The organism is Desulfoluna sp. (genome assembly GCF_030145185.1).
GTDB lineage: Bacteria > Desulfobacterota > Desulfobacteria > Desulfobacterales > Desulfolunaceae > Desulfoluna.
On sequence record NZ_JAQYWB010000013.1, the window covers coordinates 1 to 57,671 of the forward strand.

General features: G+C 54.7%; 37 protein-coding genes and 3 tRNA genes (1 of these 40 running past the window's edge). 24 read left to right on the forward strand and 16 right to left on the reverse strand.

The genetic code is table 11. From position 1 onward, the window contains the following. The 8 genes from Q1Q75_RS05735 to Q1Q75_RS05770 all read left to right on the forward strand — a co-directional run. The coding region (locus Q1Q75_RS05735; protein ID WP_300668231.1) for a hypothetical protein at positions 1-261 on the forward strand (261 nt) is incomplete at its 5' end. Between the two features lie 2 nt (positions 262-263). Next, positions 264-1,229 carry a glycosyltransferase family 2 protein gene (locus Q1Q75_RS05740; protein WP_300668232.1) on the forward strand — a complete coding sequence of 322 codons (966 nt, stop codon included), beginning with the start codon at positions 264-266 and terminating at the stop codon, positions 1,227-1,229. Positions 1,230-1,339: 110 nt separating this feature from the next. Next, a complete protein-coding gene (locus tag Q1Q75_RS05745) occupies positions 1,340-3,151 on the forward strand; it encodes a diguanylate cyclase (protein WP_300668234.1) in 1,812 nt (603 codons plus the stop codon). A 51-nt stretch (positions 3,152-3,202) separates the two neighbouring features. Beyond that, entirely contained in the window at positions 3,203-3,796 is a 594-nt protein-coding gene (locus Q1Q75_RS05750; RefSeq protein ID WP_300668236.1) for an acyltransferase, read from the forward strand. A gap of 1 nt (position 3,797) precedes the next feature. Beyond that, a complete protein-coding gene (locus Q1Q75_RS05755; RefSeq protein WP_300668237.1) occupies positions 3,798-4,322 on the forward strand; it encodes a hypothetical protein in 525 nt (174 codons plus the stop codon). 24 nt (positions 4,323-4,346) lie between these two features. Continuing rightward, positions 4,347-6,950: a WecB/TagA/CpsF family glycosyltransferase gene (locus Q1Q75_RS05760; protein WP_300668238.1), complete on the forward strand. Its 2,604-nt coding sequence runs from the start codon at positions 4,347-4,349 to the stop codon at positions 6,948-6,950. Between the two features lie 49 nt (positions 6,951-6,999). Then, entirely contained in the window at positions 7,000-7,821 is an 822-nt protein-coding gene (locus tag Q1Q75_RS05765) for an AAA family ATPase (protein WP_300668240.1), read from the forward strand. Between the two features lie 97 nt (positions 7,822-7,918). Then, a complete protein-coding gene (locus Q1Q75_RS05770; protein WP_300668242.1) occupies positions 7,919-8,740 on the forward strand; it encodes an AAA family ATPase in 822 nt (273 codons plus the stop codon). Positions 8,741-8,773: 33 nt separating this feature from the next. Here Q1Q75_RS05770 and Q1Q75_RS05775 read toward each other — a convergent pair whose 3' ends face one another. The 4 genes from Q1Q75_RS05775 to Q1Q75_RS05790 form a co-directional block, all read right to left on the reverse strand. Further along, the gene (locus tag Q1Q75_RS05775; RefSeq protein WP_300668244.1) at positions 8,774-10,837 is read right to left on the reverse strand and encodes an alpha-amylase family glycosyl hydrolase; all 2,064 of its coding nucleotides are present in this window, start codon (positions 10,835-10,837) and stop codon (positions 8,774-8,776) included. Positions 10,838-10,841: 4 nt separating this feature from the next. Continuing rightward, positions 10,842-12,356 carry a glycogen synthase gene (locus tag Q1Q75_RS05780; RefSeq protein ID WP_300668246.1) on the reverse strand — a complete coding sequence of 505 codons (1,515 nt, stop codon included), beginning with the start codon at positions 12,354-12,356 and terminating at the stop codon, positions 10,842-10,844. Positions 12,357-12,410: 54 nt separating this feature from the next. Beyond that, positions 12,411-16,688, reverse strand: coding sequence for an amylo-alpha-1,6-glucosidase (locus Q1Q75_RS05785; RefSeq protein ID WP_300668247.1), 4,278 nt, complete (start codon positions 16,686-16,688; stop codon positions 12,411-12,413). A gap of 120 nt (positions 16,689-16,808) precedes the next feature. Continuing rightward, positions 16,809-19,307, reverse strand: coding sequence for a glycogen/starch/alpha-glucan phosphorylase (locus Q1Q75_RS05790; RefSeq protein WP_300668248.1), 2,499 nt, complete (start codon positions 19,305-19,307; stop codon positions 16,809-16,811). Between the two features lie 799 nt (positions 19,308-20,106). On the opposite strand from Q1Q75_RS05790, the gene Q1Q75_RS05795 reads away from it, so the two are divergent. The 8 genes from Q1Q75_RS05795 to Q1Q75_RS05830 all read left to right on the forward strand — a co-directional run bounded on the left by Q1Q75_RS05795 (position 20,107) and on the right by Q1Q75_RS05830 (position 28,359). Continuing rightward, the gene (locus Q1Q75_RS05795; protein WP_300668250.1) at positions 20,107-21,597 is read left to right on the forward strand and encodes an anthranilate synthase component I family protein; all 1,491 of its coding nucleotides are present in this window, start codon (positions 20,107-20,109) and stop codon (positions 21,595-21,597) included. Continuing rightward, complete coding sequence (locus Q1Q75_RS05800; RefSeq protein WP_300668252.1) at positions 21,594-22,163, forward strand: aminodeoxychorismate/anthranilate synthase component II; 570 nt, start codon at positions 21,594-21,596, stop codon at positions 22,161-22,163. Before Q1Q75_RS05795 ends, Q1Q75_RS05800 begins: the two co-directional genes overlap by 4 nt. Before the next feature lie 147 nt (positions 22,164-22,310). Continuing rightward, positions 22,311-23,327 (forward strand): anthranilate phosphoribosyltransferase, encoded by a 1,017-nt coding sequence (gene trpD / locus Q1Q75_RS05805; protein ID WP_300668254.1) that lies wholly within the window; start codon positions 22,311-22,313, stop codon positions 23,325-23,327. 31 nt (positions 23,328-23,358) lie between these two features. After that, a complete protein-coding gene (gene trpC, locus Q1Q75_RS05810; protein WP_300668256.1) occupies positions 23,359-24,141 on the forward strand; it encodes an indole-3-glycerol phosphate synthase TrpC in 783 nt (260 codons plus the stop codon). A 337-nt stretch (positions 24,142-24,478) separates the two neighbouring features. Further along, positions 24,479-25,153 carry a phosphoribosylanthranilate isomerase gene (locus Q1Q75_RS05815; protein WP_300668258.1) on the forward strand — a complete coding sequence of 225 codons (675 nt, stop codon included), beginning with the start codon at positions 24,479-24,481 and terminating at the stop codon, positions 25,151-25,153. Further along, positions 25,134-26,342 carry a tryptophan synthase subunit beta gene (gene trpB, locus Q1Q75_RS05820; RefSeq protein ID WP_300668260.1) on the forward strand — a complete coding sequence of 403 codons (1,209 nt, stop codon included), beginning with the start codon at positions 25,134-25,136 and terminating at the stop codon, positions 26,340-26,342. Before Q1Q75_RS05815 ends, trpB begins: the two co-directional genes overlap by 20 nt. Further along, the gene (gene trpA, locus Q1Q75_RS05825; RefSeq protein WP_300668262.1) at positions 26,342-27,157 is read left to right on the forward strand and encodes a tryptophan synthase subunit alpha; all 816 of its coding nucleotides are present in this window, start codon (positions 26,342-26,344) and stop codon (positions 27,155-27,157) included. Before trpB ends, trpA begins: the two co-directional genes overlap by 1 nt. A 134-nt stretch (positions 27,158-27,291) precedes the next feature. After that, a complete protein-coding gene (locus Q1Q75_RS05830) occupies positions 27,292-28,359 on the forward strand; it encodes a mechanosensitive ion channel domain-containing protein (protein ID WP_300668264.1) in 1,068 nt (355 codons plus the stop codon). A gap of 22 nt (positions 28,360-28,381) precedes the next feature. Here Q1Q75_RS05830 and Q1Q75_RS05835 read toward each other — a convergent pair whose 3' ends face one another. Next, on the reverse strand, positions 28,382-29,038 hold the full coding sequence (locus Q1Q75_RS05835) for an NAD(P)H-binding protein (protein WP_300668266.1): 657 nt from the start codon (positions 29,036-29,038) through the stop codon (positions 28,382-28,384). Positions 29,039-30,606: 1,568 nt separating this feature from the next. Between Q1Q75_RS05835 and Q1Q75_RS05840 the strand changes: the two genes are divergently transcribed. From Q1Q75_RS05840 to Q1Q75_RS05860, 5 genes are all read left to right on the forward strand, one after another. Then, on the forward strand, positions 30,607-33,633 hold the full coding sequence (locus Q1Q75_RS05840; RefSeq protein WP_300668267.1) for a ligand-binding sensor domain-containing diguanylate cyclase: 3,027 nt from the start codon (positions 30,607-30,609) through the stop codon (positions 33,631-33,633). A 302-nt stretch (positions 33,634-33,935) separates the two neighbouring features. Then, positions 33,936-35,663, forward strand: a complete 1,728-nt coding sequence (locus tag Q1Q75_RS05845) for a hypothetical protein (protein ID WP_300668268.1) — start codon at positions 33,936-33,938, stop codon at positions 35,661-35,663. Between the two features lie 311 nt (positions 35,664-35,974). Beyond that, a complete protein-coding gene (locus tag Q1Q75_RS05850) occupies positions 35,975-38,122 on the forward strand; it encodes an HRDC domain-containing protein (RefSeq protein WP_300668270.1) in 2,148 nt (715 codons plus the stop codon). 424 nt (positions 38,123-38,546) lie between these two features. Beyond that, positions 38,547-39,542 (forward strand): HDOD domain-containing protein, encoded by a 996-nt coding sequence (locus tag Q1Q75_RS05855; RefSeq protein WP_300668273.1) that lies wholly within the window; start codon positions 38,547-38,549, stop codon positions 39,540-39,542. Positions 39,543-40,367: 825 nt separating this feature from the next. Beyond that, positions 40,368-41,357, forward strand: coding sequence for an HDOD domain-containing protein (locus Q1Q75_RS05860; RefSeq protein WP_300668274.1), 990 nt, complete (start codon positions 40,368-40,370; stop codon positions 41,355-41,357). A gap of 105 nt (positions 41,358-41,462) precedes the next feature. On the opposite strand, the gene Q1Q75_RS05865 is transcribed toward Q1Q75_RS05860, so the two are convergent. The 5 genes from Q1Q75_RS05865 to Q1Q75_RS05885 form a co-directional block, all read right to left on the reverse strand. Continuing rightward, positions 41,463-42,191 carry an NYN domain-containing protein gene (locus Q1Q75_RS05865; RefSeq protein ID WP_300668276.1) on the reverse strand — a complete coding sequence of 243 codons (729 nt, stop codon included), beginning with the start codon at positions 42,189-42,191 and terminating at the stop codon, positions 41,463-41,465. Between the two features lie 71 nt (positions 42,192-42,262). After that, positions 42,263-42,838 (reverse strand): 1-acyl-sn-glycerol-3-phosphate acyltransferase, encoded by a 576-nt coding sequence (locus Q1Q75_RS05870; protein ID WP_300668277.1) that lies wholly within the window; start codon positions 42,836-42,838, stop codon positions 42,263-42,265. A gap of 526 nt (positions 42,839-43,364) precedes the next feature. Continuing rightward, a tRNA-Glu gene (locus Q1Q75_RS05875) sits at positions 43,365-43,442 on the reverse strand. 24 nt (positions 43,443-43,466) lie between these two features. Beyond that, a tRNA-Asp gene (locus Q1Q75_RS05880) sits at positions 43,467-43,543 on the reverse strand. Between the two features lie 22 nt (positions 43,544-43,565). Next, positions 43,566-43,641: transfer RNA gene (locus tag Q1Q75_RS05885), tRNA-Phe, on the reverse strand. A 980-nt stretch (positions 43,642-44,621) separates the two neighbouring features. On the opposite strand from Q1Q75_RS05885, the gene Q1Q75_RS05890 reads away from it, so the two are divergent. Further along, entirely contained in the window at positions 44,622-46,343 is a 1,722-nt protein-coding gene (locus Q1Q75_RS05890; RefSeq protein WP_300668278.1) for a methyl-accepting chemotaxis protein, read from the forward strand. A gap of 160 nt (positions 46,344-46,503) precedes the next feature. Here Q1Q75_RS05890 and Q1Q75_RS05895 read toward each other — a convergent pair whose 3' ends face one another. Together Q1Q75_RS05895 and Q1Q75_RS05900 are read right to left on the reverse strand one after the other, a co-directional pair. Next, positions 46,504-47,292: a CoA-transferase subunit beta gene (locus Q1Q75_RS05895; protein WP_300668280.1), complete on the reverse strand. Its 789-nt coding sequence runs from the start codon at positions 47,290-47,292 to the stop codon at positions 46,504-46,506. 9 nt (positions 47,293-47,301) lie between these two features. Continuing rightward, the gene (locus Q1Q75_RS05900) at positions 47,302-48,432 is read right to left on the reverse strand and encodes a CoA transferase subunit A (protein ID WP_300668282.1); all 1,131 of its coding nucleotides are present in this window, start codon (positions 48,430-48,432) and stop codon (positions 47,302-47,304) included. A 596-nt stretch (positions 48,433-49,028) separates the two neighbouring features. Between Q1Q75_RS05900 and Q1Q75_RS05905 the strand changes: the two genes are divergently transcribed. Both Q1Q75_RS05905 and Q1Q75_RS05910 read left to right on the forward strand, forming a co-directional pair. Continuing rightward, positions 49,029-50,069 (forward strand): NADP-dependent oxidoreductase, encoded by a 1,041-nt coding sequence (locus Q1Q75_RS05905; RefSeq protein WP_300668284.1) that lies wholly within the window; start codon positions 49,029-49,031, stop codon positions 50,067-50,069. A gap of 25 nt (positions 50,070-50,094) precedes the next feature. Then, positions 50,095-50,778 (forward strand): type 1 glutamine amidotransferase domain-containing protein, encoded by a 684-nt coding sequence (locus Q1Q75_RS05910; protein ID WP_300668286.1) that lies wholly within the window; start codon positions 50,095-50,097, stop codon positions 50,776-50,778. A 499-nt stretch (positions 50,779-51,277) separates the two neighbouring features. Here the strand turns inward: Q1Q75_RS05910 and Q1Q75_RS05915 are convergent, their stop codons facing one another. The 4 genes from Q1Q75_RS05915 to Q1Q75_RS05930 all read right to left on the reverse strand — a co-directional run. Next, the gene (locus Q1Q75_RS05915) at positions 51,278-52,456 is read right to left on the reverse strand and encodes an MFS transporter (protein WP_300668288.1); all 1,179 of its coding nucleotides are present in this window, start codon (positions 52,454-52,456) and stop codon (positions 51,278-51,280) included. A gap of 48 nt (positions 52,457-52,504) precedes the next feature. Then, positions 52,505-53,158, reverse strand: coding sequence for a FadR/GntR family transcriptional regulator (locus tag Q1Q75_RS05920; protein ID WP_300668290.1), 654 nt, complete (start codon positions 53,156-53,158; stop codon positions 52,505-52,507). A gap of 1,065 nt (positions 53,159-54,223) precedes the next feature. Further along, positions 54,224-55,945: a DEAD/DEAH box helicase gene (locus Q1Q75_RS05925; protein ID WP_300668291.1), complete on the reverse strand. Its 1,722-nt coding sequence runs from the start codon at positions 55,943-55,945 to the stop codon at positions 54,224-54,226. A gap of 526 nt (positions 55,946-56,471) precedes the next feature. Continuing rightward, a protein-coding gene (locus tag Q1Q75_RS05930) for a (Fe-S)-binding protein (RefSeq protein ID WP_300668293.1) crosses the window boundary here: on the reverse strand, positions 56,472-57,671 show its 3' portion. 123 nt of this gene lie beyond the right edge of the window; only the last 1,200 of its 1,323 coding nucleotides appear in the window; its start codon lies off the right edge, out of view; its stop codon occupies positions 56,472-56,474.

Below are 57,671 nucleotides of genomic sequence, written 5' to 3' on the forward strand. Positions count from 1 at the left end.
CCCTTAAAAACGGAACTGATGATGCGGCTTATCCTCCCGTTCCGATTTTTTGGCCGCGGCTATTTTATCGGCGTCCTCATGGGTCGAGACAGGACAGATCCCCCTCCCCACGGTATCCACAGCATGGGAGGCCGCATCGCCACCATGGCCATCCTGGCCCTGCTCCTTTTCATCGTGATCTCCGGGATTTTCTTTATCCTTTACCTCATCAAAAGCCTGATAGGCATCGATCTCTTCTCCAATGCCCATCTCATGGAGTGACCATGGCCCGGCCACAGGAAACCGACCTCTCCATCGTCATCGTCTCCTTCAACACCCTGAAGCTTACCCGCCAATGCCTGACCTGTATCCAGGCCCATAGCGGCGGGATCCGATACGAAGTGATCGTGGTGGACAACGCCTCAGCAGATGGCTCCGCCGAGATGATCGAAGCAGAGTTCCCGGAGGTTGCCTTAATCCGACAAACCATCAACAAAGGCTTTTCCGGAGGAAACATCCCTGGGATGACGCAGGCGAAAGGCCGATATATTCTGCTGCTCAACTCCGATGCCTTCATCACGGCCGGCGCGCTCTCAAAGGCCCTGGCCTACATGGACGCCCACCGGCGGGTGGGGATCCTTGGATGCCGTCTCACCAACCCGGACGGCTCCCTTCAACCCTCAGCCCGAAGCCTGCCCGGCCCCATCAACAAATTTTTACACATCTCCGGCCTCGCCGCCCGGTTCCCCACCTCACGCCTCTTCGGCAAGGTGGACTACACCTGGTGGGATCATGGTACCCCCCGAAAGGTGGGCTGGGTGGTGGGCGCTTTCTTCCTGATCCGGCGCCGTACCATGGAAGAGATCGGCCTCCTTGATGACGGCTACTTTCTCTATTTCGAAGAGATCGACTATTGCCTGGCAGCCCAACGGGCATACTGGGACGTGGTCTTCTACCCGGAGGCCACCGTGGTCCACTTAGGCGGCCAAAGCACCCTCAAAACCCCGGGGCACATCTCCACATCCGGCAGACAAAGCCTTGGCATCCGCATCGCCAGCGAATGCCGTTATTACAAAAAATGTTACGGCCCCCTTCGCCTGCTGGCCGCCATGGGGGTGGAGGTGCTCTGGAATGGATTCATCCGCCTGAAACACACCCTTGCCCCCCGCCCAGAGTCCCCCCGAAAAAAAGCAGATGCTTCGATGATCATGACGCTCATCACAAAAGAGATCGGCACCAGGCTCCGGTGACAAAACAGCCATCAAGAGATGCCGATACGGCCATATAGGTTCTCTCAATATTCTCGTCGGCCCAAGGCTTACCATGGTCTCTAACCATCCCCTTTTTACCAAGGCACCCCATGCAGATACGACCCTTCAACGATTGGCAAATTCTAAGCAAAATCATGACCATCTCCATCATCAGCGTCACCCTGATCACCATGGTCATCCTGGGCTATTTCATGTCTTTAGTGGAGCAGGAGATGATCCACGGGAAAAAAATAGGGCTGAAAAACGTTGTCGATACCGCTTACGGCTTATTTCACGAGAATACCGCCCGCATTCAGACGGGTGAAATCAGCCTGGAGGAAGCAAAAAAGCAAATCATTCTTCGCATGAAACCGATGCGATACAGTGATAACAACTATTTCTGGATCAATGATCTCGACCTCAAGATGGTCATGCACCCGATCCAACCGGAGCTTGAGGGCAGGGACCAGTCCGACAGCAAAACACCCGACGGCATCTACCTGTTCCGCGAATTCTTACATGTCAGCCAGGCCAATGGTTCCGGGTTTGTCGATTACATGTGGCCAAAACCCGGTGAAAAAAAGTCGGCCCCCAAGACCTCGTATATCCGACTCTACGAACCTTGGGGATGGATCATTGGCAGTGGCATGTACCTTGATGATGTCCACACAGAGCTCAACCGCCTGCGCGTTTATGTGCTAAGCGGTGTCGCCGTGTTTGCCCTGTTGACCATCTCCCTTGCCGTGTTCATCGGTACCGGCATCACCCGCCCCTTGAAAAAAGTCATCGAGGGCCTTCAGGATATCGCTACGGGGAAGGGACGGGCCGCCCTGACCAAACGGATCGCCATCACCTCCCTTGACGAAATCGGCCTGCTCTCCACGGAGTTTAACCGCCTGATGGAATCCATTAACGGCCTGACGGTCTTCAAAAATGTGATTGAAGAAGATGGGACACTCGATGAAGTGTACCAGAGACTTGGCGATCTGTTCACACAGCAAATCCATATCCCCCGCTGCTTTATCTTCCAGGTCATCAGTTCAAAAGACAAACTGGAATTAAGCTACCCGAGCCGTTTTGATCAGGAAGAGATGATGTGCAATCCGTTCATCCTTGATGACAACACCCTCTGCAAGGCAAAGCGAACCGGCCACGTGATTACGTCTGCCCATTTCCCTGCGATCTGCAGGCAATTTTTACCTCAAGCAGAAGAACTTCACCACTGCGTGCCCGTAGTTGTGGGGGGCACCCCCGTTGCAGTCGTTCAATTCATCTTCCAAAAACTGGAAGATCCGGATGAGATAAAAGCAATGGAAACGAAGATCTTTAAAGCTGAGCAGTATCTCAACGAATCCCTTGCCGTCATCGAGACCAAACGGCTGATGAGTTCACTGAAGGATGCCGCGCTGATCGACCCGCTGACCGGCTTATACAACCGGCGCTACCTTCAGGAGTATACGGAAAAAATGGTGGCCGGCGTCCTGAGACGGGGAAAGGCGATCGGGCTGATCATGTGCGATCTTGATTACTTCAAGCAGGTCAATGACACCCATGGACACAATGTCGGAGATCTCGTTTTGAAAGAGACCGCCAGAATCATTGTTAAAAATCTGCGTGACGCGGATATCGTGATCCGTTTTGGAGGAGAGGAGTTTCTGGTGGTCCTCCTGGATATCAATGAAGGGGAGAGCCTCGAAATCGCTGAAAAAATCCGGCTAAGTATCCAGCAGACCAAATTCAAAATATCCGATGGCGTCATTCAAAAAACCATCAGCGCAGGGGCCAGTGAATTTCCTCAAGACACCGACACCCTGTGGAGCTGCATCAAATTTGCCGATGTGGCCCTCTATCGCGCAAAAGAGGAGGGACGCAACCGATGCATCCGGTTTACCAAAGACATGTGGACGGAAGATCAAGTCTGAAAACCCCCTGCCCGGCCCCAGGGCAGCGTGGGGCAAAAGAAAAGGTTCATCATGCCCATGAAACCCCTGCAGAAACTCACACACATGGCACGCCGGCTGAGGCTTTTGGCAGACAAAGGGTATTACCCCCACTACCTGAGGCACCAGGGCGTGCGCATCGGAAAAGGGGCGGTGGTTCTCTACCCCTCTTACATCGACGGGCGCATGCCCTACCTCGTAGAGATCGGAGACCACGCGGTGATCAGCCTGTATGTCACCATCCTCACCCATGACGCCACCAGCGCCTGGGCCGGAGACCTCATTAAGGTGGGGCGGGTCACCATCAAGGATCACAGCTTCATCGGAGCGGGAAGCACCCTGCTCTGCGGCACCACCATCGGCCCCAACGCCATCGTGGGGGCAGGATCTGTGGTGAGTCGCGACATTCCGCCAAACACGGTCTACGCTGGAAACCCGGCCCGGTTTGTCTGCACCCTGGAGGCATTCGTCGAAAAAAACCAAAAAGCAGCCAGGGGCCGCCCCCTTCTGGAGGGCCGCCATTTTCAGCACCCCTACATCCCCCGGGAGCGCAGAGAGGCCCTGAAAGTAAACCTCTCCGACGGATTCGGGTACTTCTGCGCCCACCTGCCGGACGAAAAAGGCTGACATGTTTAAAAACATCCGGGCGGATCTGGCTGCCCACCAGGGAGACTGGGGAGCCCAGGGGTTCTGGGCCATGGTCATTTACCGGTTCGGGCGATGGCGGTACACCCTCGCCAATCGCTGGCTGCGGATGCCCTTCTCCCTTCTTTACAAGATCGCGTTCAAGGGAGTGCAGGTGGTGGCAGGCATTGAGCTGCCCTGTGAAGTGGAGGTGGGTCAAGGCTTTCGCATCGACCACTTCGGTGGGGTGGTGGTCAGCGGATTTGCCTCCTTCGGAGACCACTGCGTCATCCGAAACGGGGTCACCGTGGGCCTGCGCCGCACCGACGAACCCACGGCCCCGAAAATAGGCCATCACGTGGACATCGGCGCCGGTGCCAAGGTCCTGGGGCCCATCACCATCGGCGATTATGTGGTCATCGGGGCCAACGCCGTGGTCATCACCGATGTCCCGGATAACGCCATCGCCGTAGGGATTCCCGCCCGCATTATTCTGCGGCGTCAACGAAGCACCTCAAAAGCTGATTGACACACACACAATAAGGAAATAACGATGACCCAGCCCCTTCCCAAAATCGGCGTGGTGATTATCGGAATCAACGTGGCCCGATACATCGAGATGTGTCTCCACTCGGTGCTGCACGGCGACTACCCCCGGGACCGCCTGGAGATCGTCTATGTGGACGGCGGGTCCAATGACGGCAGTATAGAGCTGGCAGACGCCTTCGAGGACGTTCACGTCATTCGTCTCGATCACCCCCACCCCACCCCAGGCCGGGGTCGCAACGCAGGCTGGCGTTATTTATCCACCCCTTTGATTCAATTCATGGATGCGGACACCACGATAGAACCGGGATGGTTTCAGGCCGCCCTTCCCCACTTGAACGACAACACCCCCGCCATCTGTGGGTTCAGACGGGAACGCTACCCGACCCGGAATCGATATCACCTTCTCACGGAGATGGAGTGGCGCTACGAAGAGGGACCCTGCCGATATTTTGGCGGCGAAGTGCTCCTTTATCGCTATGTCCTGGAGGAGACCGGCGGATTTGACGCCGAGCTGGTGGCCGGAGAAGACCCCGAGCTGAGCCGGAGTATCCGCCGTAAAGGGTGGGAAATCCGACGCATCGCCGCCCCCATGAGCACCCACGACATCCACATGACCACCTTCCGGCAATACCTCAAGCGGGCCTATCGAAGCGGCCACGCCTACGCTGAGATCGGCCTGCGGTTTGCGTCAAGCCCGGACCCTCTCTGGCTGCGCGAGCTGATTCGGGTCACGGTCCGAGGCAGCCTGCCTCCGTTTCTCATGGTATTGGGATTGATCACGGGTCACCCCATGGCCGGCCTCCTCATCGCTCTGCTCATTGCGGCCCGCCCCTTCTACACTCTGAAACTCACCATTCAGCGCTTTGGCTGCCCCCGCCGCCAGGCCCTTCTCTATGCAGCTCACTCGGCCTTTGTGGTCTTTCCCCAGCTGGCAGGGGTCCTGCGCTACCTGACGGGCCGATTATGCAACCGCCCGTTACACAACAAAGCCCCCCGTTCACCTCAGGCCATGATGAAACCAACCGACACCGTCCTCGTTTTAGGCATCCCCTTAGACAACCTCACCCTGGAAGAAACCATTGAGCGCATCCACACCATGGTCGCCGCATTCCGAAGAGACGGCATCCCCAGACTCGTGGCCACGGTCAATGTAGATTTTCTCGTCAACACCCTCAGTTGGTTCTCACGAGCCCCCCGGCACCCGGAGCTCCTCTCCATCCTCCAGCACGCCGACCTCGTCACCGCCGACGGAATGCCCCTGGTCTGGACCAGCCGTCTTCTCGGAAATCCTTTAAAAGAACGGGTCACCGGAGCCGATCTTGTGCCGGCGCTGGCGGCCTCCGCCACCGTAAAAAAAGAATCCCTCTATTTTCTGGGAGGCCGGGGGGAAGTGGGCCGGCAAGCCGCCGACACCCTGAAGAAGCGAAACCCGGAAATGATCATTGCCGGAGTGGATGCCCCCTTTGTCCATATTGACGGAGATGCATTAACCCACGCAGCAGAAGACGACAAAGAAATGATTGACCGCATCAACACGGCCCGTCCCGACATTTTGCTCGTGGCCTTTGGAAACCCCAAACAGGAGACCTGGTTTCATCGCAACCGATACCGCCTTAAGGCCGGGGTCACCCTCGGCATCGGCGGCACCTTTGAATTCATCACGGGCTCTGTGGCCCGGGCTCCCCTGTGGATGCAAAAATCGGGGCTGGAATGGATATATCGCCTCACCCAGGATCCCAGGCGGCTGTGGAAACGTTACGGGATTGGCTTTTTCAAGTTCACGGTCATGATTTTTCCCATCATCCTCCACACCCGCTGGCACCGATTGCGCAGGGTGAGACAACGCCAGAAAGCCGGCCCTGCCCCACCGAATCATGCCGCCTACACACACCTAAATGAAATCAGTGTGATCCCCCTGCCTGCGGAACTTGACGCATCGGTTGTGGGTGATCTGAAAGAAAAAGAGAGGGAATGGCTGGCCCATGAAAACGGCCTGGCCCTTGATTTCAGCCATGTCCGTTTTATGGATTCTTCGGGGCTGGGATTTCTCCTGGGACTCTGGAAAAAAAGCATCACACGCCATGCCGGTTTTTATATAATAGGGTTGCAACCGCCAGTGATGAAAATTCTCAAACTCAACCGTGTGGATGCACTGCTCACGGACCACATCATCGAAGACGTGGAGGAGATCCTGGAGGCTCAAGAATCCCCCACGATCCATCGCCCTTTTTTCCACTCGCTGAAATCCATGATAACGACACGGGAACTCCAGCTTTGCGGAAGTCTGGACGCAGCTCAGATGCAGACCCTCGACCTCCCCGATCTTCTCGGCACCATTGCCGGCAAACACCTCATCCTGGACCTGACCCACCTTGATTTCGTGGACAGCACGGGCTTGATACTCCTTCTCAAGCTGAAAAAAACCGTGGTGTCATCCGGCCACACCTGTCTCCTCTGCGGTGTCCAGACAAACATCACGCAAATGCTTCATGTCACCCGGCTGGAGCATTTTTTCCCCTCTGCACCGGACATCCTTACGGCACGGATAAAGTTAAAAGAGGCCCCAGACGTCCCCCGAACCACAGACCCTGTATGTCCTGTCTCTTAACTGAAAGCATCCCCTGAAACCGCAACATCAACCGATATCAGGAGACACCATGCCCATCATCACAATATCCAGATCCTTCTGCAGCAAAGGCAAGCTCGTTGCAGAAAAAGTGGCTTCCACCCTGAGCTATCAGTGCATTTCACGGGAAATTCTTCTGGAAGCCTCGGAGCAGTTCAATGTGCCCGAGATCAAGCTCGCCCGGGCCATTCATGACGGCCCCACCGTTTATGAACGTTTCTCCCACGGCAAGGAGGGCTACATTGCCTTTATCAAGGCGGCCCTTCTCAACCGACTGAAAACGGGAGATATTGTCTATCATGGCCTGGCGGGCCACTTTTTTGTTCAGGACATTCCCCATATATTGAAAATACGACTCCTGGCAGATAAGGAGGCTCGGATCATCGAAGAGATGGCGCGCGAAAACGTCACAGAAAGCGTCGCACAGAAGCGACTCGCCAAGGATGACAAAGAACGCTGCGACTGGAGCACCTACCTCTATAAAATCGACACGCGGGATCCCGAGCTGTACGATCTGACCCTCAACCTCAAGCAGGTCTCTGTAGAGGATTGTGTCACCATGATCCTCTCCGCTTTAAAATTACCGTATTTCCGAGACACAGAGGACGCAAAAGTCACATTAGAAAACCTGGCGCTTTCCGCCACGATCAAAGCCACCATCGTCCACAAATACTACAACGCCGAGGTCTCATCCCAGGCAGGAAATGTGGTCATCAAACTGCCCGAACCCGTGGCCCAGATAGAGAAAACAAAAGATGATCTAAAATCTCTCATCAAAAATATTGAAGGCATCAATGAACTCTATTTTAACATCATGTCCAATACCTTACCCAGAACAGCCATGCATAAATAAAAATATTTTTTCTCCGTTGAATTTCATGTGCCCTATGCCCTATGATGCCTCCCTTGATCTATAAGCAAACACTTTTTCATACCCTGGGAGACGCACAATGCCAATTATCACCATATCCAGTTCTTCACAAAAAAACCGTCAGATTATCGCTGAACGCGTCGCCGAGCGACTCGGACACACCTGCATCTCCCGGGAGATCATCCTTGAGGCATCGGAGCACTACAACGTCCCGGAGATCAAACTCGCCAAAGCCATCCATGACAGCCCCACTATTTTTGAGAGATTGTCCAACGGCAAAGAACGGTACCTCTCTTTTTTCAAAGCCTCTTTATTAAATAATCTCAAAAACGGATCGATTGTTTACCACGGTATCGTCGGGCACTTTTTTGTTCAGGGCATTCCCCGCGTGTTAAAAGTTCGAATTCTGGACAGCATGGAGAATAGAATTCAGGAAGATATGGAACTGGAAGGGGTCCCTGAAGGCGTGGCACGAAAACGAGTCCTGCAGGAAGATCGGGAACGATACAACTGGTGTTCCGCGCTTTATAAAATGGACACCCGGGACCCGGAGCTCTACAACCTGGTGATCAACATTGAGCGGATTTCCATCGACGATTGCGTTGATCTCATCTGCTACGCCCTCGAAAAAGAGTACTTCAAAGAAACCGCCGAAGCAGAAAAAATCCTCAAGAATCAGGCCCTCACCGCCACCATTAAAGCGGCCATCGTACAAAAATACAGTGACGCCACCGTCACCTCCTACGACGGCAACGTGGTCATCCACATGGATCCCCCGATTTCCCAGATTCCCAAAAAAAAGCGCGACATCCGCGCCCTGACCTGCAATATCGACGGCATCAGAAAGATGGAGTTGGACCTCAAGGCCAAAACACTGCCTCGCACGCCGATGCACAAGTAAGGGTTTTTGCCCATTGCCTGTCGCCTTTAGCCTTTAGCCTTTAGCCTTTGGCCTTTGGCCTTTCAGCCTGTTTTTCCCCAACACCATGGCCGTTCGGGCGGGCAGGTAAGTATAAATGTGATGACCTGCTTTGGCATCTGGGAATGAAAAAAAACACTGGTTTGCCTCAATACGACACTGCCCTCCAAACTCTGAGGCGTCGGTATTTAAAAGCAGGTTGTAATCGCCGGGAGAAACCGGCACCGGATGATTAACCCGGGAACGGGTAGGATGAAAATTAAAAATAAAGACCATGGCTCCCCTTTCAAAGGCGAGCCATTTTTTTATGCGTGAAATTCCGAGAAGCCGAACATGGGAAGAGGCAAAGAGCTCCCCCTCTTCGGCGAGGGCTGTCATGTTCCGATCAAAAGCGGCCAACAGAGGATATTTAAGCTCCGGGTTGTCCACAAGGCTCCATTGCCGTCTGGCATAATGGCCCGACCAGCGATTGCCCTGACGCGGAAAATCGATCCATTCGGGGTGGCCGAATTCGTTGCCCATGAAATTAAGATACCCGGCACCCGCCGTGGCAAAAGTGAGCAGCCGAATCATCTTGTGAAGGGCCATGGCCCGATCGATATGCGGGTCGGAGTGGTCTCTGCCCATGCCATCGTACATGGCCATCCCGGCCATACGGAAAAAAAGGGTCTGATCCCCCACCAGCGCCTGATCATGGGATTCGGCATAGCTGAGGGTCGGCTCCTTCTCGCGCCGGTTTGTGAGTTCATACCAGATGTGATCGAGATCCCAAGATTCATCCGGGACCTCCTTGACCAACTGGGTCCAGAGATCCGGCAACCCCATGGCAAACCGATAATCAAACCCCGTCCCCCCAAGCTCCCGCGGGAGAGCCAGGCCCGGCATGCCGCTGACATCCTCGGCGATGGTGATGGCGGAGGGCTGAATTTCATGAATCAGGCGATTGACAAGGGAGAGGTAAACCAGCGCCTCTTCATCCACCTCATCGCCAAAGTAATCGTCATAGGAGGTAAAACTCCGGTTCATCCCCCGATGGTGATAGAGCATACTGGTGACCCCGTCGAACCGGAACCCGTCCACCCGATAAGTCTCCAGCCAGTAGCGGCAGTTGGAGAGAAGAAACCGCACCACCCCCTCTTTCCCATAATCAAAGCAACAGGAGTCCCATCCTTCATGGTGCCCCCTGGCCCCGTCATGGAAATAGAGATGGCAGGTCCCATCCTGACAGCTCAACCCCTCCACCTCATTTCCCGCCGCATGGGAATGCACCATATCAATAATCACCCTGAGCCCAAGCCCATGCGCGGTATCCACCAGGCGTTTAAAGGCTTCGGGGGTTCCGAAGCGTGAAGAGACGGCAAAATAGCTTGTCACGTGATACCCATACGACCCGTAATAGGGATGCTCAAGAATCCCCATCAGCTGAACGGTATTGTAACCGGCCCGCTGGATACGCGGCAGCACATGATCCGTAAAGTGATCGAAATCGGCCACCCCTTCCTCTTCTGAGGCCATCCCCACATGGGCTTCATAAATAAGGGGCACCGACCCCTTCGCCGACAGGGTCCCATGACGCCACGCATAGGGCTCCTGCCGCCAGGCCTGGGCGTTAAAAAGGAGGGTATGGGGATCCTGGACCACCCGGTCTGCATGGGAGGGGATCCGATCTCCCGAACCGCCCTCCCAATGGATCCGAAACCGATACAGGGTTCCATGGGGCATCTTCGTGTCAGAAAGGGAGAGTTCCCAGAGATCGCTCCCCTCTCTTCGCCTGAGGGCAAACTCCGGCCTCTCCTCCCAGTCGGAAAAGGTCCCGATAAGATAAATAGCCGTGGCATTGGGAGCCCACTCACCGATACACCAGAGCCCATCCCCGTACCTCGGTCCGCAGACAAGGTGAGTCCCGGCAGCCTCCCGGAGGCTCCCCTGGCGCGTCAGTCGCTTCATGGCAAGGGTCACCTGGTCCAACCGGCGAACCAGGACCGGGCCATAGGGTTTGAGCAAAGGATCCAGAGTCATGAGGGTGGTGGCCAGTTCGCCGGCATGATCCAGGCTGGTGGCGCAGTAACCGCTCCTCATGTCGCTACACAACAAAGGGCCGTTCAAGCATCTTCTCATAGAGGTCCATGTACCTGTCTGCTGTGATGGTATGGTTAAAGGTCCTGCGGCTCTCATCCATGATGCGATGTATCTGGGACCGTTTTAACGATTCGGGTTTTCGCCAGAAGTCCATGGCTTCATCCACGGCCCAGCGCAAACCCCCCGCGTCGTGGGAGGTGAAAAGAAAGCCATTACCAATCCCCGCCGCCGGATCCAGATGCGTCACCGTATCGTGGATCCCCCCGGTGTCGAAGGCCACGGGCAGGCTGCCGTAGAGAGGGCCAACCATCTGAGGCAATCCGCAAGGCTCAAATCGAGAGGGCATAAAAAGAAAATCCGAGGCGGCATAGGCCAACCGGGACAGGGACTCGTCAAAGGGCCTTAAAACCACCCGATCCCCCAGATGAAAGGTGTGGATAATGCGTTCAAAATGGGGCCAGAATTCACCATCGGCGACCATCACCACCTGCATCCCCTCGCGCCAGTAATGGGACAGGGTGTCGTAAAGAATCTCCGCAAGGAGCCCGCACCCTTTCTGCAAAGGATCCAGGCGCGAGGGCCAGAAAAAAAGAGGGGCGTTGTGATCCTGCGCAAGCCCCAGCCGCTCCTGCAGATGAATCTTGTTGGACCGCTTTCCCGCCTTGTGATTTCCAGCGCTATAATTCCTGAAAAGAGCGGCATCTATTTCCGGGTCGCAGGTTTCATCTGGAGCGTTCAGGATGCCCGCCGCGCACCCGGCATGCCACTTGTTGGCAAGCTCTCGCCTCAGATGCGGGGTGACCACATCATGGGCGCCCTCCACAATCTCTTTAAAAAAAGTGGGGCTCACGGTGTTGACATAGTGGGAGGCAAAGACACCGCTCACCAGATAATCCACAGGAAGGGTGCCCCGGGATGACTCGTAATTAATCGGAGGACGTTTGAAATAAAGGTACTGCCAAAAGTCGGCCGTATCGATTCCCCTGTCCTCAATGGTCGCCATCACGGTTTCCCGGCTGTGAATGTTATGCAGGGTGAACAGACAGGGGATCCCCTCTTTCCGGGCCATGGCGGGAATCAATCCCGTCATCCAGTCGTTGCAATGGATTAAATCCGGTTTTACTCTCGGAATCACGTGGTTAATCACCTCCCGCTGAAACGCCAGGGATATCTTCACATCTTCCCCCTCGTACCCGGAATAAACCTGATCCAGATAAAAGAAAGCCCGGTCTTCGGCCAGGTGGATCCGCTCGCTGGTGATTGAATTCCGAATGCGATCCACCTCTTCATCGAAATTATTTCTCAGCTGATCTCTGAAAATCGCCCGATAATTGGGAAGGGTCACGTGGACATCCCCCCCTTGCTCATAAAGCGCCCGAATCAACGACGAAGAGACATCCGCCAGCCCTCCGGCCTTGGCCTGTATCCTGTCCGCGCCCTCCCCCATGCCTGCAGGGAGATAGGAAATCTCCGGCGTCACAATAAGCACCCGGGGCGTTCTGTTTCGAAATCTGGGCATAGTCTCTGCCTTGCTTATAGGTCAAAAGGAAAAGAAAACATTCCGCTTCAGGGTTCACGGCGTCAGCACCTTCTTCACCCGGATCCATTCGCTCACGCTCCAGGCCTGGGCATCGCAACCGCGGGGGGTGTGGGGGGCATCCCCATCAAGGATCTCCGGCAGGTGGCCGTAACACCCGGAGAGGGTCAGGGGCAGGGCTGCATTCAGAAGTGAAAGAGCCGTCTTTCGCCCCCCTTCGCCGAAAGCACAGAACCAGGCCTCACAAAAAAGAGGATAAAGCCATCCCCAGGCGGTGCCATTGTGATAGGCCGGTTTCCGCTGTCTCTCTTCATCGCCTTCATAACGCCCCTTGTAAGGCCGATGCGGATGGTTGAGGGCTTCGCCCTGCCACACAAGGGGCAAGGGGTAGGCCACCTCACGGTTGGCAAGGCTTCGAAGTCCCCCTGGGACCACCAGCTCCCGGCAGGTCTCCACAATATTTCGGGCCAGCACCGGGCTGTCCACAACCCCTAAGGTCACCGCAAGCAGCTGATTGGGACGCAGGTAATCATCGGGGATGGCATCCACCGCCGGAATCGGTGCCTCGGCGTGAAGGCAATCCACCAAAGCCGCCTGCCCCGGCCGAACGAAGAGTTCAGAGACAGAGTCTTTCACCCGTTGCGCCAGCGAAAGCCAGTCCGCTCGCCCCGGGATATCCATTCGGCTCAGTCCCATAAGCGTCCGGTACCAGAGCGCCTGAATTTCAATGCAATACCCGCTTCTTGGCGTACAGGCCGGGTGATCGGTATCCATCCAGGTAAAATGAGCCGGGCTGAACACAAGCCCCGAGACCCGGTCCATGGCCACACCGTTCGGCGTGCCCGCCACATAGTTTCTCGCAATGGAGAGAAGAATCTCCCGCAAAGGCCGCCCCCCCATGTCCTCATCAAAAAACGAATGCGCCCCTCTGGCCTCAGCCACCTCAAAGGCGGCCACCGCAAACCACAAGGGGGCATCAGAGGTATCCCGATTGCCGGTGTTATCCCCCAGAATCATGTTGGGCAGGGTCCCCTTCTCTTCGAACTGTCCAAACTGACAAAGCACGGCCCTGGCTTCTTCGAACATCCCCGCGGCCAGCAGGCCTGGCACGCAGATCAGCGAATCCCGGCCCCAATCCAAAAACCAGGGGAATCCGGCGATCACCGACATATTTTTCCCCCGATGCACCAGAAAATCCGCCAGGGATCGGGCCATCTGAATCTCCGGAGACACCTCGGTCTCGCCTTCATCCATCACTGGAGCGCCCCCCCCCATGGCCTTATCAGACCCCATGGGCAGCACCTCGCCCTCCACCACTGCGCCTTCCCCTTCACACAACAGCATCTCCAGATAACCGGGACTGAACAAATCGGTGGTCGCGTCCAGGCCACGCCCCTGTTCCACGGGAAGCGGCACCATATAATCCCACATGGGCGAGGCGTGATACGCTCCCCGGGTGAGGGTGAGTACAAACCGATGCCCGCCTGACACCCCAAAAGAGAACCCTTTTTTCTTTCCGATAATACGCCCCGGCCATTTTGTTTCCGGACCGGTGTACGCCTTGGTGGTCTGATGAAAATTGCGATCTTCAATATCAGGTCTTATAATCAGCCCCACGGGCTCATGGGCCTCCAGCATCCGGGCAAAGGGAGCCGCGGTTCGCCTAAAATCCAAGCGCGTTCGGTTCTCCCCGGCCACCGCTTCGATCCGCACCTCAACCTGAACCAGTTTTCCATTGCCCACGGGGACCAGATACGTCCAATGGCCCACCATGCCCCTGCCCGTCCGAAAACTCGCGAGGTATTCCAGGGCGAGGGGAAAAGAAAAACCGCCATACGTAACCCAGGCGCGGCACCGCGTCCAGACCACCCGACGATCTTCCGGATATCCGGGATTGAGGTTGGCCGCCAGCAAGGCGTCGTACTTGCTGAGAATACGCTCCCGCTCCACCGGTACCCTCACCAGCGCCCCCCTGCCATTGGGACCGATCACCATCGTGGGGAAGGGATGATCCCCCCGGTTGAATAATAGGGGCAGACTCGCGGGCTCCTGCGCCGTAAGATAATGAAGGGTTCCCGAACCATGCTGCACCCCCTCACCAGCAAAGAGTGTCAGCAGAAGACGCCCCCGGGCGACCTCTCCCGTGTCCCGCCTCGGCATGAACAGGGCCACCCCCTCACCGCCGGGAAGCTGAATGCCTGTCTCCGCCCCACAGGTCCCCCCTTCGACCACGCGCACGACGCGGAAAGGATGGGGACAGCTCACCAGAAGAAAATGATCGGGGGGAATCAGGACCTCCCGATCCCGGTCCATGGGCCAACGCCACAGCACGGTCCGCGTCTCCATGGAAAAAGGGTTCTCCTGACGAAGGTAGCCTTCAGGATCCTGCAAAAATGTCTCTACGGCCGCATCAAGGGAGAACGCCGAACAATCGGCCAACCCATGGTAGAAGGTATGCACTTTGAGACAGGCAGCGCCCAGGACCATACGATCCAGATGCTGCGGCCACACCGGGGGGTGCCGTTCCCAGGCATCCATCGCCCCCACCTCCACGGGATCGCCTGTGAGGCAAAGCACCGCTCCCGGCTCCAGTTCAAGAGACAGCCTGTCCTTTACCTCGGACAGCCCCACCTTTGCACCGGTCAACAGATCCCAAAAGGGGCCTTTGGCAATGCCATCTGCCCGCCAGGAGACGGTGACCGGTTTCCGGCAGTCGGTATTGGCGACCACCCAAAGGGCCTTGCCCGTCTTTTTATGAACCCGTCGCACCACCACGGCTGCGTCCGAATCGGTTTCAAGCACGGCCAACACCACGCCCTCGTAAAAACAGGGGTGGTGCTTTAACACCACCGAGATCCGTGCCAAATGGCCCACCAAATTCTCATGCGCCCCCCAATTCAGCCCGGAGGCACCGTGCACATCGATCTTCTCCGTGGCCAGCCACTCCACCCCGTTGGCATACCCAAAGCTTCCGTTGATGGAGAGCAGCGCACAAAGGGCCGTTCTGTGTTTCGCGTAACAGGGAGAGACCGATGCGAGGCGATTGTTGTCATGGGTTTCAGCAAAATTGACCAGAAGCCCATCGGCCCGGGAGATCGCCGTCATCTCTCGCACATAGGACTCGATGGCCCGTTTGTCTTCGTTTTGAAACAGTTCGGAATACCCCCAATCAAAGCCACACCGTCCGAGGATCTCCCGTGTGGCGTCAATCCCGCCGCCCAGTCCCTCCAAAAGAAAAATGGTGTGGGGGTAGGCCGCCCTTACGGCCGCCACCACCTCCGTCCAGATCCGCACCGGAATCATGTACCCGGCATCACACCGAAACCCGTCCACCCCCCGGGCGCACCAGGTCAGGAAAACAGTCACAAGATGATCGGCAAGCCCAGGGCTGAAGTGATCCAGCTCCGTCAGGTCCTCCCAGACCACCCCCCAGGCACCGGGAGAGACGATCTCCCCGTCGGCCTTGCGAAGAAGCCATTCGGGGTGAGCCTCGTGGATCCAGGAGGCCCACCCGGTGTGATTGGCCGCCAGATCGAGGATCACGCGGGCGCCCCTGGCGTGAATCGCATCCATCAGATCACCGAACTGCTCCACCGGGGTCCGGCTGCGGTCGAATTCCGCAAGACCCGGCTCTATCCCTGTAAAACTTAAAGAGGCGTAAGGACTCCCGCACCGCCCCATCCTGCCATAGGTGACGGGCAGAGGGGTCACGGGCAACAACTGGATCACATTGCAACCGAGGGTGTTCACGATGAAATCGAGATGGTGAGCAAAAGATCGAAAGGTCCCGGAGGGTGGCGTCACCGTATGCCCCTCCCGCTCCAGCCAATCCGTGGCGTCGGCATAGAGGCGGAGCTCTTCCCGTTCAAGAATCATGGACGGCCCGAACTGACGCAAAAAAGCGTTGTAAATAATCGCAGAACAACACGTAGCAGCCGGTTTGGCGTGAATTTTTACATTTCCGCCCTCCACCCAGAGGATCCCGTCCTCCGGCTTCTGACTTTTTTGCTTCACACAACAGGTGACCTCAAAATACCCGCTCTCGGTCACCGGAAGTGTCAGGACAAAGCCCCCCTGTCCGTCGGAACGCATAGGGATATCCCGCCACGCGTTCTCCGGGTAGTCCGGGCAGGACTCCTGCGTCTCCGGAGCGGTAAACCCCAGATTGGTGCGGACCACGCCCTCCCCTTCCAACCCCTCACCCACCGTTAAAACAAAGGAGATCATCTCCCCTTCATACCGAACCAGAGAGCTGCCGGGTGCTGGAGTCTGGGTCAAACGTGATGCCGATTTTTTTTTGTCATCTGATTCCATGGGAAAATGGCCTTCGGCGGCAAGGTAACGCCGCCTTGAAAGCGGGTTGGCGAATACGCATCGGTCGTCGTTATTTCAAGCTGAAAGACGTCCGCATCGATCCGACCGGACCCCAACGTTTCAGGCCGGAGGCTGAGGTCTTGGAATCTGCCGGGTGTCTGACAAATCCGGACCCACCCCCCAGATATCCCGGGCATATTCCAAAATGGTCCGATCGCTGGAAAAGATACCGGTGTTGGCGATATTCCTGACCACGTGTGCTGCCCATCGGGGGGTATCGAGAAAACAGTGGTCCACCTCCTCCTGAATGGTAAGATAAGAGGCCAGATCCGCCACGTGGTAATAGGTGTCATGTCCATAAAGCAGGTGCTCAAACACCCACCTGAACAGCCCCGGATCCACAGGGCAGAAAAGATTGCTCGTGAAGGCGTCCATAATCTGTTTGATGGCCGGTTCGTTTTCATAGAAATCCCAGGGGTTGTAGTCCCGGCCATCCCGCAGAGCACGAATCCCCGCCACATCATGGCCAAAAATAAAAATATTTTCCCGGCCTACGGCCTTCATGATCTCAATATTCGCCCCGTCAGAGGTTCCCACCGTCAACGCGCCGTTCATGGCAAACTTCATATTCCCTGTCCCCGAGGCCTCGGTCCCCGCCGTGGAGATCTGTTCACTGAGGTCCGCGCCGGGGATGATCGCCTCGGCCACCGTCACGCGATAATCTGGCACAAAGGCAACCCGCAGATACTGCCGTGCTTTCGGGTGTGCATTCACCACGGCGGCAATATTGTTAATCAGTTTGATAATCTTCTTGGCCACCTTGTAACCGGGCGCCGCTTTTCCCGCGAAAATGTAGGTACGGGGCACCTCGGGGCACCACCCCTCTTCGGTAATCCTCAAAAATTGATGCACAATATGAAGGGCCTTTAAAAGCTGGCGCTTATACTCATGAATCCGTTTCGCGTGCACATCAAACAAGGACTCCGGATCCACCGTCACATGGGCATCACGCCGGATCAAAGCGGCCAGTTTCTCTTTATTCACCCGTTTCACGGCCATGAGTCTTTCCTGAAATACGGCATCCTCCGCATAGGGTTCAAGGGCCTTGAGCTTGCGAAGGTCCCGAATCCATCCCGCGCCGATGGTCTCGGTAATCAACCCCGAGAGCCCGGGGTTCGCTTTGAGAAGCCAGCGTCTCGGGGTGACCCCATTGGTCTTGTTATTGAATTTTTCAGGCCAGAGCTTATAAAAATCCGGCAGCAGATGGTTTTTAAGAAGTTCGGTATGCAAGGCGGCCACACCGTTCACCGAATGACTGCCCACCATGGCCAGGTGGGACATGCGCACCTGCTTTTCATCTCCCTCTTCAATCAGAGAGACATTGCGCACCAGCCCCTCGTCCAGGGGCCACTGGATGGTGATCTGCTCAAGAAACCGACGGTTGATCTCATAAATAATCTGAAGGTGCCTCGGGACCACGTACTCCATGAGACTTACCGGCCACTTTTCAAGGGCCTCCGGCAGAAGCGTGTGGTTGGTGTACCCGAAGGTCCGTTCCGTAATCGACCAGGCCCGCTCCCAGGGCAGGGAGTGCTCATCGATTAAAAACCGCATCAATTCAGCAATGGCCAAGGCCGGATGGGTGTCATTGAGCTGAATCGCCACCTTGCTGGGGAAAAGATCAAAATTATCGTAGCTGCGCAGGAAGGTCTGCGCGATATCCCGTATGGAACAGGCCACAAAGAAGCATTCCTGAACCAGACGCAACAGCCGCCCCGCCCGAAAGGAGTCCGAAGGATAAAGGACTTTCGAGATATTCTCCGACGAAATTTTGTTCTTCACCGCTTCGTGGTAGTCCCCGTCATTGAAAATCTCTACGTCGAATTCTTCGGAAGATTTGGCTGAAAAGAGCCGCAAGGTATTCACCGTCTCCCCGCCATACCCCACAATGGGCATATCAAAGGGCACCCCCACCACCATCTCCCAGTCCAGCCACATGGGGCTGTAGTCCCCCCTTTTGTCATGGGTATGGAGAATCCGGCCGAAAAGCGGCACCAGACAAGCCTCTTCGGGCCTGGCAATCTGCCAGGGGTTGCCCCGTTTCAACCAGTTGTCCGAGGTCTCTTTCTGATACCCGTTGCTGAACTCCTGCCGGAAATGACCAAACTCATAGTTGATCCCGTAGCCGTACCCCGGAATCCCCAGGGTGGCCATGGAATCGAGGAAGCAGGCGGCGAGCCGTCCCAGCCCACCGTTCCCGAGAGCGGCATCGGCGGTGCACTCCCGCACCTCCTCAAGATCCACCCCCTGACCCTCCAACATCGTTTTAAAGGTATCGAACAACTTCAGGTTGCAGAGATTGTTTCCCAGGGCCCGACCCATCAAAAACTCCATGGAGAGGTAATAAACCCGTTTCACCCCCCGATCCTGATACCGCTGCTCGGTCTGAAAAAGTCGCTCAAAAAGGCGGTCCCGCACCGTAAGGGAAATGGCCCAGTAAATTTCACGGATGGTGGCCATCTTCCAATTCCGTCCCAGGGAGTACAAAAGATGGTGGGTCACCCCTGTCTGGAGAGCTTCTCGGGTATTTTCAAGTCGCAAATCCTCATAACGTTTCATCGCATAGGTCCATGGTGATACGAATAGATAAACGCGCACGTCGAGCGCCGAGCGTTAAAAAAAGAAGGGACTACAATTTAAGGAACAAACCATCCGGGCCGACAGACGCCTGCAAACCAGACACGTCGAGCCAAAGGGAAAAAGGACAGATTATCGGGGAGAAACGGTCACAGTCAAAGAAATGGCACACGCCTGACCTTTCCTTTTGGTTTCTTGACTGCGCGCATGAAGGTCGATGGTCAACCCTACAGATTATCTCAAAATTTGATCATCATTTCAATACACGGATTCACTTCTCCCGAAAACATGTTTCTATTTAAAGAAACAATCCTTGACACCTATTTTGCGGCTGTGTATAACAACCTCCACGATAGACAACACAATGAAGGCAAAAAAGGCACCCCTCCTTCATTCGAAGCGTCTATGAAGCCTTGCTCTATTTTTTTGATAAGGATACTCAAGCGATTTCAGAGAATCGCACGAATTCGCAAGCCAAACGTTGTAAGGAAAACCACCCGCATGGTACACTTTCAGTCTACATTCCATCTTATCGCAACCTGTTGGTGGTGGCGTCCCTCGCTCCAAGGTCTGCCCACGACACCCTTACCGGCTGAACTCTGACTCCAGCTGAACCCGACAAGGACCGTGAGCACACCTCACGGTCCTTTTTTTATTTAAGGGCCGTAACGTTCTCGTTACCGGCCCTTTTTTTTATCTCACACCCCTTGCAATAAAAGGGACCCGGTACCCGCGCATCGTTTTTTTTTGATCGACCCAATGCCACCCATAGGAGAACCCGATGTTTCTCACAGAATTTCCTTCACGCGACGCCTTTGCCAGCATAGGTGAACGCGCCGACGTCATCCCCCTCTGCCGAGAGATCCTGGCAGACATGGAGACGCCGGTGTCCCTTCTCACCCGATTCTACACCCCGGATACGCCCCTCTTCCTCCTGGAGAGCGTGGAGGGCGGGGAACGTTGGGGACGCTTCAGCTTCCTGGGCGTCTCAGCCCGGATGGAGGTGCGCATTTTTGAAGCCCACGTGGAGATAAAAATCGGCGAATCCATCACCGAAACCGTTCATCACGGCGACCCCCTCTCGGTCCTGCGGCAGCTCATGGCCGGATACAAGGCCGCCGAATTGCCGGAGCTGCCCAGATTCCAAGGCGGCCTCACCGGGTTCATGACCTACGAGATGGTCTCCTTCTTTGAAAAGATCCCCCACGACCACCCAAAGGGAAAACCCCTGGCCCACTTTGTCCTGGCCGACGAAATGATCCTTTTTGACAACATTCGCAATACCATGGTCGCCGTGGTGCTCTGCTTCAAAGAAGACCATGCGGACATGAACACTCTCTACGATGCCGGTAAAAAACGTCTGGATGCTCTGATGGCGAAGGTGGAACACGGCAACGGGAAAACCCCCGGCAAAAAGCCCAAGGCCCCCCTCGTGCCTCAGCCCGTCATCCCCGAAGAGGCCTTCCGGGCCAGGGTGGCGAAAACCCGGGAAGCGATCTTTGACGGGGAGATCATCCAGGCTGTCATCTCCCAGCCCTTTGTCTGCGAGGCCCCCCCCTGCCCCGTGGAACTCTACCGGGCCCAGCGTTACGTAAATCCCTCGCCCTACCTCTACTTCATGAACCTGGGCGGCACCTGCCTCGTGGGGTCCTCCCCGGAGGTGATGGTGCGCCTCGAACGTGGGGTGGCCACCGTTCGCCCCATCGCCGGAACCCGGCCCCGGGGCATGACCCAGCAGGAGGATCGCAAACTCGCCGATGAGCTCTTAAAAGACGAAAAAGAGCGGGCCGAGCACCTGATGCTGGTGGACCTTGGCCGCAACGACCTGGGACGCGTGGCAGACACCGGCACCGTTCAGGTCACCGATCTCATGGTCGTGGAACGCTACTCCCACGTCATGCACCTCGTCTCCAACATCTGCTGCGACCTGAAGAAAAAACTCGACGCCTTCGACCTGGTCAAAGCCACCTTCCCGGCAGGCACCCTCTCCGGCGCGCCCAAGGTACGGGCCATGGAGATCATCTCAGAACTCGAGGAATCCCCCCGGGGACCCTATGGAGGGGCTGTCGGCTATTTCTCCTTCAGCGGCAACATGGACCTGGCCATCACCATCCGCACCGCCGTCATTGAAGAGGGAACCCTGACCGTCCGCGCCGGCGCAGGCATCGTCGCCGACTCCGACCCCGAAACAGAGCGGCAGGAGACCATCAATAAAGCCAAGGCCATCGAAAAAGCACTGTTCCTGGCCACATCGACAAGGATGAACCCATGATTCTAATGATCGATAATTTCGACTCTTTTACCTACAACCTCGTTCAGTATCTGGAGATGGGAGGCGCGCAGGTCACGGTGTACCGTAACAATGCGGTGACCATTGATGAAATAAAGGCCCTTGCACCTTCTGGGATCGTCATCTCTCCGGGACCGGGGCGGCCGGCGTCGGCTGGGATCTCCATGGATACCATCAAAGCCTTTTCAGGCGCGGTCCCGCTTCTGGGCGTCTGCCTCGGACACCAAAGCATCGCCGAGGCCTTCGGCGGAACCATCATCCACGCCAGCGCCGTGATGCACGGCAAGGTCTCCGAGGTGACCACCGACAAAGAAGGGATCTTTACCGGCATCGCCTCTCCCATGAAGGCCATGCGGTACCACTCCCTGGCCGTGGAGGAGGCAAGCCTCCCCCCAGAACTTCGGGTGACCGCCCGGACGGCTGACGGCGAGATCATGGGGCTCCGGCACAGAGAGCACCCCACCGAGGGGATCCAGTTCCACCCGGAGTCCATCATGACCCCCACCGGAAAGCGGTTGATTCGGAATTTTATCAACAACACGGCATAGCTGGCAGCAAGGTGAGTTCCTTGAATATCTAACGAAGACTTAACAATCAGAACGTAAACACAATTCCCACGGGCGCAGCCCGTAAGGGAATGTGACAACCCGAAGCATGAGGGTTGAAGCATTCACGAACCTTGGAGGCATCGACACATGTTCAGCGACATACTCAAAAAGCTTGTGGCAGGAGAGAACCTTTACGAAAGCACCATGGCCGACCTCATGGAAGAGATTCTGGAAGGCAGGGCCACCGACGCCCAGATCGGCGCCCTCATGGCCGGACTCGCCGCCAAGGGCGAGACCTTCGAAGAGCTGGCCGGAGCCGCCCGGGCCATGCGGAAAAGCGCCACCCGCATCCACACCAACGGGTCCTGCTTTGACACCTGCGGCACCGGCGGGGACGGCCTGTCCACCTTCAACATCTCCACGGTCACCGCCTTTGTGGTGGCCGCCCAGGGCGTCACCGTGGCCAAGCACGGCAACCGAAGCGTCTCCAGCACCTGCGGCAGCGCCGATGTGCTGGAAGCCCTGGGGGTGAACCTGTCGGTATCACCCTACGTGGTGGAAGAGGCCATCGCCGAGGTGGGCATCGGTTTTCTCTTTGCCCCCAAATTTAACAGCGCCATGCGCCACGCCGCCGCCGCACGAAAAGAGACGGGCCTTCGAAGCATCTTTAATATGGTGGGTCCCTTAACCAACCCGGCCGGTGCCTCCCGGCAGCTCTTGGGGGTCTACGCCCCCCAGCTCACCGAGATGTTCGCCGAGGCCCTGCGCCTGCTGGGCAGCCAGCGCGCCCTGGTGGTCCACGGCCATGATGGCCTGGATGAAATCAGCGTCTGCGCCCCCACCCGGGTCACCGAACTCAACAACGAGCTTATCCGAACCACCGACATCGACCCCACCGATTACTTCGGCGAGCTGGCCCCCCCTGAGGCGCTCAAAGGCGGAGACCCCGAGGAGAATGCCCGCATCGCCCGGAGCATTCTCTCAGGCGACGAGCGCGGCCCCAGACGAAACGTGATCCTTATTAACGCCGGCGCGGCCCTCATGGCCGCCGATAAAGCCGAGACCTTAAGGGAAGGCATCCACCTCGCCGAAGAGGCCATCGACTCCGGCAACGCCCTGGCCAAACTCGACGCGCTGGCACGCTATACGACGGAAAATGCCTGAGAAGCAGGCCTCCGGTAACAAGGAATTCAAAATGAGCGAATTTTTAAAGACCATTGTCACCCACGTGAAGGGTGTGGTGGAAAAAAGCAAAACAGGAATGCCCCTGGCTGAAATAAGGCACAAAGCGGAAGCGCCCCGGATTATCAGGCCGTTCCGCGAGGCACTGGAGGACACACCGGTGGCGGTGATTGCCGAAGTGAAACGCGCGTCGCCCTCCAAAGGGGACATCGCCCCTGACCTGGACGCGGCAAAAACGGCCCGGCTTTATGAAGAGGGAGGCGCGGCCGCCCTGAGCGTGCTGACCGAGGGGAAATTTTTTAAAGGAAACCTTGACGACCTCACGGCGGCCCGAAAGGCATGCCACCTGCCCGTGCTGAGAAAAGAATTTATTGTCGATCCGTACCAACTTTACGAAACTGCGGCCGCCGGGGCCGACGCCGTGCTCCTCATCGCCCGGATTCTTGCCCCCTCGCAACTCGCAGATTTCATGCGACTGGCCTCGGAGCTGCGCCTGGAGGCCCTGGTCGAGGTCTTTGACGAGACAGACATCGAAAAAATAGCCCCTTTGGCCCCGCCCCTGGTGGGAATCAACAACCGCAACCTGTCCAGCTTTGACACGGACACCACCCGGGCCGGGCGCCTCGCGACCCGTCTTCCCTCCGGCACCACGGTGGTTGCGGCCAGCGGCATTCAAAACGCCGGGGACATCCGGCGCCACCTGAAAGCGGGAATTTCCGCGTTCCTTATCGGAGAGAGCCTGGTACGGACTGAGGATCCGGTGGGGAAGCTTAAAGGGCTGGTGAATAGTGAATAGTGAATAGTGAATAGTGAATAGTGAAAATCCAACATCTGTAATCCATGTCAATCGATTTGGCTCATTATGATCTTCCGGGCTAAAGGCTAAAGGCTAAAGGCTAAAGGCTAAAGGCTAAAGGCTAAAGGCTAAAGGCTAAAGGAAAAGTGCCCGGGGGGTTGGTTAAGTCAAGGTTTTTCAGATGGCTTGATCCCGCCCCCTCATTTACCACGGGCGCAGCCCGTCAGCGAATGTGAGGTGCCCGAGGGACGAGGGCTCGGAGCATTCGCGAACCCGCTTTCAAGGTGGCGCCACCTTGCCGCTGGAGGCTGCTTTTTATTCAATAAAGGAAAAGATCATGCACAGCCCTCGTATAAAAATCTGCGGTCTGACCTCTCCTGCCGAGGCGGTATTCTGTGTGGAAGCCGGGGTCCACGCGGTGGGACTGGTTTTTTTCCCGAAGAGTCCGCGCAACGTGAGCCCCGAGCAAGCGCGGGAGATCACCCGGGTGCTTCCGGGGGAGGTGGCCAAGGTGGGGGTTTTTGTAAACGCCGCTTACGACGCCATCATGGACATCGTGGACAGAGCCGATCTTTCTGCGGTGCAGCTCCACGGCGACGAACCCCCGGAGCTGGCGGAGGCCCTTCACCGGCAGGGGCTCACCGTCTTAAAGGCTTTTTACGTCACGACCCGGCCGGATCTCGGCAGCGCCCTGCGCTTTCCTTCGGCCACCAGCCTCGTGGAGTGGGGAAAGGGTGTGCTTCCCGGCGGCAATGCCCTGACCTGGGGAGACGAGACCCCGCCCCTTCCCCGCAGCCGCCCCCTGGTCATCGCCGGGGGTTTAAGGCCGGACACCGTGGCCGATATCATCCAGCGTTTTCGACCCGACGGTGTGGACGCAAGCTCCGGAGTTGAGTTGGAACCCGGCAAAAAATCGTTTGAAAAAATAAAAATGTTCACCCAGGTCGTGGGCAAAATTCACCTGCCCGACCCTATCAAGGAGCCATTTACCCATGCCCCAACCTATGCATAATCTCAATAACCTTGGCCACTTCGGCCCCTTCGGCGGCATGTACGCCGGCGAGACCCTGATGAGCGCTCTTCTGGAGCTCCGAAAGGGCTACGATGAAATCGTCAAAAAACCGGAGTTCCAGGAAGACCTCAACCATCTTCTCGCCAACTATGTGGGCCGCCCCACCCCGCTGTTTCATGCCCGGCGTCTCACGGAGCACGCTGGCGGCGCCCAGATCTATCTGAAGCGTGAAGACCTGGCCCACACGGGCGCGCACAAAATCAACAACACCGTGGGCCAGGCCCTTCTGGCCAAATGGATGGGCAAAAAACGGCTCATCGCCGAAACCGGGGCCGGTCAGCACGGGGTGGCCACCGCGACCACGGCAGCCCTCTTCGGCATGGAATGCACGGTCTTCATGGGAAAAGAAGACGTCCGCCGTCAGGCCCCCAACGTCCACCGCATGGAGCTGCTGGGCGCCACGGTCATCCCCGTGGACTCTGGCGCCGGCACCTTAAAAGATGCCATGAACGAGGCCATGCGCCACTGGTCATCCACCGTGGACAAGACCTTTTACGTCATCGGCTCCGTGGCCGGACCCCACCCCTATCCCAGCATGGTCCGGGACTTTCAACGGGTGATCGGCCTGGAAACCCGGGAGCAGATTGAAAAAGAAGAGGGACGACTGCCAGACCTCATCGTGGCCTGCATCGGGGGCGGCTCCAACGCCATGGGGATCTTCCACCCCTTCCTGAACGACCGGGAGGTGGCCCTTCTGGGCGTGGAGGCCGCCGGTGAAGGCATCGACACAGAAAAACACGCAGCCACCTTAAGCAAGGGCAGTGTGGGGGTTCTCCACGGCTCCCGCAGCTATGTGCTTCAAGACGAAAACGGCCAGATCACGGAGGCCCACTCCGTCTCCGCCGGGCTCGACTACCCCGGAGTGGGGCCGGAACACGCCTGGCTCAAAGAAAGCGGACGGGTCGTCTACGACTCCATCACCGATGCCGAAGCGGTAGGCGCCTTTAAACTGATGTGCCGGCTGGAAGGCATCATCCCCGCCCTGGAGAGTGCCCATGCCGTGGCCATGGGACTCAAAAAAGCGGGTCAGATGTCGAGCCGCGAGGTGGTGGTCATCAACCTGTCCGGGCGAGGCGACAAAGACATGTCCAGTGTGGCGGAATACGATGCGATAAGGGAGACGCTTTAATGAAACGAATAGAAACACGATTCAAAGACCTGAAAGCAAAAGATGAAAAAGCCCTGGTGGGGTTTATCACGGCCTGCGACCCGGATTACACCACCTCCCTTGCCCTCGTCAAAGAGATGTGTGATGCCGGCCTCGATGTTCTGGAGCTGGGGATCCCCTTTTCCGACCCCACAGCAGACGGCCCGATCATCCAACGCTCGTCGGAACGAGCCCTTAAGGCCGGGGCCACTATCACGCGCATCCTGGGTCTGGTGCAGGAGATCCGGGAGTATACCGAGATTCCCATCGTGCTCTTCTCCTATACCAACCCCCTGCTCGCCTTCGGTTATGAAGCCTTTTCCACCCAGGCGGCGGATGCCGGTGTCGATGGCCTCCTGGTCGTGGACATGCCCCCGGAAGAGTCCGCCGAGCTCAACACGGCCCTGGCCCGGAAAAAGCTGGATCTCATCCGCCTGGTGGCTCCCACCACCTATGAAAAAAGAATCCGCATGATCGCTGACGCCTCCTCCGGCTTTCTCTACCTTATCTCCATGATCGGGGTGACCGGCAGCGGAGGGCTCGACGCTGCGGCCGTGGAAACCCATTACACCCAAGTCAAAGCGCTCACCGAAATGCCCGTCTGCGTGGGCTTCGGCATCTCCACACCGGATGACGTGGGAGCCATCGCCCGCTTTGCCGATGGGGTGGTGATCGGCAGCGCCTTCGAACGTCTCATCGAAACCAACCTGGACAAGCCTGACCTGCCGGCCCTCATCGGCGATCAGACCCGGGCGTACAAAGCCCGGACAAAACCCAGCGCCACCGGACTCGATTGATCAAGAGCCAACCCACCGCAAGGTAAAACGGCTTGCCAAAACTCTCCGGCCCTCGTTCCATGGGCCGGAGAGTCGGCCCCCTTGACAGCAACCGGCGTGAGATGTCTGGCACCTCACAAAAAAAAGGAGTCCCCATGTTCCTTTTGCCAAACTTCAAGATCTACCTCCCCCTTCTGATCTCTGCCTTGATCTCAGGCCTTGCTCTCTGGCTTTGCCACTGGGTTCTCCTCGGACGCCACACCGACCCCGGCAATGAACGAAAAATTCCCCGGCAGCTCACCATGATGGGGCTGACCCTTCTTGCCATCATTGTCATCACCCTCTCCCTGCCCATCACCGACACACTGCGAACCCAGGTGTTCGGTCTCATTGGCCTGATCGTCTCGGGAATGTTCGCTTTTTCCTCGACCACGGTGATCGCCAACTTCATGGCAGGCCTCATGCTTCGCATCACCGGCCCCTTTCGCGTGGGAGACTTTATCCGTGTCGGCGATCTTTTCGGGCGCGTTACCGAACGCGGCCTGTTTGATACGGAAATTCAAGCCGAAACCCGAGAGCTGATCGCCATTCCCAACACCGTGCTTATCACACAGCCGGTCACAACGATCCGGAGTTCGGGAACCATCATCTCCATCACCCTCTCCCTCGGCTACGACATCCACCACATGACCATCGAGCCCCTGCTCCTGAAGGCAGCCACAGAAAGCGGCCTGGAAGAACCCTTTGTTCACATTCTGGACCTGGGCAACTTTTCAGTGACCTATCGAATTTCCGGTTTTCTTTCCGAGGTCAAGGGGCTTATCACGGCAAAATCATCCCTTTTCAAAACGGTCCTGGACACCCTGCATGCCAAAAACATTGAGATCATGTCCCCCTCCTTCATGGCTCAACGCCCCATGCCGGTGGGCCACACAACCGTCCCCAAGCCATTGAGGCAAAAAGCCCCTGAAACGGAGACCGTCGCCGAGGAGATTGTGTTTGATAAAGCGGAACAGGCCGAGTCCCTGGAAACAAAGAAGAGAGAAAAAATGGAGCGCATCGCGGAACTCGAGGCAAGGCTGAAAAAGGCACCGGATGAAGAAAAAAAGAGGCTGAACGATCTCCTGGAAAAAACACGGGAGCAACTCAAAACACTGACCGAGGCCTCCGGCCCCACCGACGAAAGCCATCAGAAGACACCGAATCACAACAACCGGTCATAACACGGCATCTGCCGCCAGGAAGTCACCCCCTGTCACCCCCCAACGAATCGCCCTGACAAATAGAGACCCCTTCTCCCGGCTCTTTCACCAGGCGCTCAATTTTGTGGGCTAAAATATCCGCGTGAATGGGTCGATACCTTGCCGGAATCAGCCGCGAGAAAGGCGATAGCATCCGCTGGCCAAAGGTTTCTCCAAACCGCGTCTCGTCTCGGCCCCCCAGAAGCAGGGAGGGCCTCAAAATATGCACGGCCTGAAACCCCAAACCTCTGACCCGCGCTTCCATCTCCCCTTTTGTGCGAAGATAATGGGATAACGCCGTGGGGGAAGCCCCCACGCTGGAGATCACCACCAGCGCGCTGGCACCGCATTTTCGGGCATAGGCTGCCGCCGCCACGGTGTAGAGGCAATCCACCTCAAAAAGCCTTGCCCTGCTCCCCGCCTTTTTAAGGGTCGTGCCCAGGGCGCAGACCACCGCATCCACCTCACAGGCAGGCGCCCTCTCCACAAGGTCTGAGAAATCTGTCATCAGAGGTGTCACCTTCTCATGCACCTCCAGCTCAGGGACCGATCGTCGTCCCAGTAGAACAACCTCGGAACAATCGGCATCCGCCACGACCCGGCTGAAAAATCGTCCCCCCACCAAACCCGTTGCCCCTGCAATCATGATTCTCTTATTCATCACATCCCCCCCATTTACCGATTCCATGAAACTCCGTATCAATTGACTACCTAAACAGTAAATTATAAGAGTCATACCTATCCCGGATATTTCATGAGAAAACAATCAGGACTAAGGAATAATCAGTAATTACAGTGCTTTGCAGTAATATTTCTATTCGTTTCAAAAATGCAAAATGTAATCCACGGTATTCTGTCTGATTTTCTCACCCTGCGGGCGAGCCGGGTGCACTCATCTGCCGCGTTATCAGAGCTTGGAGGTAAACCACTACATCTTCAGCTCTGATGCCTTGCATATGAGCGCACCCAACTCGTGAAATATCCGGGCTATGATTATCACACATTACTTCATCCATTCATCTTTCATTCTGGAACACCGATCAAAAGGCCGCCCAGCAGATACAGCAAACGAGGGCTGCCCGTGAGTTACTCACTTGACTCTCAAAACGAAACATGATTATATATCACAGTTGTTACAATCCACAAAAAAGTCAGCAATACGTCACAACCCATATTCTATCACCGGTTTTCCCGTCACACATCAAATTGAGTTCTCTACCCTCAAGCCTGTTCAGACATAAATATGAAGAGGTCGTCCCCACGACGTGACAACACAGAAGGGGGTATGATGAAAACAAAAAGCCCATCGTGAGGTTTCCATGCCAGCCCGTTTCAAAAAAAAAGTTTCAGGAATTCTGTGGCTTATCGGCGCGACCATCGCAACATACCTTGTTTCTCTGCCCTTTTATTTTTCACATAGAATCGAATCCATGGGAGAACACTACCGGCATTACGTCATTGACGGAGGAGTCCCCACGACACTGGTCTTTCTCTTCGGTCTGTCAATATACAGCACCCGACGCCTTCAAAAATTGAAGCGCTCCCTCCAGACACAGCCTTCCCCCCAGAAGGAAGCCCAGGCACCGCAGGACATTCTTCCCATTTGCTCATTTTGTAAAAGCACACGCAATGACGAGGGTGAATGGCAACCGGTGGAAACATATATCCTGGCCCAGACAAAAAGAAGGTGAAGTCACAGCATTTGCCCGACCTGCCTTGAAACCCACTACGCCGAGTATGCTACCCCTCCGGCACAGAAGAAAAAACGACCATTGAATAACACAGGCTCTTGATCCTCATCGCCCCTGGCTGCACAGGAAAATGAGGTCACGTATCACGGGTTACTGTCCGACATCTGCCACCTTTTGCATCACCTGATGGGTGGGGAGCCATGCCCGGTTTGACAGGACCGTCCAACACCAGCTCGGCCAACCCCGAATATTTCATCAGAAAATGATCTTACCACAGCCATAAGATGTCATTGACAGATTGTTACTGTGAAAAATTTAGATATATGTGAAATACAAGATGTAATTCACGTTTTACGCTCAAGCCCCCCTCCCTTCGGGCAAGGATAACCCACGATTTTTATGCATTCGTCCGTCAGCTCCCTTCAATTAAAAAAACAAAAGAATAAATGAATTTTCCCTCCTGCCGATGATAAGAACAAGCACTTCACCGGGAACATGGGGGCCATGCGGCCGAGACGCATCAGTCAGGGAGGATAAGATGGTGTTCTGTACAGGCCGACAATGGCGAGCCTTCTTTTTGGCCTGCTTTTTTTTTCTCACAACGCTGACGGCAGCCCATGGGAGCACACAGACCCTTCTCTTCAACCACATTGATGAAGCCAACGGCCTCCCTGACAGCACGGTCTTCCAGGTCATGCAGGACCGTGAAGGGGCCATGTGGTTCGGGACCCGCAATGGGGTGGCCCGATATGACGGGGTCACCATGAAGGTGCTCCAAAATGAAGCGGGCAACCCCCAAAGCCTTTCTCACAACGACTCAGGAGGCGTCCTGGAAGACCCGGACGGCTCAATCTGGCTCCGCACCTGGGGGGGCGGGCTCAACCGCCTCGATCCTGAGACGGGCAACATACAGAGATTCCAACACGACCCCCTGGATCCCCAAAGCCTCAGTGAAGATCGGGTCCAAAGCGACTTCATCGACTCCCACGGGATCCTCTGGGCCGGCACCTTCGGCAAAGGCCTCAACCGATTTGATCAAAAAACGGGAGGATTCACCCATTACCTTTCCGATGACACGCCCGGCGCCATCAGCCACAATCGAGTCTGGTCCATCTCCGAAACCCGGGACCAGGTCCTCTGGGTGGGCACCGACCAGGGACTGAACCGTCTCAACCGAGAGAAAGACACCTTTACCGTGGCTCTCCCCAACGAGCGCATCCGCGCCCTCCATCCGGCGGGAGGGGGCACGCTCTGGGTGGGGACCCAGAACGGATTTCATCTCTTTGACCCAGAAAAAGGAGGGGTCGTCCCCTTTCCCGGCATGGAGACGCTCCCGCCTGAAATTAGTTCCGGTCCCATCAACACCCTCTATGAGGACGGAAGAACACTCTGGGTGGGCACCCAAAACCATGGCCTGCTTATCCTGGACCTTGAAACAGGCCACAGTACGCTGCATCAAAGCGTCCCGTATCTGGCCCACTCCCTTTCGCACAACGACATCCGCTGGATTACCCAGGACCGGGCTGGAGTCATCTGGATCGCCACACGCGGGGGCGGGATCAACACCCTCAGCAAAACCTGTCACCAGATGAAGCTCTTCATGCCGGGGTACTCCGGCGACCACATCCCCTTAGACATCCACGCCGTCGCCGCAGACGATGATGAAAATCTCTGGTTTGGAAGCTGGTACACAGGCCTAAAGAAAACCACCCTATCTGGAGACATGAGTGAAGCCACCGGCAATGTCCCCCCGCCACGGGGACCGGGAAGCCTGGACATTAACGCCCTTGCCCTGGGCCCGACAAAGGACCTCTGGATCGGTACCTGGGGCAACGGCCTCATCCGCAGGGCCCACCAGACAGCCGAATACACACGCATGGATAGTATCTCTCCCCACCCTGACAACCGAATTTTCACCGCCCTCAGCGAAAAAAAGGCCGGCATCCTCTGGGCCGGAACGCGCAACCAGGGGCTGTTCCGCCACGACCTCAAAACAGGCCAGGTGACCCGATTCACAGAGGGACCGTCTCAAAAAGGAGGCCTCAGCAGCAACACCATCAACGATCTCCTTGAAGACGACAGCGACAACCTCTGGGTGGGAACCAACCTCGGCCTGAACCGCATCGCCGAACAGGGGGGCCGGGTGAGCTGGTTTCACAAGCGGAAAGAGGCCGCAGAAAGCCTGAGCCACAATGTCATCACCGGCCTGGCCCAGACCCCCAACGGCGACATCTGGGTGGGGACCTATCACGGCCTCAACCGCCTGGACCCCGAAACGGAGACCATCCGCACCTACTTTATGGAGGATGGACTCTCGGGAAACGTCATTAAAAGCCTGATCTTTGACGGCAGCAGACGTCTCTGGGTGGCAACAGACAAAGGGCTCTCAGCCATTGATCTCAAAAACGACACCATCTCCCGATTCCCCCTGCCCCTTCGCTTTGTCCAGGGGGCCGTCAACCGCTCCAAAAGGGGCGAAGTGATCTTTGGAGCAAAAAACGGGTATCTCGTTTTTTCCCCGGAGGAGATCCCCCTCACACTGTCCACCGCCCCCCTTTATCTCACCGGACTGAGTCTCAACGGCTCGCCAATACAACCCGGAATCCCCGTGGACAAACGCATCATTCTCTCCAAGCCCCTGAACAAAACAGACCGCATCGAGCTGAAACATACCGAAAACAATCTGACCGTCTCGTTTGCCCTCCACGATTACAGCAACCCGGCCGAAAATCGCTATCGGTTCAGGCTCAAAGGATACGACACCACCTGGGTAGAGGCGGGCAACAGCACCACCGCCCGATACTCCCACCTGCCCCCCGGCTCCTACCGATTTCAGGTCATGGCCGCCGGAAGCCACGGAGCCTGGAGCCAGAGCCACACGGGACTTGAGATCCATATCGCCACGCCTTTCTGGGAACGCGGAGACTTCAGGGCCGCCATCTGCCTTTTTGCCGCCGGACTGATCTGGCTGCGAATCACCTTCACCCGAAAACGCACCCGGGAGTTGAAACACCTCGTCACCCTGAGAACACAAGAACTGGAGGAACAGTCCCGCCACCACGAAGCACTCTCCCTCACCGACCCCCTGACGGAGCTGTTAAACCGAAAAGGCCTTCAGAAAAGACAAAAGGAGCTCCACTCCCAGGCACGCCGAAATCAAACCCCTTATGCCCTGATCCTTGCCGATATTGATCATTTTAAATCCATCAACGACACCTGCGGCCACGACTGTGGCGATTTTGTACTTCAGCAAATCAGCACGCTCTTTTATTCAAACCAGCGGACCCACGACATCCTCGGTCGCTGGCGTGGAGGAAAGTTTATTCTTCTTCTCCCCGATACAAACGAAAAAGGGGCCAGAATTCTGGCCGAACGCATGCGTGATCGGATTGCCGCCTCTCTCTTTGAGTGGAACGGGGTCTACCTGACCGTCACCGTCACCATCGGTGGGGTGACCTGTGCCCTTGACGAGACCTTTGAACAAAGCCTGAGCAAAGCCAATGCAGCCCTCTACACAGGGAAGAAGAGGGGACGAAACCAGGTGGTCGTGACAAGCCCCGAATAACCCCACGGGTCGCCCCCACTGGTGGCGTAGCAAGCATAGCCACAGATATGACGCCCGCACAACCTGCTCTCAACCAGGCCACCTGTTTCTGCAGGACCCTTTCGCAATTTTTCTTGCAGACCGCCCTGCCTTGTATATATAACGTTAACGTTGCGTTATCTAACCCTGTGCCCAGACATTTTCAACCGATCTTCGTTTTTGAAAAAGACGCCTTACGAAAATCAGCGAAAAGCCTGCCAGGGACCACGGTCGTCACTCACCTGTTTCCGGGACAGGGACCCGAAGCTCCCTGAAGGCAAAGCATGCATCCTCTCTTTTCTCGCACCTCCATGGTCATTGCCCTCGTTTTTCTCCTTTTTACGGCCTGCGGTGAAAGTGAGGCCCCGCCCCCTTTGTCCATCACGGGAACAGTGACAATCGACGAGGCCGAAACCCGGGGAGACTCACCGGTCTTTGCCGCGGTCTTTCGCGGCAGCGCCTCGGATATGAGTCTCCAGGACATGGCGGACTCTTTTGCAGGAATGACCACCGTGGCGCCGGACGGATCCTTCTCGGTGGATCTCTCCGACAAAGGATTAAGCCTCGGGGAGACGGTGACCCTGATCGGCTTTGTGGATCGGAATTTCAGCGGCAACATCCCCAACCCGGATGCCGGGGACCTGCTGGGATTCTACAGACAAGAAGGCGCGTTGACCCCGGACTATCCTCTTCAAAGCGGCATCAACCGGGGAGCCGATATCCATATCAACCGCGAGGTGTTTGACTACGACAAGGAGATCGGTGGCACCCTCACCGGGCCCTACACCGGGCCGGTTCACCTGGTCGCCTATGCAGGGGATCTCCGGTCTCTCGATGTCACCACCCTGGACGTGGACCCCATCGTCGGCTACGCCTCCTTCGAAAAAAAAGAGGAGGAGCTTGCCTACCGCCTGAAAATCCTCCCCTACGGATTTGACCTGCCGATTTCCGATGTGTATCTCCTGGCCTTTTTTGACACCAATGGAAATGGTCACCCCGACCCCGGCGAGTCCGTGGGCACCTATACGCGTCACCCCAAAGGCCTGCCGACCCTTCTGACCCTGACGGAAGCGGACCAGGACCCTTTCACCTTTGATTCCAGACTCGCCCTGCCCCTCCCCGCCCCATCCTCAGAAAAAATAACCCTGACAGGCCAGGTGGAGGCCCTTACCGGTTACGACACACAAAGCCCATCTCCTCTTTTTATCATGGCCGCAGAGACCGAAGACCCCCAGCAGCTTATAGACCATCCCATGGCGGTCATCCGCAGTTTTTACCGGCTCGATCCCGGTGAGCTGAACTTCAGCCTGGACCTTGCGGCAACCGGCCTGGCCCCCGGCGACAAGATCATGGTCCTGGCCCTCTGGGACAAAAATTACAAAGAGAATCCCGACACGCCTTCATATACCGGTTTTCCCGATCCGGACGCCGGGGACTTTATGGGCTACTACCAGGACAAAGCCACCTTCACCGTGGCCCATCCCCTTACGGCTGGCATCAATTTCTGTGTCCCCTCTGACGATCCACAGGCCCCCCTTCATTTTCAGGTCAACCGAAAACAGGTGGAGCACCACGCCTCCATCGTGTTCAAGATAGAAAGCGACAACGGCGTCACCCTCGAGCCCGGGGACCCCATCCTGGTCATTGCCGTGCAAAAAGACGGGGTAAACGCAGACTTCCACATCACCGATCCGGACTACATCGTGGCCATGAAATCCCTGCCTGCCGCGGAAAATATCGATGCCGACACTTCGGTTCCGGTAATGGGAGCACTGCTTGAACCCATCGTGAACACACCCTTCGGCGTGAACGAGGTGTATGTGTTCGCCATCCTGGATGAGAACGGCAACGGAAAACCCGACACCGGCGAATCATTTGGGTTTTATGGAGAAAAGCTTTTCCCATTACTTCCGCTGTCAAATTTAAACCCACTCATTCCAAAAACGACGGACCTGAAAAACGAAGCCAACCGATTGGACCTCAACCTTCGATTTACAGGGCAAACGATATGAAGGTAAAACGGAAGCACCGGCCGCTCATGCACGTACAACATCCGTTGCCACCCCTCTCCCCTCACGCGAACGCGAACGCGAGGTGCCCAGGGTACCGCCGGCCGTAGAGCATTCGCAAACCCGCTTTCAAGGTGGCCCCACCTTGCCGCCGGAGGCAGGCTTTGGGTTTTTCATCTAAGCCCTGTATGGTTAGAGCGATTTCCCGGTTCCTTTTACATTTTTCACAACATGGGGTAAAACGTGGGCAAGCCTTTGCGGGGGCTCAACTGGCGTCACGTTTCTAACCCGAAAATCCCATGAGACCATCAGGCATGCATCACAATCACGAACTGGAACTGGCCTTTGATTTTGTTCAAGGCACCCAACGCAACCTCTTCCTCACCGGAAAAGCGGGCACCGGGAAGACCACCTTTCTGCACCGGGTGAAAAAAGAGATCCCCAAGCGCATGGTGGTGGTGGCCCCCACCGGGGTGGCGGCCATCAACGCGGGCGGCATCACCATCCACTCGTTTTTTCAGATGCCCTTCGGGCCTTTGCCTCCGGACACAACGATTCAAAACCGCCGATTCAGCAAAAAAAAGATTCACATCATCCAGTCACTCGACCTGTTGGTCATTGATGAGATCAGTATGGTGCGTGCCGACCTTCTGGACGGCATCGACCAGGTGCTGAGGCGTTACAGGGACCGCACCCGTGTCTTTGGCGGGGTACAGGTTCTGATGATCGGCGACCTCCACCAGCTGGCCCCCATTATCAAACAGGACGACTGGGCCCTCCTCTCCCCCCACTACGAGACGGGCTATTTTTTCAGCAGCCGGGCCTTTCAGGAGGCGTCAGTCCTCGGCCTGGAGCTCATGCATGTTTACCGGCAGAGCAATGAAGCCTTTATCAAGATCTTAAACGAGATCCGGGAAAATCGGCTCTCTGCGGATGCACAGAAGCAATTAAACACACGGTACACGCCCGACGCCCTGCCGGGCCGAAAAGAGGGATACATCACCCTGACCACCCACAACGCCAGCGCCGATCGCCTGAACAACGAAAAACTCTCCGCCATGAAGTCCCCCACCGTCGTCTTTGAGGCCGAGGTCAGCGGCACCTTTCCCGAATACGCTTACCCGACCGATGCGATCCTGCGCCTCAAAGAGGGGGCCCAGGTGATGTTCGTCAAAAATGACAGCTCCTCAAAAAAAGAGTTCTATAACGGAAAGATCGGCACCGTCACCGAGATCGACGAAGAGGTCATCCATGTGCAGTGCGAAGGGAGCCCCGCGCCCATCGTGGTAAACCAGGAGCGTTGGGAAAACATCACCTACACCTTGAACGAAGAGACCAAAGAGATCGATGAGGAGGTGGTGGGAAGTTTTTCCCAACACCCCTTGCGTCTTGCCTGGGCCATCACCATCCATAAAAGTCAGGGGCTGACCTTCGAAAAAGCCGTCATCGACGCCGGCGCCTCCTTTGCCCATGGTCAGACCTACGTGGCCTTGAGTCGGTGCAAAACCCTGGAGGGCATTGTCTTAAGCAGTAAGATTAACCCCTCGGGCATCATCTGTGATGAATCGGTGAATCATTTCACCCGCCATATCGAAGACCACCCGCCCACGGACAACGAGCTGAGGGTTTCAAAACGCAGCTGCCAGTTTGCCCTTCTGGATGAACTGTTCGGCTACCATCCCCTGGGCGAAGAGATCATCCACTGCCACTCCACCCTTCACCACCATAAAAATGCCATCCAGGGGACCCTGACCGAGACCCTGGCCGACATCCTGACCACCACCCTGCCCGAGCTGATCCGCATTGCCGGAGCCTTTGCAAAACAGGTGGACTCCCTGATGGTTGAGGATACCGACCTCGAAGCAAACGAGGTAATCCAGGATCGCATCCGAAAAGGATGCGCCTACTTCTCCGAGAAGACCCAGGCCGCCATCACCGACCGCCTTGATGAGGCCACCTTCGCCACTGACAACCAGTCCGTAAAAACCCTCATCAACGAGTCCCTGGTCAAAATCAGAGAAGAGCTGATCGTCAAGCAAACCTGCCTTAAAGGCTGCCAGGAAGGGTTCCGGGTGATGGCGTTTCTTAAAATACGGACCCAGGCCTTTTTCAAAAAGCAAAGCATCACCGCCCGGGCAAAGGCAAAGGTGAAAAACCTGTCGAGTGATCACCCGGAGCTGCTGAACCGACTTCGAGAGTGGCGTAAAAAACGAGCCGCCCAGGACGAGATCAACCCCTCGCGAATCGCCACCCTCAACGCCCTGGTCTCCATCTCAACGGAGCAGCCCGACAGCCTTAAACAGCTTCGGACCATCCCGAGTATGGGGGCAAAACGCGTCAAACAGTACGGGGCTGAGATCGTCGAGATCGTCAGGGATTACTGCGGGAAGGATGGAGAAAAAAAAGAAGGGGACCATGGCCCTCGAAAGGCTGGGGTGCAGCAGACCCTGGATCTGGGTTGAGGACGTCATCGGTGATTGAATCCCCTGCCCCATCCCGAGGATATCCAGCTCACAGCCCAGAAAACAGCCAATGAACCCGAGTACCCACCACGCAGTTATCCTGCAAAATCCCCACACGTAAGATCCATAAAAAGTCGCCTCACCCACGACGTAGGACAGCCCTCCGTCCGTCGCCACGCTGCCCCCAAGGACAAAGGCCCTGGCGCCCGCGTCTGCGGTCTGTGGTGCCCCTGGAGCACCCAAGTCCGTGAGCACACGCTGAATCTCTGCACATATTCGGGGCCTAAACGCCCCAAACCATACCCTGATCCATGAGGGAACACTTTCAGAGAAAAAACCTGCCTGTAAAATTCATTGAATTGTGAGATTTTTGCCTATATTTTACAATCATTATTAATTCAGCAAATTCTCAGGATGCAGGCTTATGAAGATTCAATGTTCAGGCTGTTCCAAAGCATATCGAATAAACGACAATCTCGTTCATCAAATATACACCCAAAAGGTGTTATGCACCGATTGTGGGCGATTAATCCCCGTCGAGCCCTTTCTTCTGGACCCAAAGGAATTAGAGCCTTTTCTTTCAGGAGAGGCGCTCAAACACGAGGTCGTCAACAATCTCAAAAAACTCTATCCCATGCCCCATATCCTGCTCAAGGCACGCAAACTCCTTGCCGGCACGGGTAATTTCCAGGCGCTGGGGGACCTCCTCAATACGGACCCGGCCCTGGCAAGCCGCGTCTTGAAGGTTGCCAACTCAGCGTATTACGGGATGAGCGGCAGGGTCTCTTCCCTGCAGATGGCGGCAACGGTACTCGGCAGCGGCACGCTGCTTCAGATTATCCTATTGATTGGCAACGCCAAGGCTCTGGGCCGTTCCCTTGACGGCTACGGGCTAAACGCCGGTGATCTGTGGAGACACGCTCTTGCCACAGCTGTCTGTGCCGAACTCGTCGCTAAAAAGGCCCACTGCGACACGGGGGAAGACGCCTTCTTTGCCGGGCTGATGCATGACGCAGGAAAAATCATTCTGGACACCTATGTGCTTGAAAGAAAGCACCTGTTCCAAAAATACGCGAAACTCACCCATGCCCCCCTGCATGACGCCGAAACCAAAATCCTCGGGTTCACCCATGGCGACATCGGCTATGAACTCTGCCGAAAATGGAATCTGCCGGTACATATGGCGACGGCAATCAAAGACCACCACCCCCCGTCGACTTCCGGGCAGGCCCCACTCACCTCCATCCTCCAACTGGCCAACCACATGGCCGGACTCACAACCGGACGGCCCTCCGGTCAGTCGATACCGCCTTTACTCCTCAAGGCGCTTCACACACTCCAGATAACCGAACACGAACTGGAGGAGCTGATTGGTGAAGCATCCACGGCCGTGGAAACCCTGGAAGAGGACACGTATTGAAAAGGTGAACACTGCAGAATAGACGGGCTCGCCCAAAGGGTGAGAAAAGCGAGTAGAAAACGGTAAATTACATGTAACTATTCAGCTTGCCTTCGCCAGGTCGTTCGAGGCGAATTACAGAAAGATTCAAATGCCAATACGTCACGTCTTTTCATCACCGCGTAGGGAGCGGCTCCCGCACCTTCTACCGTCGAGAGGACCATCGGCCTCGCAAGTTAACGATGACCACGAGTCTTATTTCAAAATGCGGTGTTTCCGGTTTGCGATACGCCTGACGGTGCGCACGGCACACCCTACGCATCCACCCGGTACTCCATTGTAAAAATGAGGACGATACGGATTTTCATACATGGATTCCCGCCTGCGCGGGAAAGACGAAAAGCGTAGGGTGCTGTCAGACCGGGGTCATAAAGAAAAAATGGATGGCTGAATGGTTACGATTACATTTCGCATTTTTGAAATATCTGCATTTTCTTTGGTAACCTGTTGTGACGAAACATTATTGTTTTTACGCGGTCGTTTTATCATGAAATATCCGGGTCAGATGAGTACGGTGAGGTAAAAAAAAAAGGGGGAAGGCATCAGGTTGCCCCAGGAAAAAGCGAGCCACAAAGGCTCGCAGAGCCTCACGTTCCGGTCCCCGGAAAACACGATTTTTTTTCTTCATGACAACCCATATCAGGAGGTGTATAAATACTAGTTTCGAGGCAACAATAAAAGAGGCAGATACGCCAAGAGCCTTGTCACGTTTTATGTTACATGCCCTTCGTTATATTTCAGCATCATTATCGCGTGTCTGAAACGGGCTTGACCCCAGGAATAAAAATGAAAATTACATGCCCCAAATGTACGAAGGCCTACCGATTAAACGACGATCTGGTTTACCAAATCTGCCATGAAAAAATATTATGCACCGAATGCGGACACTCCATTTCGGTTGAGCCCCAGATCCTGAATGAAGAGGAACTCCACACGTTTTCTTCCGGGGAGGCCCTCAAACAGGAGGTCGTGAACAATCTTAAAAAACTCTACCCCATGCCCCACATCCTGTTCAAGGCAAAGGCCATGCTCTCCGGGCGAGAAAACTTCAAGGAGCTGGAGCATTTATTCAATACGGACCCGGCCCTTGCCGGGCGGGTGCTAAAAATCGCCAACTCGGCTTACTATGGTCTGAGCGGCAAGGTCTCATCCATCCAAATGGCGGCAACGGTTCTCGGGAGCAAGACCCTGCTTCAGATCATCACCCTGATCGGTCACTCTAAAATGCTGGGACGCTCCCTTCCGGGCTATGGACTGGACTCCGGCCTGCTGTGGAAGCACTCCCTGGCCGTGGCCATCTGCTCCCGGCTCATTGAAGAGACCCTCCACGCCCAGGATGGAGACGATGCCTTCTTGGCCGGACTGATGCACGATGCCGGCAAAATCATCCTGGACACCTATGTCCTGGAAAGGCAGCCTCTCTTCAGGCGATATGTCGATCTCACCCGCAGCTCCATGACCGTCTCCGAGAAGAAAATTCTGGAGTTTACCCACGCGGATATCGGCAGCGCGCTATGCAGAAAATGGAATTTACCCGAAACCATGGCCACAGCCATTCAATACCACCACACCCCAGCCGCCTCCGGAAGCAACCGGCTTGCCTATATCCTCAACCTCGCCGACCACATGGCCAAAGAGATCGATGCCCCCCAAAAGGCCGCCTCAAAACCCTCCCAAGACGCCTTGAGATTCCTTCCCATCACGGAAATTGGCCTGAGAGACCTGACTCGAAAAGCATCTGAAGCATTGGAAAGCCTCGAAGAAGACACTTACTGATGTTCTTGAGTCGCGGATCAAGGCTCAAAGGATCTGCATTCAAGCCCACCGCCTGGAGGGGCCTGAAACCTTAGCCCGGATATTTCATGAGAAAACAATCAGGGCTCATCCCTCGCAGGAGGTATGCTTTTTTCTGCTGTCTCGCACCTCGAAGTGCATGCCCACATCCCGCTTCAAGTCAAAAAGACCAATGGCGTCAATCAAATCACTGAGTCGCGTATACCCGTAGTTCCTCGGATCAAAGGAGGCGTGGTTGGAGATGTGCGCCCCCACTTTAGACAGCCTCGCCCAGCCATCGTCATTTTCTGTACCGACAATGGCATCCCGCAGAAGGTTCATCAGCTTTGTATCGCCTCTGAGTTCCTTCTTTTTTATCTTCTTGATGCTTTTTGTCTCCTCTTCATCATCCTCATCGAGAAAAAGGAAGGTCGAACACGCATTGACAAAAACCGATGGGGTTTTCCTCTCACCGAAACCGATTACCGACTTTCCGTCAGAAAGAATCCGGGTTGTCAGGGGAGTAAAATCACAGTCAGAGGTGACAATGCAGAAGGTATCCACCTGTTTGGTATAAAGAATGTCCATGGCATCAATGGCCATCGCGATATCGGTGGCGTTCTTGCCCTTGGTCAGGTCATACTGCTGAATCGGCTGAATCGCATGGTCCTGGAGCACGGCTTCCCAACCCTTCAGATAGCTTGATGTCCAATTCCCGTAGGCTCTCCGGATATTCACTTTCCCATGGCGCGCCAACTCAGAAAAAATTTTCTGTATGGATTTTGCCGGGGAATTATCCGCGTCAATCAGCAACGCAATATTCTTTGTCTCAGCCACGTGTCATTCTCCTTTTTATCCCGGTGATACGAGGACCTGAAAGCACTGAAAAATTTCCGAATGGCCCCCTTTCAAAGTGGGGGGTCAACCTCGTCCCCTGACACGACGCAGGGAAAGGCATAACCGGCAGCCGCATAAAGAGTCTGTATTTTTACCAGATCCTCTGCTTTGCTTTCCCCCGGCCAAACCTCTCCAAGCCACCGCGTGGTTTTGCTCTGGCGGTCAATATACCAGCAGACAATAGACACATCCGCTGATTTGGCGATGTGCCAGAATCCTGTTTTGATCGTTGTCACTTTCTGGCGAGTCCCCTCCGGAACAATGGCCAGAATAAACTGGTCCCTTTCGGTGAAGATATTCACCATCTGCTCCACCACCCCCTGGGGTGAACTGCGATTCACAGAGACCCCTCCGGCCAAGCGTAAAATAAAGGACATGGGCCAGAAAAACCACTCTTTCTTTATCATAATATGCCCGGTTATTTTCGCGATTTTAAATCCAAAAAACGCCAGGACAGTATCCATATTGGAGGTATGGGGGAATCCGATAATCACATGCTTTTCAGACACATACTCAGGGAGCGGTTCAAAACGCCACCCCATTAAAAAGTAACACAACCGGCCGATAAGGCTCAGCAACTCGTCCATTTTTTCTCCCGAATGGTTATCAAGGTCTCTATACGGCAATGGCATGGTGAGAACTGCCCGATTTCAGGCCTTCGCGTTCAAAGGAGGCAGTCTCCCGGGACCTCAGTCTGACAATCAACGACAAGCTCAAAGGAATCCAGAAAAAAGAGAAAACAAAGAGCAATAGACACAGAGAATGTACGTACGAGGTACCGCTCTTCCTGCCCGTCTACTCAATGCGACAGCCGACCCGTCATGTCAACAGTTGAAAGCAGTAACCTGTTATTAGCAAATCAGAAATAGATAGTACAGCGCTTAGTCAGTAAAAAAAATCACCGCAGGCGTACAGCCCACAGACAGGGTCCGAGGCACAAAAAAACGATGAGATTTCAAAGACTGAATGGGCTGTCAGTTGAGGAAAATACCTGTCGGGATGCCTCATACCAACAGAAGACAATCACCCGAAACTCATCAAAATAGACAACTTATCTATACCGATAAAAAGATATTTTATGAAAGGGATTTTAAACAGGAAGGAAAGAAAAATTGGCGTCCCCAAGGGGATTTGAACCCCTGTCGCCGGCGTGAAAGGCCGGTGTCCTGGACCAGGCTAGACGATGGGGACGCAATCTTTTCTTTTTCAGGTTTATGGCGGGAGTGACGAGACTCGAACTCGCGACCTCCAGCGTGACAGGCTGGCGTTCTAACCAACTGAACTACACCCCCTTAAACCTAAAAATTTGTCAGGTGGTGCCCAGGGGCGGAATCGAACCACCGACACGGGGATTTTCAGTCCCCTGCTCTACCGACTGAGCTACCTGGGCTCACCAAACGAGAACAGTTTTTAAAGAAATTTTCCGTTGGTGTCAACCAAAAATTGCATAAGCTGAAAAGAGATTTTCAAATGGGGACAGATTGGCTTGGTGGCTTATCATTAGAAGCAAACAAAATACGCAAACAAAAATCACGGGTAACCTCGAATGAATTCGGGCCGTCCGTGCCCCTGCGCCGGGAAGCAGGGCACGCACACGCCCCTCCCCCCCCCCTATTCACCGCGTAGCCGACTTTTCCAGGCATCGCTAAGCACAAAGACGGATCACTTGTCGCACCGGAACCCATCGACCTCATTGAGCCGTCAGAGTGCATGAGGCAGACGGCTCACGCCGGAGGCTTTTGCGTAGGCGGACTTGTCACGCCGGAGGCTTTTGCGTAGGCGGAATCACAGCGGCATTATGATGAATATATCTGCACTCATTTTTGCCTTAGCCCGGATATTTCACGAGTCGAGTGCACCCATATTCAAGGCATCAGAGCTGCAGATGTAGTGGTTTACCTCAAAGCTCTGATAACGCTGAAGATGGGTGCACTCGGCTCGCCCGAAGGGTGAGAAAATCAAACAGAATACCGTGGATTACATTTTGCATTTTTAGAACAGCTGAAAATATTACTGCAAAGAACTGTCATTACGAATGATTCATTAGTCCTGATTGTTTCTCATGAAATATCCGGGTTAGCATTTACCTCTAAGTCTAAATGTTACCTCAAGAGGAATACACAGGCATTCATATCCAAGGTTATATAAGTGCCTTAAATAAATAGCTTGATATTTACCTAAATATAAACGCTATTGTTCCGATATATAAATCACTGTTTTTATATTTATTAAGTAAAAAAATTTATTGTGTATGTGAACGGCGTTACCGAGGAGAAATCCAATTCACAAGCCCGATAAAATTACCCGATGGACAATCGTCAAAGCCACCGCAAAAGCGAGGGAAACTCTAAGAAAATAAGGAGGGACATATTGAAAAAACTATCCATTAAAAAAAGGATCTTTGTGATCATTGGAATGGTCTTTCTTTTCTTTATCGGCATGCTGCTCGCATCCTTCAAGATCGGCAACCTGGCGAGAGACGCTGGCATTCAAGAAGCTGAGAAAGTGATGTTTCAAGGACAGCAGAACAAGCTTAAGGTCGCGGCACATTCTGTGGGGATTCTTCTCGGAAAAGCCCTTGAGGGCAAAGAGGCTGCCGATGAGATTCAAGCCACCGTTGAAGAGCTGATCACCCCCATACGATATGAAGAGGACAACTCGGGTTATTTCTTTGTCTATAACAAATACCGGGTCGTATGCAACGCCGCCAATCTCTCCCTGGCCGGCCAGAACAGAGAAGAGACAAAGGACGTCAACGGGGTGTATTATATCAAAGCGCTCCAGAAAGCGGCCAGTACCGGAGGTGGCTTTGTCCAATACAGCTTCAAGAAACCCGGAAAAGGGACGCAGCCAAAGCTGGCCTATGCCGAGATGATCCCCGGCACCTCTCTCTGGGTGACAACCGCGGCCTACATCGACAATATCGAAGCTCAAAAAGCCACCATTGCAAAGGTCATCTCAACCGAAGTGTCCCAGGGGATAACCCTCATCGCCGGGATAGCGGGCGGATTCTTTTTTTTAATTATTCTTCCCGTCACGCTTCTCATGGCCTTTGCCATTACTCAATCTTTATCCCACGCCATCCATGGGCTAAAAAACATAGCCGAAGGTGAAGGGGATCTGACCACCCGCCTTTTAATTACCAGCGAGGATGAAACCGGAGAGCTGGCCCGCTGGATCAACGCCTTCATCGAACACCTGCAGTCCATTGTCCGCGACGTGGCCGAAAACGCTGTCGGCCTCAACACCGCATCCACAGATCTCACTGCGGTGGCGGCTCAACTCTCGCAAGGGGCGGAACAGGCCTCAGTCAAAACGGACAACGCGAGCGCCGCGACAGAAGCCATGAACGCCAGGATGACCTCGGTGGCCGCCGCAAGCGAGCAAGCGACCGCCAACGTAGGCATGGTGGCGGCCGCCTCTGAAGAGATGAGCATGACGGTCCAGGAAATTGCTGCCAACTCTGAAAAAGCCAGCGGCATCACCCAAAATGCGGTAAACAAAGTGCAGACCGCCAGGGAAAAAGTGGATCTCCTCGGAGGAGCCGCCATCGAGATCAGCAAAGTCACGGAAGTGATCACCGAGATCTCCGAGCAGACCAACCTCCTGGCCCTGAATGCAACCATTGAGGCGGCACGGGCAGGCGATGCAGGCAAAGGATTCGGTGTCGTCGCCAATGAGATCAAAGCCCTGGCCACCCAAACATCCGATGCCACCCAGGCGATCAAGCGTCAGGTGGAAGGCATTCAAGGCTCCACCCGAGAGACCGTTACAGAAATCCGCGCCATCTCTGAAGTGATTATCGAAGTCAATGATATCGTCACCGCCATTGCCGCTTCGGTGGAAGAGCAGGCAGTCACCACGCAGGAGATCTCGGAAAACGTTGCCCAGGCAGCCCGGGGACTCGAAGAGGTGAACACCAACGTGGCGGAGACAGCCCGCGCCTCCGATGAGATCGCCCGGGAAATCGAGATGGTGCATGACGGCAGCGTTTGCATCGCATCCGGCAGCACCCAGGTAAACCACCACGCACAAGAGCTGGCCCACCTATCTGAAGCCCTGAATTCAAAGGTCTCGCGATTTAAAGTGTAGAGACAAGACAGACGAATTGCCTTCGGCCAGGGGCGAAAGCCCAAGACCGAAGCGCTTCCCAGAAAAGTGTCTGCCGCTGTGATGCCTCCGTTGGTTTCGGGGTAAATCACAGCGGCAGGGTCTGACAACGCGGGTATTTATAGCCTGCGGGAGGCCTGGGTCAACACCCGGGCAGTGAGGTAAAGACACCCCTCGGGTCCACCTCTTCTCTTAAGATCTGAATGATATCCGGCGTCGGCAGCGGTGTGACCGGGATCTCTCCTTCGGGTTTTTGGAGTTCAAAGCCGGTGGCCATCTGCGCAAGCTCCGGCGAGACGCCGGGATGCAGCGTCTTTATTCTCATCTTCTTGCTTTCAGGCTCAAAGTCATAGGTACCGGCCGAGGTGATGACCGATAGCGGCCCGCCCCCCACCAGACCGGCGTCCTTGCGGGCGTCTCCCCCCGTTAAAAATCCGGGCGAGGTGATGAAATCGACCTTCTCAACAAACTTTTGCGGACTCTGCAAGCCGACCAGCACCAGATGTTTGGCCAGTGAGGAGAGGTCATTGTTACCCCCTGAGCCGGTCAGTCGGTTCTTATAGTTATGAAAATCCCCGCCAATCATATGCGTATTGACATTTCCGTACTGATCGATCTGCGCGAAGCCTAAAAAGGCCTTATCCACATACCCGTTGTACATCTGACCGAACGAATAGGCCATTTCGAGAATCAACGGCGATTTTCGCCATGTCGCAGGCCCACCCACCGACCAGGGCATGTCCCCCTGGATCGGATTCTGCGCGCCGGACTCGTACACCATGGTGACATTGGGGGCGTGTGTTTTTTTTGCCAGGATCCCTGCAACCATGGGAAGGCCGGTTCCGATATAAATAACTTCTCCGTCGACAATCTGAAGAGAAAGGACATAGGCTATCATTTCCAGGGGATTGGCTGGTTTTATATCCGTCATGATTTCCTCCTAATAGATGGGCTTGAATTGATCGGTCACGTCTTCAGGATTCGGATCCTCCCGTGTCCATTCCGTGTAGTTGAAGTCTACGCCCTCATCTTCATTGTCATACTCCTCGGCCCGGGTTAACCGCTTCGCGTTTACCATCCATTTTGATCCACCCAGAAGTTTGTCAATGATATCGTACTGATCTTTGCATCCGAGGATAAACGTTTCATAGAAGTCGTCAATCATGTCTTCATTATAGGCCCAATGCCTCAAAATTTTTTCCCACATACGCCTTGGCCAGTAGTAGAGCCCCGGCATATGCCCCAGCAACGCGCCATACGGGAGTTCAACCACCGCATCCACGTAAACGAAAGGAATGACAACCCCTTTATTGTCGTTTCTCAAGGCGTCCGGGGGAACGATTTCTTCCGCCGTGATGATCACTTTCCGTGCGGCGGATGCGATGGCGACATCATTGATAACGGGGCCGTAGATTTTGGCGTTCCCGAACTTGTCCGCCTGATGCACGTGAATCACCGTCACATCGGGATACAGCGCTGGAATAAACACGCACGGGTCTTTTTCGGTCTTGACAGGGTTGTCCACCGACCTCACAAAAGGATTGTATTTGATGATATCCGAGCCGAGAAGCTGTTTGGAATACATTCCGGGAACGCCCAGCTGGGCCGCCTTGAAGCCCTGGGCCATGGACCCGTGACTCCATTCTGACAAAATTTTTGTCTTGCCCGCCTTCACGCATCGTGACATCTGGCGGTCGGTTCCCCGCATCTCAGCACCGCAGTAGGACCAGTGTGAATGTGTAACGGTACCAAACGGGATCATGTAACTCTGGTTGGTCGCGGGAGATCCGATATTCTGCAGTCCCTTGATTCCTTGACGGATGATCTCAAAGTAGGCCACAATCGGGGTTCGTACATAGGCAAAACCCGTGTCGGTCAAGATGTCCCCATCTTTTACATATTCGCCAATCGCCTCCTTAAGAGAAAGCCTCTTGTCGATGGCCGCATGGCTCTTGTTCGCATGCGCTTCTCTGGCAGACTCGTAATCGAGCAGCCGGTCCAAAAGGTGGGTTTCTTCTTCGGCAATACGAAGATTCTCAAGCACATCTTTATCGTAACTGAATTTTCCCATCACTCTCTCCCTTCATGGTCTATGACAAGGATTGGATCATTTCCGAGCGAATATCAAACAGCTGTCTATACAGCGTTCATTATAGAAAGAGTCATTCGAGGAAGTAAATAATATTTCGCATATTTACTTCATAATCACGCCAAATAATGCTTATTTTTTGATACAAAGAGGAAATATCAGTCATATAGTACTTTTTTAAGGATAAAACCAAGGTATCTTCCCAGTTCAAATCATAGCAAAACAGGTATCCCTGGGTTCCGGTTCAAAACAGGACGAGCCCCCACAAGAGGCGAAAAAACAAAAACACGACCCGCCCCATGCCATGCTTCGGAGCCTTCACTTCATTGAAAGACAATGTTCTCTATAAAGTCAAAATGCAGCCGATGTCAGACAAAAGATAAAAACCAAGAACAATGGCCACAAAGCAGACAGTGACACCCATGCACAGGAAGAGCTCTGCATCGAAGGGCACGGGTGTCCGTTTTATCTTTCTAAAGCAATGGAACTGAGAACAGGAATCACCGGGACCAAACGCCCCTTTAACGGGAACACAACTGTCGATTCTGGCAAGACGAAAAAAAGAAAAGGAGTCAACCATGCATCAAAGCAGAGAAACCAACCGTTCCATCGTGCTCGCATCGCGCCCCCACGGCGCCCCCTCTTCCAAAAATTTTCGTATGGAGAACACGCCGGTGCCCAAGCCTGCGGAAGGTGAAGTACTGCTCCGCACCGAGTATCTCTCCCTTGACCCATATATGCGGGGCCGAATGAGTGATGCGCCTTCCTATACAGACCCTGTGACGATTGACCACGTGATGGTGGGTTCAACTATTTCTCAAGTGGAAACTTCCCGACACCCTGATTACACTGTAGGCGAGTGGGTCCTCGCCTACAGTGGCTGGCAGGATTATGCCCTGTCAGAGGGGTCCGACCTCACCCGATTAGGGAAAGCCCCCAAAAATCCCTCCTACGCCCTGGGGATCTTGGGCATGCCTGGCTTTACGGCCTATATGGGGTTATTGGACATTGGCCAGCCCAAAGAAGGCGAGACCCTGGTTGTCGCGGCGGCCACAGGCCCTGTGGGTGCCACCGTCGGGCAGATAGGGAAATTGAAAGGCTGTCGTATTGTCGGCATTGCGGGCGGTAACGAAAAATGCAGGCACGCAACAGAGGTGCTTGGCTTTGATGCATGCCTGGATCACAAATCGTCAGATTTTGCCCGGCAACTGAGCCAGGCTTGCCCCGGGGGAATTGACATCTATTTCGAGAGCGTCGGGGGACACGTATTCGATGCGGTCTTGCCCCTGCTCAATACAAAGGCCAGAATTCCGGTGTGCGGGCTTATCTCCCAGTACAATGCGACACAGCTTCCTGACGGTCCGGATCGCCTGTCCCTTCTTATGGGCACCATTTTAATCAAAAGATTGACCGTCCGGGGGTTCATTATTTTTGACGATTATGGCCACCGCTACGGCGAATTTGCACAGGCGATGTCCCAATGGCTGAGCAGAGGGCAAATAACATACCGAGAGCATCTCATCAATGGATTAGAGAATGCACCGGATGCCTTTATCGGCATGCTGGAGGGGCAGAACTTCGGGAAATTGGTCATCCGGGTAAATGACACACACGAATGAAACGTTTTAAAAAAAGGAGCACCCGATGAAACTACTGATGGTACTGACATCCCACGACAAATTAGGGAACACGGGGCTGAAAACCGGTTTCTGGCTGGAAGAATTCGCCTCCCCCTATTACGTCTTTAAAGACCAGAACATGGAGGTCACTCTGGCGTCGCCCAAAGGAGGACAGCCTCCATTGGACCCCAAAAGCGACGAGCCTGACTTTCAGACGGAGGCAACAGAGCGGTTTCAAACTGACGCAGAGGCCCAAAGACAACTCGCCCACACGCTCCGTTTAGACTCCCTGAACCCGTCCGATTTCGATGCCGTTTTCTATCCTGGAGGACACGGCCCTCTCTGGGATCTTGCCGAAGACAAGACCTCCATTTCACTTCTGGAAACCTTTTTCCAGCATGGAAAACCCATGGGACTGGTTTGTCATGCACCCGGAGTCCTGCGCCACACGAAACGTGAGGATGGTGAACCTCTGGTAAAAGGCAAAAGAGTCACCGGCTTCAGCAACTCTGAAGAAGAAGCGGTCGAACTAACAGAGGTCGTCCCTTTTTTACTTGAAGACATGCTCACATCGAGCCAGGGCCTTTATCACAAGGGCGCTGACTGGGAAAGCCATGTCGAAATTGATGGAAATCTGCTCACCGGCCAGAATCCTGCCTCCTCAAAAGCCGTTGCGCTTGACATGGTGAAGATGCTTCTCAAGAAGTAAGGGTCTGGGCAAAAATAAAACAGACAAAAAAACGATGCCTCCGGCGCAAGGTGACGCCACCTTGAAAGCGGGTTTGCGAATGCGCTTCGGAAGTCGTAACTCCAGGCTGAAATACGTCCGCATTCGCGTGAAGTGTAAGGAAACGCACCGTGCGTCGCAAGGGCATGAGCTGTAGATGGGCAGAATCCCACTCAGCCGTTGACTTTAACCGGAATAACTCCGGCGGCAAGGTGATGCCACCTTCAAAGCGGGTTATGCCGTTTTACAGTCCGAGACTTGCCTTCTTTTGTATCGCCAAGTGACCGGGGATCCATGCTTGGAGTTCCATGCTTGGAGTTCCATGTCCTCCTGTATCATAACCGACAGGGGGAACTCACAGTTTTTACGAGTTTACCCAAAACAATGAGAAAGACGGCTTCATTCCCCTGTCACGGCGTAACCGGCTTTTCAGGCGTAGCATGCGGCTGCGCCGTGAAACGACAAAACGACCCCGTCTCCGTTAAGCATCTGTCACGTTATTTGCCCCTGCTTTTAACCCGAAAATTGCCAATAATATCAGGACAACGACGAGCATCATGACCGGCACATCCCAGGATTGCGTTGAATCGTACATAAAGCCTAGCAGGAACGGACCGGCAGCTGCGAAAAAATAGCCAAAAGATTGTGACATCCCGGAAAGCTCGGTTGTCTTTTTCGCGTTCGGGGTACGTAAGGAGATAAAGGCAATCGCTAAACTGATACTGCCCCCCATGCCTATCCCCATCAACACTACAGACAATAAAATGATTGCTTGTGATTCAGTAAAATAAAGCAGAAGGATGCCCGAAAGATAGATTCCAATTTTAAGGGTGGTAAGCTTTCGTTGATCATCCCGCCTGCCGGCAAGAACGGGGATAATCAACGTCGCAGGAATGGCCATCAGCTGATAAATAAGGCACATCAATCCTGCAAACTCAACCCCCATTCCTTTGGCTGTAATCATGGAAGGCAACCAGGCTGAAAGAGAATAAAAAACCAGGGATTGAGCACCCATAAACAGCGTCACCCACCATGCCAGGGGGCACTTCCAAATTGATTTTTCATTGATGCCGAAAAGTTCGGTGTTTTTTGTCGCTTCTTTGAAAGGTTGAACCGGTTTGTCTTTGGTTAAATAAAAAAACATGGCAGCTAACGTGATAACGGCCAGAGCACTCCATATGACTAACGTGCCTCTCCAGTCAAAATCACATTGTAAGATGAGAGGGGCACTGACTCCGGCTCCAATCGCCGCAGAAAGGCACATGCTTGTGGCATAAATACTTGTTACAGGGCCAATTTTATGGTTAAATTTTTGTTTTATTAAACTTGGAATCAACACATTGCCTACGGCAATTCCAATACCTAAAATTCCCGTGCCTAAAAACAATCCGTACAAGCCGGTATAGGAACGAATCACTTCGCCTGTCAATATAAAGGCAAGGCCTGCGATAAGGGTGCGTATAGATCCGAATTTAGAGCTTATTTTAGAAATAAAAAGAGAAATAACACCAAACACAATCAATGGTAAGGTTGTCATAAATCCAGCCAGACTGCTATTCAATAAAAACTCGTTTTGAATAAAATGAATGATGGGCCCCACCGAGGTGAGGGGTGCTCGCAGGTTAAATGAAACCAACACAATGATGATAACTAACAGCAACTGATTACTCGTTTTCCTTTTGATACTCAAAACCTCATACCTTCCCAGCTAACTCTTCAATATCGCGATAATAATACATTCCGCTTTTTCTACGTTTTTTTGACAGATGGCTTCATATAAATCTATATGTAATTGATTCAGCATTCCCCCTGTGGTTTCTTTTCCGGTTATTCGTTTTTCCACCGACTTGCAAATAAAGGTAGAAATTGAACTGTAGAGGTCGTAAAAAATGGAATTGTGTGACGCCCTGGCAATAGCCAAGTGGAATTCCATATCCCATTGACTGTTTTCAATGACAGAATCGTTTTTTGAATTTCTATATTCCAATGCATTTCTGATCATTTCTAAGTCATTATCAGTTCTCCTTGCTGCTGCAAACTTGACAATCTCTTTTTCCAAGGAGAGACGAACTTCTTGCACCTCATCCATGGATTCATAAAAGCGATGGACCATATTGGCTTCGAATCTGCCAGATAACATGACATAGGTGCCATCTCCCTGGCGAGATTCGAGGACCCCTGCCTGGATTAACGATTGAATGGCTTCACGAACCGTATTTCGGCTCACGCCAAAAAGCGCGACAAGTTCCGGTTCAGAGGGCAATTTATCGCCAACACTGAGTTCCCCCCTTTTAATCGACCGTTCGATCTCATTCGAAATTTGTTTTGGCAACGACAATTTAATCAGTTTTATTTTGTCCATGGTGGCTACCTCCTCTCTTTGGGTCATCCAGTCATCGGACAAGTTCTATACTTTCTCGGATAAAAATCAAGCCCTATTATTTTGAGTGTTTTAAGGTTTTGAGAGGACGTTTTGAGGGGACAGGCGACATGCGTCTATGGTGAATCTCATATCATGAGAGTTTCTTCTTGCGTCGTTCCAGTACAAAAAAAGGGTTAGCCCGGATATTTCATGAGAAAACAATCAGGACTAAGGAATAATTCATAATTACAGTCCTTTGCAGTAATGTTTTTAGCCGTTTCAAAAATGCAAAATGTAATCCACGGTCTTCTGTCTGATTCTCTCACCCTTCGGGCGAGCCGGGTGCACTCATCTGCCGCGTTATCAGAACTTTGAGGTAAACCGCTACATCTTCAGCTCTGATGCCTTGCATATGAGCGCACTCAACTCGTGAAATATTCGGGTTAGAACCCCTGACGTAATGGATAATAGGAATTTAAGGCCCGAACAGGCCGATGCAGGCACAGCCCTTCCAACGGCCATGACGGAGGACAAAAGATAAATCGTGTGCCCTCACGACAACAGGAATGGGTGCTGAATTCGTCTTGAGCGTTTGCAGGTTATTAACTTCGGTTGCGGACTTTATCTGGTGCAGAGACATGAAACCGCCAGACCTCTCTCAGCCGTTTCATGGAGTACATGCCATCCAGCCCTTTGATCTGGCGAGGGATTCGTTCCCGACGCCCATAAACAAACCGTCAAAGAGTTCATCGGTTCCGATGACAAAGACATTGGGACCGATGACAAAGACATTGGGACCGATGATTCCCGAGTCGATAAAATACCGGGCCAGGCTCTAAACAAAATACCGGGCCAGGCTCTAAACGGCCAAATGCGATTCAGCTCAAAATTTTCCCCTTTTCTGAGGGCCGACGGAGGCACAAGCTGGATCGTTGCACAAAAAAAACGGGCGCAATTCTTTTGAATCACACCCGTCCGTATTTTTCAGCCCTGCCTGCAAGGTATCTCCACTACAAAGGCTTCGCCATCCTTGCCGCGGAGACTTTTTTCTATGCGAATGTCCCCCTATCGTCTTCCCCTGGGCTTGCCCGATTTTGCCCCCTGAGAGGAGCGCGCTCCTGGCCGTGAGGATTTTTTCCCCGCCGAATCGTTTCGTTTGCCGCCGCCTGACTTGGGACCTTGGGAAGATCGCCCCCAGGGCCGTGAGGCGTTTTCTCCCGTCGAATCGTTTCTTCTGCCGCCACCCGCTTTGGGGCCTTGGGAAGATCTCGACCCGGACCGTGAGGCGTTTTCCCCCGCCGAATCGTTTCTTCTGCCGCCGCCCGCTTTGGGGCCTTGGGAAGATCTCGACCCGGACCGTGAGGCGTTTTCCCCCGCCGAATCGTTTCTTCTGCCGCCACCCGCTTTGGGGCCTTGGGAAGATCTCGACCCGGACCGTGAGGATTTTTCCCCTGCCGAGTCGTTTCTTCTGTCGCTGTCGAAGCTGGATTTTGCTTTTGACCGATCGCCTTTTGATGCGCCACCCGATTTTGACTTGCGGGCTTTGGCCTCCTGCTTTGCGGTAATTCGGGTATCGACGATATTTTTTAAGTCTTTGTCCACTTTTTTATTATTGCGGGTGCTGGTGGGACGATAGAGGACAAAGTCCGGGACCTCGTGTCCCTGGGTAAAGCCGGTAACCTTCTCCACAGGAATCTTCTGTTTCAGGAGAGCCTCAATGGCCTCAAAATGGTCCATCTCTTCGGCGCCCACCAAGGTAATCGCCACCCCCCGATCCCCGGCGCGGCCGGTGCGGCCGATGCGATGCACATAATCTTCGGGCATGGTGGGAACGTCATAGTTGACCACATAGGGCAGCTGACTGATATCCAGACCTCGGGCGGCGACATCCGTGGCCACAAGAACCCCGATCTCACCGTCCTTGAACTCTTGCAGGGTGCGGGAGCGAACGGACTGGCTCATGTTGCCGTGAAGGGCGGCAGACGAGATCCCGTGGTCAATGAGTCTCTCTCGGAGCTTATTGGCACCGTGTTTGGTGCGGCAGAAAACCAACACCCGGGACCAGCGTCCCCGGGTAATCAAATGGACCAGGAGAGAGCGTTTGTTTGATTTCTCCACCATGTGCACCTTCTGGTCCACCGACTCTGCCGCGGTGTTTTGAGGGGTCACCTCGATAAACGCCGGGTCCTGGAGCATTTTTCCCGCAAGTTCCCGGATTTCCGGGGTGTAGGTAGCGGAAAAGAGCATGGTCCGGCGCTCCTGGGGCATAATCGAGATGATCTCGGAGATTTCATTGCTGAAGCCTAAATCCAGCATGCGGTCGGCCTCATCAAACACAAGGAACTCGATGCTGGAGAGTTTCAAATGCCGGTGCATGGCCAGGTCAATCAGGCGTCCCGGCGTGGCCACGAGGATATCCACGCCACGCTTCAGACGATCAATCTGAGGGTGGATGCCCACCCCTCCGTGTACCACAGTGCAGCGCAGGGAAGCCCGCCTTGCATAGCCTTTAATGCTCTCTCCCACCTGCAGGGCCAGCTCCCGCGTGGGGGCCAGCACCAAGGCACGAGGATGCCGTCCGTTGCCTTTTTGGCGGCTCAGAATTTCCACGAGGGGCAAGGCAAAAGCATCCGTTTTGCCTGTCCCGGTCTGGGCCCGGGCCAGGATATCCTGCCCTCCCAATATCACGGGAATGGCCCTTTCCTGGATCGGGGTGGGGGCGTCGTACCCCTTGGACTTAATGGCTTTCAGCAGTTCAGCCCGAAGGCCCAGTTGATCAAATGACATAAATTTTCCCTGACTATGCGTTCACATTTCACGTTTATTTCTAAACACGAAAACAATTGATATTCATAAAAAAAATGGCCTCCGGCGGCAAGGGTGACAAAGCCACTGCAGCGAGAACACCTTAAAAGCGGGCTGATCCTCAGATTTGATGTCCGAAGCTCACCCCGCATGCCACCGCATCAGGACATATAGTATAATTCCATAAGGATGTCCCTGTATTTTCGAACCTTACTGCGGAACACCCTTAAAAGGCCCTGCCGGCAACGGCTGTTTTCTCGCTTACAGGCTCTGATTAGGCGCTGCGGACCCAAGGCACCGCCTAATTCACTATGACACGCAGCGACAGGGAAAGTCCGGCTGCGCCCTTGGCTTTGTGGCATCAAACGGGCGATGATACCGGGTACGATGCGACAAACAAGGCCGGGAGGTATTGTATCGCATCACGACCTGCCGGATCTCTTCGACACCGGAGATCGTGGGAAACAGAATCCTCGTTTTCCCGAAGGCCGAGACCCGAACCAGGGACTCACTCCTCATTTGATTCGGGGAGATTCACCTCCTGGAGGTCCTCTCCGAGATGAATCCGTTCACTGCTTCCAAGCACGCCAAGGGCCAGAGCCAGAATAGTCCAGGCATGAACGGCATGATACCCACCCCCGAAATGGTCTCCCAACTCGTGAATCTGGGCATGGCAGTTGTGGCAGCCGGTGACGCAGTAAGTCGCCCGCGTTCTTTTAATCTGCTCATCCTTGATCTTCCCGTACTGGAGCCGCTTCTCCTTGTAACCGGATTGCAGAAACCCTCCCCCGCCACCGCAGCAAAAGTTATTGGATTTATTCGGCGACATATCCACGAAGTTGGCTTCCCCCACGCAGGCTTTAACCACAAGCCGCATATCGTCAGCGGCTGGATCCCCAAAGGATTTTCGGACAATCTGGCAGGGATCCTGGACGGTAAATTTAACCTGCAGTTCGTCATTCCAGCTGGAGTCCGGCTTGAGCCGTCCTTCACGGATCCATCGGGCATAGAGGGTATACATGGTCTCTACTTTAAAGTTGTGGGGAATTTTGAATTTATCCAGTCCTACCAGGACTGCAAAGGTGATGTGCCCTCATTCGGTATTTAAAAAAGTGGTACAGCCCAACTCCTCACACTTTCTTGCGCTCCGTTCGGTAAGCTCTTTCCACCCGTCGTCATCGGCCATGAACATGCAGTAATTTTCTGCGGCCCAGCCTTCGCTTCCATAGGTCCAATCCACCCCGGCGAGGTTGAGAATTTTCCACAGCGGACCCATCTCCTCGGGCTCGATCATCGGTTCCCGGGAGTTCTGGTTGATAAAATATTCAGCGCCCTTCTTGTCGATGGGGGCCTGAAGGTCCCGCTCTTGCCAGAGGGGGTACTCTTCCTTGATCTCTTCGAGAATATCTTCCACCACAAATTGAAAATCTTCCTGGCTGCAGCCCATGGCGCTGTTGGTGGGTTTTTCCAGAGCCATATTGCAGGACCCCAGGATTCCCTTGGGCATCTCGTCCCGGGAGCGCAGCCTGCGAGCATTGAAGACAAGCTGCGGGATATTGATTTTCATGGGGCAGGCATGCACGCAGCGGGTGCACATGGTGCAGAACCAGGGCCAACGGCTTTTCTTGATCTCCTCGTCCATGCCAAGGGCCGCCATGCGGAGAAATTTTCGCGGGTCCATGTCATCCAGGCCGGTGGCCGGACACCC

Excerpts from the sequence above, each read along its gene's own strand:
- Q1Q75_RS05740 (WP_300668232.1), top strand. The coding sequence starts at position 264 with ATGGCCCGGCCACAGGAAACCGACCTCTCCATCGTCATCGTCTCCTTC.
- Q1Q75_RS05745 (WP_300668234.1), top strand. The coding sequence starts at position 1,340 with ATGCAGATACGACCCTTCAACGATTGGCAAATTCTAAGCAAAATCATG.
- Q1Q75_RS05750 (WP_300668236.1), top strand. The coding sequence starts at position 3,203 with ATGCCCATGAAACCCCTGCAGAAACTCACACACATGGCACGCCGGCTG.
- Q1Q75_RS05755 (WP_300668237.1), top strand. The coding sequence starts at position 3,798 with ATGTTTAAAAACATCCGGGCGGATCTGGCTGCCCACCAGGGAGACTGG.
- Q1Q75_RS05760 (WP_300668238.1), top strand. The coding sequence starts at position 4,347 with ATGACCCAGCCCCTTCCCAAAATCGGCGTGGTGATTATCGGAATCAAC.
- Q1Q75_RS05765 (WP_300668240.1), top strand. The coding sequence starts at position 7,000 with ATGCCCATCATCACAATATCCAGATCCTTCTGCAGCAAAGGCAAGCTC.
- Q1Q75_RS05770 (WP_300668242.1), top strand. The coding sequence starts at position 7,919 with ATGCCAATTATCACCATATCCAGTTCTTCACAAAAAAACCGTCAGATT.
- Q1Q75_RS05775 (WP_300668244.1), bottom strand. The coding sequence starts at position 10,837 with ATGAGGAGCGGTTACTGCGCCACCAGCCTGGATCATGCCGGCGAACTG.
- Q1Q75_RS05780 (WP_300668246.1), bottom strand. The coding sequence starts at position 12,356 with ATGCCCAGATTTCGAAACAGAACGCCCCGGGTGCTTATTGTGACGCCG.
- Q1Q75_RS05785 (WP_300668247.1), bottom strand. The coding sequence starts at position 16,688 with ATGGAATCAGATGACAAAAAAAAATCGGCATCACGTTTGACCCAGACT.
- Q1Q75_RS05790 (WP_300668248.1), bottom strand. The coding sequence starts at position 19,307 with ATGAAACGTTATGAGGATTTGCGACTTGAAAATACCCGAGAAGCTCTC.
- Q1Q75_RS05795 (WP_300668250.1), top strand. The coding sequence starts at position 20,107 with ATGTTTCTCACAGAATTTCCTTCACGCGACGCCTTTGCCAGCATAGGT.
- Q1Q75_RS05800 (WP_300668252.1), top strand. The coding sequence starts at position 21,594 with ATGATTCTAATGATCGATAATTTCGACTCTTTTACCTACAACCTCGTT.
- trpD (WP_300668254.1), top strand. The coding sequence starts at position 22,311 with ATGTTCAGCGACATACTCAAAAAGCTTGTGGCAGGAGAGAACCTTTAC.
- trpC (WP_300668256.1), top strand. The coding sequence starts at position 23,359 with ATGAGCGAATTTTTAAAGACCATTGTCACCCACGTGAAGGGTGTGGTG.
- Q1Q75_RS05815 (WP_300668258.1), top strand. The coding sequence starts at position 24,479 with ATGCACAGCCCTCGTATAAAAATCTGCGGTCTGACCTCTCCTGCCGAG.
- trpB (WP_300668260.1), top strand. The coding sequence starts at position 25,134 with ATGCCCCAACCTATGCATAATCTCAATAACCTTGGCCACTTCGGCCCC.
- trpA (WP_300668262.1), top strand. The coding sequence starts at position 26,342 with ATGAAACGAATAGAAACACGATTCAAAGACCTGAAAGCAAAAGATGAA.
- Q1Q75_RS05830 (WP_300668264.1), top strand. The coding sequence starts at position 27,292 with ATGTTCCTTTTGCCAAACTTCAAGATCTACCTCCCCCTTCTGATCTCT.
- Q1Q75_RS05835 (WP_300668266.1), bottom strand. The coding sequence starts at position 29,038 with ATGAATAAGAGAATCATGATTGCAGGGGCAACGGGTTTGGTGGGGGGA.
- Q1Q75_RS05840 (WP_300668267.1), top strand. The coding sequence starts at position 30,607 with ATGGTGTTCTGTACAGGCCGACAATGGCGAGCCTTCTTTTTGGCCTGC.
- Q1Q75_RS05845 (WP_300668268.1), top strand. The coding sequence starts at position 33,936 with ATGCATCCTCTCTTTTCTCGCACCTCCATGGTCATTGCCCTCGTTTTT.
- Q1Q75_RS05850 (WP_300668270.1), top strand. The coding sequence starts at position 35,975 with ATGCATCACAATCACGAACTGGAACTGGCCTTTGATTTTGTTCAAGGC.
- Q1Q75_RS05855 (WP_300668273.1), top strand. The coding sequence starts at position 38,547 with ATGAAGATTCAATGTTCAGGCTGTTCCAAAGCATATCGAATAAACGAC.
- Q1Q75_RS05860 (WP_300668274.1), top strand. The coding sequence starts at position 40,368 with ATGAAAATTACATGCCCCAAATGTACGAAGGCCTACCGATTAAACGAC.
- Q1Q75_RS05870 (WP_300668277.1), bottom strand. The coding sequence starts at position 42,838 with ATGGACGAGTTGCTGAGCCTTATCGGCCGGTTGTGTTACTTTTTAATG.
- Q1Q75_RS05895 (WP_300668280.1), bottom strand. The coding sequence starts at position 47,292 with ATGACGGATATAAAACCAGCCAATCCCCTGGAAATGATAGCCTATGTC.
- Q1Q75_RS05900 (WP_300668282.1), bottom strand. The coding sequence starts at position 48,432 with ATGGGAAAATTCAGTTACGATAAAGATGTGCTTGAGAATCTTCGTATT.
- Q1Q75_RS05905 (WP_300668284.1), top strand. The coding sequence starts at position 49,029 with ATGCATCAAAGCAGAGAAACCAACCGTTCCATCGTGCTCGCATCGCGC.
- Q1Q75_RS05910 (WP_300668286.1), top strand. The coding sequence starts at position 50,095 with ATGAAACTACTGATGGTACTGACATCCCACGACAAATTAGGGAACACG.
- Q1Q75_RS05920 (WP_300668290.1), bottom strand. The coding sequence starts at position 53,158 with ATGGACAAAATAAAACTGATTAAATTGTCGTTGCCAAAACAAATTTCG.
- Q1Q75_RS05925 (WP_300668291.1), bottom strand. The coding sequence starts at position 55,945 with ATGTCATTTGATCAACTGGGCCTTCGGGCTGAACTGCTGAAAGCCATT.